The sequence below is a fragment of the Niallia sp. 01092 genome (assembly GCF_052318935.1).
In the GTDB taxonomy this organism is placed as follows: Bacteria; Bacillota; Bacilli; order Bacillales; family Cytobacillaceae; genus Niallia.
In genome coordinates this window covers 57,672-113,263 of the sequence record NZ_JBQRKO010000017.1, presented here as the reverse complement: position 1 = coordinate 113,263, position 55,592 = coordinate 57,672, and the positions used below count along the sequence as shown (strand labels likewise).

The window sequence follows — 55,592 nt, the reverse complement described above, 5'->3', positions numbered from 1 at the left end:
TGCTCTAAAAAATAGGGATACTGCTTCTTTTCATGCGCCATGGTGCAAATTTTTGTTGCATGAGTGTCTACCCTGAAAATAAGCTCTGTTAAAAAGGGTTTTCCGAAGCTTATCGCTCGCTTTCCGCGGACGAACTGGCAAGTCCCTTTGCTCGTACCCGTCTTGCGGGGTCTTGCCAGACCGCTTTTCCGCAGGAGTCTCGCAAATTTCCTTCCAAAATCAACATTATCGTTTAACAGAGCCTTTATTTTAAAGAATGGAGGAGTTCAATAACTACTTTGATGTTACAGAAAAAACCATTGACAAGAGGCATCTTCCTAACTATGATAATGATAATTGTTATCAATTATATTTTTTGTTTTAATCATTTTAGGGAGGAATTATTTACAGATGTTTAAGAAAAAAAGGAAATTCGTTGTATTGATCTCAGCTATGATTCTGCTTTTATCGATTTCCCTTTTAGGTTGTACAAAGCAGGAAAGCAAGCAGACATCTAAGAAAGAAAAAAATGAACTCACCTTTTCATGGCCGAGGGATATAGGAGAAATGAATCCACATGTTTACAATCCTTCGCAAATGTTTGCCCAATCGATGATTTACGAGCCATTAATCAGTTATAAAGAGGGGGGAGAGCTTCAACCTGCTTTAGCTGAATCATGGAATATATCTGAGGATGGGAAGGAGTACACTTTTCATCTCCGCCAAAATGTAAAGTTTTCTGATGGAAGCAGCTTTAATGCTAATATTGTAAAAAAGAATTTTGATGCGATCATGAAAAATTCTGCCTTACATAGCTGGTTAAGGTTAATTACTGTTATTGATAAGACTGAGGCAGTGGACGAGAATACGTTCAAAATCACGTTAACAGAGCCATATTATCCAACATTGCAGGAACTAGCGGTAGTTCGTCCAGTGCGTTTCCTAGGAGAAGCTGGATTCCCTAAAGATGGGGATACATCTAAAGGTGTGGAAAAACCAATTGGAACCGGTCCATGGGTGCTAGAGGATTATAAAAAAGATGAATATGCGACATTTACTCATAATCCAAATTATTGGGGAGAAAAGCCGAAAGCTAAAAAAATAGTCGTGAAAATAATTCCTGATGCAGAGACAAGAGTACTTGCCTTTGAAAAAGGGGATTTAGATTTAATTTATGGCGAAGGTGCAATTAGCCTAGATGCCTTTAATCAATTGAAAGATTCAGGAAAATATGAAACGAGCATTTCTGACCCTGTTGCAACAAGACAGTTAGTAATGAATACAACTAAAGAGCAGCTTTCAGACGTAAAAGTGCGAGTAGCACTTCAACATGGTTTTAATAAACAAGCAATGGTGGATGGAGTTACTTCCGGACTGGAAGAGAAGGCGGACAATATTCTACCTGAAAACTTCCCATATACTGACATTGATGCAGCGCCTATTCATTACGATTTGAAAAAAGCAGAAGCATATTTAGATGAAGCAGGCTGGAAGCTGCCATCCGGAAAAACGATCCGTGAGAAAGATGGTAAAACGCTTGAGCTAGAATTGATGTATGAAAAGTCGGATCCAATTCAAAAAGCAATGGCAGAAACACTGCAAGCTGAATGGGCAACAATCGGCATCAAGTTAAATATTACAGGTGTTGAATTAACGGTTCAAATAAAAAGGTTCAAAGAAAACAACTTTGATTTGAATTTCTTTAGCAATTATGGAGCACCATATGATCCACATACTTTCGTTAACGTTGTTTCGAAGGAAGGATTTGGATTCTCTGAAGCGATAGCAAACTTGCCGATGAAACAAGAGCTAAATCAGCAAATACAGGATGTACTAAGGTCGACTGATGAGAAAAAACGACAAGAATTATACAGCTCTATACTGAAGACATTACAGGAGCAGGGAGCCATCTTGCCAATCTCTTATATTAAGAAAACAGCTGTGTATCAAAAAGATGTAAATGGCTTTACGTTCCCAGCCAATCGGGATGAAAATCCATTCTTAGGTGTTGGCATTGGTAATTAAACAGATGAAGGAAAATATATAGATTGTAAGGTATTAATGAAGAATTAAGAACGATATTTCCATGAAAATTAAAAAAACTAGCAAAGAAAAATTCATATTCTCTTTGCTAGTTTTTTACCATAACATTTCAATTACTATCCTCTAATGCAGCAAATCATCCCAAAACGACCTTTATATCACAGAAATAATCATTGACAATAGGAATCTTGATAACTATGATAATTCTAGTGATAATTATTATCAATTATTGTTATTATTTCATTCAGGAAGAAATGATGTACTAATGCTAAAGCAAGGATATTAAGAAAACAGCTGTGTATCAGAAAGATATTAATGGCTTTACATTCCAGCTAATCGTGATGAACATCCATTCACAGACATTAGTATTAAAAATTAAACAGCAGGAGGAATATCATGGGCAGCTACATTATGAAACGAATTTTTGCTATTATCCCTATTTTTCTGTTTGCCACACTTCTCACCTTCTTAATGATTCATCTTTCACCAGTCGATCCTGCGGAAGCTTATTTGACTGGTGCCCATATTCAGCCGACTGAGGAGATTTTGGAGCAGAAAAGACAGGAGTTCGGTCTAGATCAGCCGCTGCTCGTTCAATATATTCAATCTGTAATAAAGATATGCCAACTTGATTTTGGCATATCTTATCTTTCAAATGAACCTGTTTTGCAAGAGGTGATGGAGCGAATGCCTGCAACAGTCCAATTAGCTATAAGCAGCATTTGTTTAGCTATATTTGTCAGCGTCCCGCTTGGATTTTTAGCTGCAGTCAAAAAAAATAGTGCGATTGATCATTTCAGCCGAATTCTTGCCTTTTTCGGTGCTTCCATACCGCAGTTTTGGCTAGGATATTTATTGATTGTTTTGTTTGCTGTAAAACTTGATTTGCTTCCTGTGGAAGGAATAGGAACATGGCAGCATCTTATTCTTCCGTCGCTAACGTTGGCTTTGCCGCTGATTGCTATTTATACCCGTCTGCTTCGCATCAGTGTTTTGGAAAATTTGCAGGAGCCTTATGTGTTATATGCTAGAACGAGAGGCATCAACGAGAGAGTCATTATGGTAAAACATGTATTAAAAATTGCGATTTCACCAATGATTACAGGAATTGGGATGAATGTTGGCAAATTGCTTACCGGTACGATTATTGTCGAGTCCGTTTTTTCATGGCCTGGATTTGGACGCTATTTTATTGAGGCAATTTTTAATCGAGATATACCAGTAATCCAATGTTATGTGTTTTTTGCAGCTTGTTTGTTTATTTTGTGCAATCTGGTCGTAGATATGGTGCAAATGTATATGGACCCACGGATTTCTAGGAAAGGAGGAACGGACCAATGATGGTGAGAATAAAGAACATTCTTAAGAGTCCAAAGACTATTATTGTATGCTCGATTACGTTATTTATTCTTTTTATGCTGACAATCTTGGCTCCATGGATCTCTCCGCACGACCCGATTCAAGTGAATTTGACGCTCAAACTGCAGCCTCCATCACTTGAATATCCATTGGGTACCGATTATTTAGGAAGATGCAATCTCTCACGACTTTTATATGGTGCTCGCATTTCATTAGGTTTTGCGTCTCTGATTTTCCTTTCTTCATTAGGAATCGGTTTGCTTGTTGGAACATTTGCAGGTTACAAGGGGGGATGGATCGACCTTGTGCTGATGAGATTTTGTGAGGGCGTAATGGCGTTTCCAAACCTTGTTCTTATCCTAGGTTTAGTAGGGATATTCGGTCCTGGTCTGACACAAGTAATTTTAGCGATGATGCTTGTACAGTGGGTGTATTACGCTCGGATGTTTCGCGGCATCGTGCTTAGCTTTAAAGAAAAGGATTTTATTGCCGCTGCTAAAATAAATGGAACTTCACAATGGAAAATTATCAGGAAGCATATTATGCCAAATGTACTTCCGCCAATTGTTGTAATGGGAACGCTGGAAATGGGCTGGGCAATCATGGATATTTCTGCTCTGTCCTTTCTCGGATTCGGTATTCAGCCGCCTACACCAGAATGGGGGGCAATGATTCATGAAGGAAAAGCATATATACGAAGTAATCCTGAGTTAATGCTGTATCCAGGTATAATGATTATGCTTGTTGTTATCACATTTAATGTGTTAGGAGAAGCATTGTCAGAACGGTTTGGGGTAAAACGACGTTTTTTAAGAAGGAATGAGACTATTGATAGAGAAACAGCATAATGTTTTGCAAGTGAGCGGCCTAAATGTGACGGCAAAGACTTTAAATGGAACAGTTCCATTAGTGCAAGACATCCATTTTGAATTGCAGCCCGGGCGTGTGCTAGGTCTTGTAGGAGAAAGCGGCAGTGGCAAAACGATTACTTGTTTGTCTCTTCTTAAGCTTCTTGACTATAAGACCACTAGTGTAGAAGGAAGTATACGATTACATGGAAAAGAATTAAATATGTTGGGAAATAAGGAGATGAAACGGATTCGTGGTAAAGAAATGGCGCTTATTATGCAAAATCCAATGAACGCCTTTACTCCCGTCCGTACCATCGGAAATCAATTTATAGAAACAATTCGCACCCATACTGCTTTAACAAAGAAGGAAGCATGGGAACTTGCTGTCGCTTCTTTGCATGATGTGAATTTACCAAATCCTTCTGAGCTGATGCGACGATATCCTTTTCAATTAAGTGGTGGCATGTTGCAGCGGGTAATGATTGCGATGTCACTATCTTTAAAGCCATCCGTCATCATTGCCGATGAGCCAACAACCGCACTCGATGTAACGAACCAATTACAGGTTTTGCGTCTGTTGGATTCTATTCGTTCAAAATATGATGCGTCCATTTTATTAATTTCTCACGACCTCGGTGTTATTGCTGAAATGGCTGACGATGTTGCGGTTATGCACAAGGGAAGAATTGTAGAAAAAGCGGATGTTTACGAGCTGTTTGATAACCCACAGCATGAGTATACGAAAAAGTTACTTCATGCTAGACCTTCGTTAAACTTAAATAAGCAAGTTAGATTACTAGATTAGTTTTTTGAATAGGGGGTGGAAAAATGAGTTTACTGCAGGTGAAGGAAGTAACGCATACTTATAGTTCTTTTCGTTTATTTGGAAAAAAAGATCAAGGAAAAAAGGTGCTTTCAAACGTTTCTATTTCCATAGAACAAGGAATGTGTCTCGGGCTTCTCGGAATGAGTGGAGCAGGGAAAAGTACACTAGGCAAAGTGATTCTTGGATTAGAAAAGCCTCAAAAGGGTCAAGTTCTTTTTCAAGGGCATGATTTTTATCACACGGATCGGAATACGCGAAAACGACTTCGCCGCGATCTTCAAGTCGTGTTTCAAGATTGCTATTCTTCCGTCAATCCACGAATGACAGCAGAACAAATTATCGGTGAACCGCTGCAAAACTACGAAAGAATGTCTGTGGATGAACAAAAACAAACCATTGGAGAATTGTTAGAAAAAGTCGGGTTGAATAGTGGGGATATGCGGAAGTATCCTCATCAATTTAGTGGAGGACAGCTGCAAAGAATTAATATTGCAAGAGCGATTGCCTTAAAACCGAAATTAATTGTATTGGATGAGGCGGTAAGCAGTTTAGATATGGTCAATCAAACAAACATATTAGAGTTGTTAAACGAGTTGAAATCGGTATTTGGTCTCTCTTATCTTTTTATTACACACGACTTGAAAGCGGCCTATTCTATTTCCGACTCTTTGGCTGTAATGGAGAAAGGGGAAGTGGTCGAGCATTGCGATTATAAAGATCAATTTTTTTATTCTTCTCACCCCGCTGTGAAAACGCTCGTTTCGTCCATGCTTCCAGAGCATCCCCGCTACCGTACAAGAGGGAAGTGATAGGCAAAAAGAAGTGTACGAATGCATAGCGATTTTTTCTTAAGGCTGTTTTCTAAAAGTTTGTTGCTTTTTAATAAGTTGAAAAACCGTTTTGAATACGGAGCAGCTTGAATACACGTAGACTCTTACAGGATTAGCGAGACAGGCGAGACCCTACAGGAGTGAAACGACGAAGTGGCTCGGCGGCGGAAAGCGAAGTGTATTCAGGCTGGGGTTAAATAACAATAATCTATACGAAAAGAGCCTTTCTTAAATAGAAGAATAGATTACTAAAATATTAAAAAAAGATAAAAATATGTAAATTCTAATAGTAATAAATTGACGGTTAAATACTTTAGTTATATAATTATGAATGTATAAAAAAGGAAAAAATAAACAACATGAAGCGCTAAAAAGCCTCTAAGTATGATGATGTAAAGTTTACGATTCGGTAATCCCCGTTTTTTCAGTAACTCAATTATCAAATGCTTGTGAGGATATTTTTATGCGCTTTTTTATTTCTTTTTTATTCAAAAAATTATTTAATTGGAGGAATGGAAAATGGAAAAAATGTGCATGGATATGACAATGATGGTATGTATGGAAAGAATGATGTGTGAAATGAATTGTATGAAAATGATGATGGACAAGATGTCTGATATGGAAATGGACATGGAAATGGATGAAATGATGTCAAAGATGCAAGAGTGCGATGAAATGATGACATCTATGATGAACATGATGGCTAAAATGAAAGAAAAAATCTAGTACATAGGAAGAATCACCTTATCTAAGATAAGGTGATTCTTTTAAATGCTGTTTTCTCAAGGTTTGTTATTTTTTACATAAAACATTTAGAAAAGCGTTTAAAAGCAACAACCTATACGAAAACAGACTTTTTAAATTAATAATATTTAAGCTAGGAAAACTACGTTATCTTTGGAGACTAATTCTTTGCTAAGCGAATCTGTTGGCTTAATGAAACACGCTGCTGCTTTAGCTCCCAAAGTTTATCTTGTAAATCTTTATTAGAAGACTGATTTCGTAATTGGTGATAAGCAGTAAGAATCTCTTCATTAATATGTTTGTATTTCTCCCAAAGGTTATCGATAATTAGAGATTCGTTTTGTGATAATGTGTTGTTATGGACATTTTTTAGTTTTTCGATAATTTCATGCTGCCATGAATCATCCCCGATACTTCCCGCATAAAGGTACAAATCTAAATAATCATTTACTTCAACGTGTGTCTTGCTAATATGCATAAAAATTCTCCTCTCAATATACAAAAACCCTCTTCCTAAGAAGAGGGTTTTTTTGTATAAAAAAGGCACCTCTTCTTATCGTCCAAAGCTAAGCTTTGTTGGAATTAGCACCATACAATTCAAAAGATTGTGGTTGCTGAGGTTTCATTGGGCCAGTCCCTCCACCTCTCTGGATAAGAGATTTTCGTGTGTTATTATTTATATTTTTTATTATTCTAACTAAAATACTCGGAACTGTCAATATCCTATTATTTAAGTGATCAAAAAAGAAACAAAATAGAAGAAAGACACCCTGAGCTTTTCTTAGTTTTCTAGCTTTTGTACGTCGACGGCTATTTCAAGAGTTTGGTTGGCCACTCCAAGGTAGCTGCCTTTTATCGGGACGATGTCTTTGTAGTCGCGGCCGTGGCCGATTTTTACGTAGCGCCAGTTGACTTTTCCGTTGTTGGTTGGGTCAAAGCCCAACCAGCCAATTCCCGGTACATACGCTTCTATCCATGCGTGGGAAGCCTGCTCAAAGTCAGCATGTCCACCTTGAAGATCACCGACGAAATGGTAGCCACTCACGTATCGAGCGGGGATGCCGAGGCTTTTGCACATGGAAATCATTAAGTGAGCGAAATCCTGGCATACTCCTCGTTTTAGTTTAAATGTGTCTGCGACAGTAGTTTGAACATCTGTTGCTTCAGGATCATACTTAAACTGTGTATAGATGGCTCTAGAGATGTTTTCAATAATTTGGTACACACTCGTAGCTTCTGAACTGTTTTTTGTATCTTCAGTGAATGCTTGTATTTTTGGAGTCAGAAATGTATAGGTCGTATTTGTTAAGTATTCAGCAAAATCGTTTTGGAACTGTTCACTTGCTAGGATTTTCAGCTCCTCATCTAACGGATATTCCTGCACATTCTTAATCTGCTCGTCATAAGTGGCAACAATCGAGTGTGTTTCGATCACAATTTCATCATGCGGATCTGCAATAGAAAAACTGTACACTCGGTTGCCAAAATAGTCCTCGTATGTAAACAAAGGCACCGTTGGATTAATGAAGACCGAATGGTGATGACAAGATTGGCGATCATTTGTACGAGGTGTTAATCGAACTTCATTTACACTATTAAAGACCGGTTCTTCATACCGATAACGGGTCATATGAGAAATTTGGATTTTCATACTCTTACCATCTCCTGTTGTGAAAATGCTCTTGAAATAAGGGCTCCTATTTCATTCGAAGACAATTGCAAGTCATCGAGCAGTTTTTGCAAAGAATTAGTCGAAATCTGGCGCCATTCTAAATAAGATACATGAGAAATTAATTTTTCCACCTTCCCCGCCGCTTTGTAATATAAAGAAGTATGAGGCAATATATGCTGGAACGCCTTTAAATGATTTTCCAAAGCGATTAATGAAGCATAATACGACCTTGGGAACACAGAACAACTTATTAAAAACTCTACAATTTTTCCCATTTGCAGATTATCTGCACACATGGTGCGAAACCCTTCATAGGCATTTAAGGATTTTAAAAAGGCACACATTTTGTGATATTGATCATTGCTGTGCACAAAATCGGAATCATAGAGAAATTCTTGATGAATAGATTGGAGCATTCTTACCGTATTCTCGGTTCGCTCCAAAAAGATTCCCATCTGCAGTACATGCCACTCACTTTGGCGAAGCATGGAGCATTCAAGGCTGTTATGGAATAAAGTGAGCCATTCCTTTAATTTTTGATAAAATAAGAAGGGTGTTTCCAACAGACAATCGCCAATATCTTTTTCCTGCATCCAAAGATAGAGAGCATTTAAGGCCTCCCACGATTCGCTCGGAAGTTTATCTCTGACGGCATGAGCATTCGTTCTAGCTTGTTTGATACAAGCGTAAATTGAATTGATATTTAACGAGTCAAAGGTGATATAGTGTAAAACCGTTTCTTCATTCGCTTCTGAATAATTCAGATAAAAATCCTTTTGACAATGAAAGCTTTCTAAAAGTCTTTCCCAAGCAAATTCAGCTTGGGCAGTATTTGTATTTACATCATGGCGCATATGATAACTAACTTGAATTAAACGTGTATGATTTTGAATTCTTTCCATGTATCGACCGATCCAAAATAATTGTTCTGCTGCACGATTAAGCATTATGTATTCCTACCTTTCTTCTACAAAAATCAAGTGTGAGGGGTGTTTTACTCCGCAAGCTAACACCATTATTCTAAAACCCAAGTATCCTTGCTTCCACCACCTTGAGAGGAGTTTACAACTAAGGATCCTTCCTTCAAAGCAACCCTTGTTAACCCGCCAGGAACTACGCTGATTTCTTTTCCTGCGATCACAAATGCACGTAAGTCAATGTGCCGCGGTTTAATTTTTTCTCCAATAAGAGAGGGAGCTGTGGAAAGTTTAATCGTTGGCTGTGCAATGTATCGGCTTGGATCCTGCCTAATATTCTCAGCGAACAAAGCAATCTCTTCTTCCGTTGCTTTAGGTCCGATTAACATCCCGTATCCGCCTGAAAGAGAGGTTTCTTTTACAACAAGCTCCGATAAATGATTCAAAACATATTCTCGTTCATCTTGACGAGAGAGAATATAAGTAGGAACATTTTTTAAAATCGGTTCTTCATTTAAGTAATAGCGAATCATATCTGGTACATAAGCGTATATAGCTTTATCATCAGCTACACCCGTACCAGGTGCATTGGTGATGGTAACATTTCCTGCTCGGTAAGCATTCATGAGTCCTGCAACTCCTAGCAAGGAATCCGGCAGAAAAGCAAGAGGATCTAAATAATCATCATCCAATCTCCGGTATATGACATCTACTTGTTCTAGACCATGAAAACTTTTCATATATACTTTATGATCAATTACGACAAGATCTGGGCCCTCTACTAGTTCAATCCCCATCTCTTGAGCAAGGAAGCAATGTTCATAATAAGCTGAATTGTAGCGGCCTGGTGTCAATAGGACCACTTTAGGATTCCTCTTACTGCCTTGAGCCATACTTCTTAGACCGGATAATAGATGGTTTAATCCATGATCCATACAGCGAACTTGATTATGAAACAATAATTCAGGTAAACATTGGCTCATAAGCTGACGATTCTTGTATAAGTAAGAGATGCCAGAAGGAGTCCGTAAATTATCTTCTAAAACAAAGAACTCCCCATTTTCATCTCGAATTAAATCAATGCCGGATAACGTTATATACGTATTTTCAGGAACTTGGACATTCATCATTTCTGGGCGGAAATAACAGTTTGTGACAATTAGCTTTCTAGGAATAATATTATCGCGTACGATGTTTTGTTCATGATAAATATCGTAAATAAATTGATTTAATGCAGCTACTCTTTGTTTCAAACCTTTTTCAAGGAAGCTCCATTCTTCTGCCGTTAAAATACGGGGAATGGTATCAAATGGAATTGTGCGTTCAAGGGGATCGCCATACTGTTCTTGATACAACGTGAAGGTGATTCCTTGCTTCACCATTAGAGCTTCAGTGGACAGCTGCCGTTTGATTAATTCCTCAGAGCCCATTTCTTGCAGCTGATGATAAACTTGCTTGTAATATTCTCTTACTTCATTAGTTGGTGAGAACATCTCATCATAAAATGATGCAACGTTATACTCTGAGAATAGTTGTTTTTCTGTTAAATTCACTGTTCATTCCCCCTGAAAAAGAAAGTTTTGTTAATGTTTTCTGAAAATTGCGACCATTTATGTCGTTATTTTACTATGCTGACAGTGTTAAGGAAAGGTTTTTTTTTAGATATAAGAAAATTTTTTTTTAGGCATCTTGGTGTCTAGCTCCGGCGCCTAGCCCCTGTGAAAGATAACCTCTTGTCTCTAAAAGTAAAGAGCACTTTTTGAGCCAAGAGAACATTTTTCTTCGGGGCTGATCAAGACGCCTGCGCTTTTCTTATCAAGCAATGGTTTTTTCTTGGTTCTCCATCTCTTTATTTACTTGCTTGCCTGCTTGAAGATATTCGGTCTCAAACCCGCTCTTTATAGCCCAAAGATAAAAACCAAAGGATAGACAAGCGATGAGAAGCATATCCCAGCCATATGGAATGATATTTAATCCGCCAAATTTTTCACTGCCTAAATAAGAAATGAGGATCATACATAATAAGTAGCAAACCATCCAAATTCCTGCTGAAAAATTCCTTTTAAATCCTGCCCATTTTATTTTTGCTTGATAATAGAAATAGATAGGGAGGCCAATCAGAATAATGAATAAAACTTCTCCGGTAAGCGGCCAGCGTGCCCAATATAATGTTAAGGAAGCAAAAACAAATCCTAGCGGTGCAATGATGCTCAAGCCTTTTAAACGCAATGGTCTGTATAAATCCTTTCCCGTTCTTCTGAGTGTCATTGCAGTAACTGGACCCGTAACATAGGAAATAAGAGTAGCAACGGATATTACTTCTGCTAAAACACCCCATCCCCTAAATAAATACAAAAACAAAAACGATACTCCTAAATTTAATAACATGGCAGGACGAGGAATCCCATAAATCGGATGAATGCTTCCTAATCCTTTTGGTAAATATTCGTTCTTTTGCATACCGTATACCATTCGTGCAGTAGTAGCTGTATAAGTGATTCCTGTCCCAGATGGAGATATAAAAGCATCTGCATATAATAGTATGACAAGGAAATTAATATTAAGAGCAATAGCCAAGTCGGCAAACGGAGAGTTAAAGTTTAAATGACTCCATCCATTTAAGAGCATACTAGGATCAACAGCACCGATGAAAGCAACTTGAAGCAGCACATAAATGACAGTTGCAATTAATACCGAACCGACAACGGCAATTGGAATGGAGCGTCCAGGGTTCTTTGCTTCTCCTGCCATATTGATCGGACTTTGAAAACCATTAAATGCAAACACAATTCCAGAGGTGGCAACGGCTGTAAACACACTCGCCCATCCATTGGGAGCGACACTATGTTCATATGTAAAGTTACTTCCATGAAATCCAACAAATAAGAGGGATCCAATGGTAAGCCCAGGAATGATTATTTTAAAAATGGTAATAAGAGAGTTCGCTTTTGAAAACAAGTTGACTGTCCAGTAATTTAAGAAAAAATAGATAAGAAGCAAGACTGAAGCAATAGCTAAGCCACCTGCAGTAAGACTTCCTTTTTCTACTAAACCATGCGTCCATTGTGCCCATTCCCAAGGCCATGAACTCATATATTGAACAGAAGCGATTGCTTCAACAGGTACAACAGATACAATGGCAATCCAGTTTGCCCAAGCAGCAATAAATCCCATAAAAGAGCCGTGAGAGTATTGGGTATACTTCACCATTCCGCCTGCTTCAGGAAACATAGCACCTAATTCACTATAAGATAGTGCGATAAATAGAATGACAACCATTCCGATAATCCATGAAAAAATTGCAGCAGGTCCAGCAATTTGAGCAGCTCTCCAAGCCCCGAATAACCAACCTGATCCAATGATCGAACCAATTCCGACCATCATTAAAGAGAATATTCCCATCTTTCTGTGTAATTGATTCACGTGTTAAACCCCTTCCAAATAGTTCTAGTCATGTTAAAACATTCTGTTCCTATCTAAGTTGGATTAAGTTTTACCAAAGCAATATTAGTGTTTGGGCAGTACCACTAATAAATGTTATTACAAAACTCACCTCCAGATGGATAAATTTAACGTTCGTTAAGAATGATTACTTATGATGTAATGTTTGTTAAATTTATGAAAAAATTCTTTTTTATTCTATTATGTAACATACAAAAAATAACAAAAAAAGACATGAGTAATCAAAAAATATTTAATAATATTCTGAAAATTTTAAAAAATCAAGAGGGTGGATTCTTAAAAAAGAGAAGAGAGATAAAGTCAGGTCAGAAATGTTAACATGGAAAGGAAGGGAAACCATGCTGAAGCTTAATCGAAAGAGGGATTCTTTGTGAACAACTTTACGATATACATTAAAAGGTAAGCTCCTGTTCATACTAATATGGGGAGGTATACTTTTTATGTTACAAATATGGATGGCAGGTTTTTTGTTATTAGCTCAACCTGTAGAGCTTCCTAACAGCTTAACAGTGACTCAGCAAGGGCAGACGATTACCATTATTAACCGTGAAAACTTTACAATGCCCTTTCCAGGTACTCCAATAGTTAATGGCGAAAAATACGATCAATTCATCAATAAACTTGATCAGCAAATTTATCATGCTCCTATAAATGCCACGATCAACGAGCAGGGAAGCATCGTCCCAGAACAGGTAGGCTACAGACTTGATAGGCAGCGGTTTAAGGAGCAATTTTATACTTATTTCTTTGGGAAAGGATCCTTTAAGGTAGAAGTGCCGGAAATGGACATTTATCCGAAAGTTGACAGCGAGATTCTTGCTCATATCCGGGTAAAACAAATTGGTCAGTACGTGACATATTTTAATTCTAACAATAAAAGTCGTTCACATAATATCTCACTTGCCGCAAAAGCAATTGACAATCATGTTGTTTTTCCTAATGAAACGTTTTCGTTTAATCAAGTTGTAGGAATGAGAACACCAGACAAGGGATATATGCGAGCTCCTATAATTGTTAGAGGGGAGTTTTCTGAAGGAGTTGGAGGGGGAATTTGTCAAGTATCATCAACATTGTTTAATGCTGTAGATCACGCCGGGTTAAGAATCGTGCAGCGTTATTCCCATAGCAGGCGAGTACCTTACGTTCCATCTGGACGTGATGCTACGGTAAGCTGGTACGGACCCGACTTTCGCTTTCAAAACAAATTTAACCAGCCGATATTGATTCGGGCTAAAGGAAATAGAGGAAGTATGGTTGTTACACTTTACTCGTCTGAAGTGATTAATTATGAACCTCGAAAAGTCCCCAAGGTATCATCTCGGTTGCCAAAAGAAACCAATGCAGAATTGGACATGCATATTTCTAGTTCACCAAGTAATGATAAATCATAAATCCATAATGGCATTGGATTAAGATTTTATGAAAGAGCCTGTTTTAATACTTAGATATCGTTAATTTTGTATCTATTTTTATGATTCAAATAAAGAGAGCCGCTTTAGAAATAACGGCTCTTTTACTCCTGAAAATTAAATCATCACTCTATTATAAAAAGCTTCATTATTTTGCGTTCTCTTCCCTTGCCTGATTTCGTCTAGCAGCAAAAACTTCGGTAGCTACTGTTAAAATCGTATTTAATGCGACTGGAAAGCCTGCATAAATAAGCATTTGCATCATCGCTTCGACAATTTCTTCTTCTGTCCATCCGACATTTAGCGCTCCGTTAATATAAAACTTTAATTGTTCTGTATTTCCTAAAGCAGTTAGGCCAGCAACTGTTGCTAAAAGGCGGGATTTTAAATCTAATCCTGGTCTGGAAAAGATTTGTCCATAATTAAATTCGACTGCTAAAGTTCCTAAATCAGGGGATACGGAATCTTTAAATGATTCTACAATTTTTTCATAATTGTCCGGATCAATTTTTGCTAGTATTTCCAACCCTTTTTGATAATTTTCAGTAGTCATTGAACATTACTTCCTTTCTCAACGATTTTTTGTTCTTTAGTAAAATTAATTAAGGAGCAAAAAGCAATGCCTATCATAAGAATTCCGACAGAACATACTCCATACCAATGCCATTTGCTCCAAGCAAACACGCCTAAGTATGACCCTAAAGCTCCGCCTAAAAATGTAGATACCATGTATAAGCCATTTAATCGGCTTCTTTTTTCAGGAGATAATTGAAAAATAATCGCTTGGCAAGCCACTTGATTTGCCTGTGTCCCAATCGTAATGAATAGCGCACCAATAATTAATCCAGGCAGCCAAAAACCTAAAAATGTAAAGATGAAAAAGGAGATTAGAGATATTGACATACATAAAGTATTGGCAAATGCTGCCCCTTTTTGATCAATAATTTTACCAATGATAGGTGTGGCGAATGCTCCTGCTATTCCCACTAAGCCGATTAACCCTGCTATATTACTTCCATATGAATAGGGAGGACTGCTTATTAAAAATATTAGTGTGGTCCAAAAGACACTAAATGCTCCAAACATCATTCCTTGGCTAAGGCAAGCTTTTTGCAAAACTTTTTCTTTTATAAATAAAGGTCCTAAAGAAGTGAGTAGTTTTTTATAATGCATGGACTGATTTCCTTTGCTTCTTGGAAGATACAAGGCAATTAAACCAATCATAATGATAGTGCCTGTAAAAGATATCCAATACATTGATCTCCATCCAAAATGGGAATCTACAAAACCACTAATAAATCTTGCTCCCAAAATTCCACATACTAGGCCAATCGCTACATTTCCCAACACTTTTCCTCTGTTGCTTTCTAAAGCTAAATTTGCAGCAAGTGGAACAATAATTTGTGGAATAATGGTTACAAACCCAAGTATTAAGTTTGCCACAATCAGCCACAAAACGTTCATGGACAAAGCAGCTGCGGCTAGAATGATTGATACAATAGTTAACAGGCTTAAAATTAATTTTTTTCGTTCAAATATGTCGCCTAGTGGGACTAAAAAAAGATTTCCTAAAGCGTAGCCTACTTGCGTTAATGTGGCGACAATTCCAATACTTGCTTCAGAAACACGAAATGTATTTGCCATACTAACTAAGAGCGTTTGATTTACATACACATTAGCAACAGTAAAACCGCAAGCTATTGTCATTACAAGAACTAATTTTTTTGTAAGTACAGGAAAATCTTCCATGATTTTCACCTCCTTCCTCTTTCAGAATAGAGGAGGAGTTATAATAGGAATAGGAGTGTATTCATACTATTAGTAAAACTACCACTAATACAAAAAGGCACCAAATGATAAGCCAAAAATCTCTTCGTTGGCTTGCTTTTCCGATTTTTGAACACACACTAATGGGGGGGATTCCATGTTGGGTGATAAAGAAAGAAGAAAAGAATTAGGGGGTTTTTTAAAAACGAGGCGGGCGCGTTTATCTCCGCAAGATGTTGGTTTGCCAATTGGGCCGCGCAGGAAAATAAAAGGGCTGCGCCGAGAAGAAGTAGCGCAACTTGCAGGGATAGGAATCACTTGGTATACATGGTTAGAGCAAGGGCGTGATATTCAAGTATCATCAGAGGTATTGGAGTCTATTTCTCGTGTTTTCAGGTTAAATGAAGAGGAAAAAGAGCATCTATTTTTATTGGCAAATCAGCCATTGTTTTCGAAAGCGGGAAAACCGCTCGTTGACAGTGTAAATAGCGCTGTGGAAAATTTGTTGAGTCAATTAGAGTTCTGCCCTACATATGTAACAGATGAAAAGCTGAACATCGTAAACTGGAATAAAGCGGCTGCTGTGGTGTTTGGTGACTTTAACAAAATGGATAACAAAGATCGTAATGCTGTCTATCGCTGCTTTATATCAAAAGAATACCGAGCGCTATTTCTTAATTGGGAGGATCATGCCCAAAGGCTAATCGCCCAATTTCGTTTAGTTTATACACGTTTTATTGGCGATGAATGGTTTAAGGATATGATCGAAGAACTTACTGAGAAGAGTGCTGAGTTTCGTGCATGGTGGCCTAAACATGAAGTGTTAGGCAATCCATTTGGCAAAAAAACAATCGTGCATCCTTTAGTCGGAGAGATGGTCATGAACCATATTACACTTCAAGTATACGATGCCCCTGAACTAAAATTAACCATCTATCAACCTTGCCAAGAAAGAGAGACAGAACAGAAATTAAAGCGGTTGTTAAACGGTTAAAGACTAAGGGTGCCTGCCCCTAAATGCTATTAAGCAATGGGGGACAATCACCCTTATTAAAATTATTGTTACTACTTTACTGCTGTTAACAACGCTACCATCTCAGCAGGTTCTACTCTATTTCGATAATCTGGATCGACATTTGCGAATTGAATGTTTCCGTTTTGATCAATAAGGAAGGTTGCTGGCACTGGAAGCTTCCAAGCATCATTCCCATTATGAGCTGGTACGTCAAGGCCGGACTGCTTGTATATTTCAATAAGAAAATCAGGCATTTTAAATAATAAGTTGTAGTTTTCAGCAGTGCTTCCATTAGGATCACTTAGCACAAAAAATTCTAATTCATTCTTTTCTTTCGTCGTAAGAGATGCGTCAGGAGTTTGTGGACTAATTGCAATTAATTGAGCTCCTGCTTCTTTAATTGCAGGAAGGACACGTTGATATGCTTTTAATTCAAGGTTGCAATATGGACACCATGCTCCACGATAAAATGTTAAGATAACTGGTCCTTTTTCCAATTCTTCATATAATGTAATGTCAGCGCCAGTTGCATCTTTAAGTGTAAAATTAGGTGCTTGGTCATTCACTTTTAATCCTTTTGCGATTCCTGAGTCTGCTAATTCCTTCGTAGCTTGCTCCATCATATTTTGTTTTTTAAGAGGAGCCTTTTTTTTGAAGCTTTCTTTATACTGATTTATTTCTTCTTGTAGAGTTGACAAGTTTATTCCCCCATTCTTTTTACCTACCGGTTGGTACAGTTTTTAGAATAACAAATGTTCTTGCATTTCACAAGGGGAAAAAAGGGGCGGAACTGCGCTAAATATAAAAGTACCGATATAAATAAGTACTCAGGGTATTTCACTTTTTCTAGTTAAAGAATGGTTTAGCTCCGCTTACACTGCTTTTTTTTATCATAGTTGAGCGAGAAGACTCCTTCCTCAAGGAACAAAGAGAGTAGGTGGGAGATGAATCGCCTTCTTTTTTTTGTTTAAAAGAAGATATAACTGGAACGTTTGTTCTTGTTTTGGTAAAATATTCTTATTAAAAGAAGGAGGTGAAACAAATGCCAACCATTACGATTAAACTGCCCTTGTTCCAACCAACAAAAGTGAAAGAAACGATGTACGAAACGATGCAACAAAACTTTTCAGAAGCTTGTAATATAGCTATTCAATACAAAAAAGAAAATCCTGCAGTAACAAAGTCGGAATTGGATAAAAGCTTAGCTCCTATTGAACTGCCTTCTACCCTCATTCAAGAAGCTAGAAAACTAGCGCTAAGTCGTTATGAAGACTGGAAAAAGAATCAGAAAACGAAAGGTTTTCCTTCTTTTCGCAGAAGAATATCCATTCTATTTAATAACCAAAATTGGAGACTAAGACAGGATAATGGTTATCTTAAGTTGGGGATTCCTACCATTGAGAAGGGGAATCTTACAATAGATAAATACGTTCCTTTAAAGACCAATGCGTATACTCTTTTTTGGATTGATTTTCTTTTGACGGGGGAAATAGACAAAACCTCTTCATTCTTTCAAGCATCCTATGACAATATTTCCAAATTAAAAAAAGGGAACGGGCAATTGTTCTATAAGAAAGGAAAATGGTATTTTTCTTTTGCGCTTTCGTTTGAATTAGAGAAAAAGTCTACAGGTACAAAATCTATTGGGGTTGATAGAGGACTAAAATATATTGCGGTAGCTGGAGATAGGGAAATAGGCAAGTATATTCATTTTAACGGAAAACAGATTGGTCATATTCGTAGAAAATTTTTTAAACTTCGCAGAAAAATTCAAAAAGCGAAAAATACGAAAGCGTTGAAACGATTAGAAAATAAAGAACAACGTATCATTCAATACTGGAATCATGTCATCTCAAAGAAAATGGTTCAGTTTGCTAAAGATTGTGGTGCTTCTATCATTAAAATCGAAGACCTTTCTTCTATTCGCTCTATGAAAAAATATTGGAAAAAAAGCGACAGAAATATTCATTCCTGGGCTTTCTTTGACTTAGAAACAAAACTTATATACAAAGCACAATTAGCCGAGCTGGAAGTGCAAAAAGTAGATCCGTACAAAACGAGTCAAGAATGCTCCATATGTGGACATACACAAAAAAAGAACCGTCGAGGGTCTTTGTATACATGTTCGTGTGGACATAAACAAAATGCAGATGTCAATGCAAGTTTTGTTATATCTACACGAACATCAAAAGATATAACTGCGGCTTAAAACCGCTGTAAAGGATTCAATGTCCTTCACAAGGCTCCTGACTGAGCTGTACACCTAACTGATGATTCCCTACCGTTCTTTGTTATTGGAAATAACGTGCGGAATGGGAGGAAGTAAGGGTAACACCAAAGGCACTGACGGTTTGTAACGCAGTGAAATCCCTTTGGAATCCCCTTCCTCAAAAAACGTTAACATTTTAGGTGGGGGAGGATGTCAAACAAGATGATACTGTTTACGAACTGAGTCAAGAATATTTTTTAACACATCTGTATTTAATTGATTCTTCATCAACAGAATGCCGCCTTCAATCATGGCAATCATGGTTTCAGCATCTTTTTTTGCATGGAAAGTGGGATCAAGATTATTTATCTCCTCTAAATTTTCTGCAATGGCTTCTGCCCAACGATCAAAATATTGTTGAATTTTTAAACGATAGCTTTCGTCATGTTCACTCATTTCAATAGCTAAATTGCCGATAGGACATCCAGGCTTGTTCTCTTTTTCTGTATGGCATTCAAATATCCAATCAAGCATTTTATTTAGCTTTGCTTTAGGATCTTCAGCTGTTTTTAAAATCTTTTCGATTAATTTAAGATCTCGTTCTTGAATGAGTTGGTCAATTACGGCTAAACCAAGGTCATGCTTGGAAGAAAAGTAATGATAAAATTGTCCTTTTCCAATATTGGCAGCGGAGAGAATATCACTAATAGATGTGGCTTGATACCCTTTCGAATGGATAATATGCTGTGCTGATAAAATAATTTCTTGTTTCTTTGACATTGCTCAAACACCCTCACATAAATAGTACTTTCTATTATAGTTGAATGTCTGTGTGCCTGTCACCCCAGCCATTAAGTTAGCTGAATAAAATGTTTAACTTAAGATTGTATAGGAAAAATAGTTGAAATATAATACATAAAAAAGCCGAGGAGAATAATAAATGAACCATATCGATTTACTAAAAAAAATCTTCGAACCGAATCGAAATGAAGAACAAGCCATTCCAATGCAAAAGTATATGAAAGATCACTTTCCTTTTTTAGGAATAAAAAAACCGGAAAGAAGTCAGCTTGTTAAACAATTTTTTCAGAAAAGCGAGATATTAAAAGATGATTTTCAACAGGAGTTTGTGTGGGCATTATGGCAGGAACCAGAACGGGAATATCATTACACAGCACTTGACTATATTGGGAAGTTTTTAAAGCAATTAGAGCCAAGTGATTTGCCTTTAATGGAGAAGCTTATCATGACAAAATCGTGGTGGGATACAGTAGATGGGATTGCATCCAATGCAGTTGGCAAAATCGCTGCACAATTTCCAAAGGTTATTTCAGAAACAATTGAAGGTTGGGCTTATGGAGACCATCTTTGGCTGCAAAGGGCATCTATTATTTTTCAGCTAAAGTATAAAACAGCAACAAATGAAGAGCTTTTATATCGCTATATGATTCAACATGCAGACAGTAAGGAGTTTTTTATCCAAAAAGCAATTGGTTGGGCATTGCGAGAGTATTCCAAAACAAATCCCCAGTCCGTTCGTGCATTTATAGATGAACATTCTTTGCCGAAATTGAGTGTAAGAGAAGGCAGCAAATATATTTAGGGAAATACAGAAAAAAATGATGAGGCACAACTATCACAATAAACGGGAATTCAATACCGAAACTTGAAACTCGGTAAAACTGTTTGTTTCGAATAAATAATTCAATTTTAAAAGAAAAATAGATTTACTTTTTCTTGTTTCATTTCAGAATATTTTAATTGAGAGAAAGGAGAAAGGCAATATATGTTTAGAATAGATTTAAACTGTGATTTAGGAGAAAGTTTTGGTGCTTATAAGGTAGGGTTAGACGAAGAGATTCTTTCATTTGTCACATCTGCAAACATTGCCTGTGGCTTTCATGCTGGAGATCCTAGTGTTATGAGAAAAACAGTTAAGCTTGCACTGGAAAATGGGGTGGCAATTGGAGCACATCCTGGTTTGCCAGATTTAATAGGCTTTGGGCGCCGTAATATGAATATTTCTGCTCAAGAAGCTTATGATATGGTTGTTTATCAAATTGGTGCTCTTTATGGGTTTGTCAAATCAGAAGGTGCAAAAATGCAGCACGTAAAGCCGCACGGTGCTTTATATAATATGGCAGCAAAAAGCAAAGAGCTGTCAGAAGCCATTGCTGAAGCTGTTTATAAAGTGGACCCGGAGCTAGTGTTGTTTGGTTTATCTGGCAGTGAGCTTGTTTATGTGGGAGAGAGAATTGGGCTGCAAACCGCTCATGAAGTATTTGCGGATCGAACTTACCAGCTGGATGGATCTTTAACATCAAGAAATCAGCCTGATGCACTCATTCAAACAAATAAACAAGTAATCTCGCATGTAAAGCGAATAGTAAAAGAAGGGAAAGTCAAGTCACAGCAAGGGGTAGACATTTCCTTAAAAGCAGATACAGTTTGCATTCATGGAGATGGAGCGCATGCCCTACAATATGCAAAATCAATCAAAGAATCTCTTGAAGCTGCTGGCATCAGCATAAAAGCATTTAAATAATTAGTTTTTATGAAGGAATTGAAACATTGGAGCAAATTTAGAAGAGACCTTCAAGTAAGTTAAACATAAACTGGTCTTTATTATTAAGTGCTGCTTTTCAATTTTTAAAAGAAATAGAGGGGATTTGATGTCTCAAGTGAGTAAAAATAAACGATCAAATATACAACTAACAGCACTTGGCGACTCTGCTATAGTTATTCAATTAGGGAATGAAATCAGTAATGAAGTACATCGCAAAGTCATGATGGTAAAAACACATCTTGAGAAAAATTTAAGCAGCGGTTTTATAGAATGTGTGCCATCTTTTACAAATGTTACACTCTACTATGATCCAGTGATGATTTATAACCAATATAAACATACTGTGAAAATAAGTTCTCCTTTTCAAATAGTTCGTTCCATTATTGAAGAAGAATTAAAACATATGAGTGAATCAGAAGACCTTGATTATCGTTCTATCGAAATTCCTGTTTGCTATGGTGGAGAATATGGACCAGATTTAGAGGAGGTCGCTAAGTATAATGGCATATCAGCAGATGAGGTTATTGCGATTCATTCAGCTGGTGAATACCTTGTTTATATGATTGGCTTTGCCCCTGGATTTCCCTTTATGGGGGGGATGTCGGACAAAATAGCTACACCTAGACGTTCTACTCCACGTACATCAATTCCAGCAGGTTCAGTGGGAATTGCAGGCAAGCAGACAGGCATCTATCCGTTATCCACTCCAGGAGGGTGGCAGCTAATTGGTCAATCACCAACACCTCTATTTTTGCCAAATGAAAATCCGCCAAGTCTTCTACAGGCAGGAGACCGAGTAAAGTTTCGATCCATCTCTCAAGAAGAGTTTTTAGAAAAGCTTAATAGGGGGAGAAAGGAATGAGTATAAAAGTAAATCGTCCGGGATTGCTTACGAGTATTCAAGATTTAGGAAGATACGGTTTTCAGCAGCATGGTGTCATCGTAAGCGGCACGATGGATGCACTTTCATTAAGAATCGCCAATCTGCTTGTAGGAAATGATGAAAAGGAAGCAGTCTTAGAAATTACCTTGGTTGGTCCTTCGTTAACGTTTAATAAGGATTGCTTAATTGCTATTACTGGGGGGGATTTATCACCATCGATTGATGGAAATCTGGTTTCAGGCTGGAGACCTATTTTTATCAAAAAGGGAAGTGTTCTTACCTTCGGATCGTGCAAAGACGGATGCAGAGCTTATCTTGCTGTAGCTGGCGGCTATGATATTCCAACAGCCATGAATAGTAAAAGTACATACATACTTGGGGGCATTGGCGGCTATCATGGAAGACCATTAAAAGCTTTAGATCAGTTAACTTGTAAACCTATGTCTGAAAAATCAAAAAGGTTGTTTGATCAACTTAAGCTAAAGCAAAAAGGATTTCCTTTAGCGACAACAAGCTGGTTTGTGGACAGAACGGAGTTTTTTCCGTTTCAAAAAGCTTCTGTCGTCAGAGTAATGAATGGAGGCCAATTCGATCTATTTACACAATCAAGCAGATCTGAATTTTTTTCGCTCCCCTTTAAGGTTTCAAGTCAATCTAATCGAATGGGTTACCGAATTTCTGGACCAAAAATGGAGATGAAAGAAAAGGTGGAGATGATATCAGAAGCGGTTACGCATGGAACCATCCAAATTCCGCCTGATGGCAACCCAATCATTTTACTAGCAGACCGGCAAACTACCGGAGGATATCCAAAAATCGGCCAAGTCTCAACTGTAGACCTGCCATTGATTGCACAAACGAAGCCCGGTGAGAAAATTTATTTTTCTAGAATTACACTTGCAGAAGCAGAGCAATTGTATTTGGAAAGAGAAAGAAAGTTGAAGGCTTTAAAAGCCGCTATTTCATTAAATGTAAAGGTGTTTGAATGATGGTAAATCTACATGATTTCCATAATGAAGGAAAAGAGCCTTTATAAAAGTTGAAGACTGAGTGAAGTAGCCACAAAATGAGTGCTGTCCCAAAATAGTAGCACAAAGGGACAGGCACTCATACATGAGACAACGCACCAAATAACAGGAGAGTCCCATTAATTGCAGCATCTATGATGATTTGGACAGCCATTTTTTGCACTTTCAACTTGTACAGTAGAGTGTTCAATTCCATACTGATCATGAAGAATAATTTGTGCTTCGGATAAAACGTGATCATGTACACCGTCTTTAGCCAACACAATATGACAGCTGAAGACATGTCAGAAGTGATGGACCAGAGGTGAAGATCATGGACTGATTGAACGTTAGGGATGTTTAATAGTGAAGCTTTCACATTCCCTAAATTGATTTGATTAGGAGTTCCTTCCATCAAAATATGAAAGGATTCTTTTGTAATTCGAAAACCACTGATTAAGATCAGGATAGCTACAACAATGCTGGCAATTGGGTCGGCAATTTCCCATCCAAAGAAAAGAATGAATAATGCAGCAGCGATTGCTCCCACTGAACCAAGCATATCGCCAATTACATGGAGAAAAGCACTTCTTACATTTAAATTTTCGTTTTTGTCTCCTTTCATTAATAGAAAGGCAGCGGCAATATTAATGAGTAATCCTGTAATGGAGATCATAAGCATTCCTTTGCTTTGCACTTCTTGAGGATGAAAAAATCTTTGATAAGCTTCCACAAAAATATAAACGGAGATTGCCATCAATGTTAATCCATTTAACGCTGCAGCAATAATTTCAAAGCGCTTATATCCATATGTTTTTCTTTCTGTAGCCTTTCTCTCCCCAAGCTTCATTGCAAAAAAACTTAATCCTAGTGCAAAAGCATCGCTTAACATATGCCCAGCATCTGAAAGCAGAGCCAAGCTATTAGTAAGGATACCTCCGACAACCTCCACAATCATAAAAGATGTAATTAGGATAAAAGATAAAAATAGTGCTTTTTTATTCTCTGTATGCGAATGATGATGCTCATGTCCGTGATGATGATGACCATGGTTGTGTCCCATGTTTATCCCTGCTTTCTTTGTATTCTAGAATTTATATCTTAAGTTAGATAGCTATCTAGCTCCAGCGCCTAGCCCTTGTGAAAAATAACCCTTTGCCTCTATAAGTAAAAAACACTTTCCCGAGTCAAATGAACATTTTTCTTCAGGGCTAAACAAGGCGCTTCCGCTTTTCTTGTATATGAGTATATATTCATATAGCATGGTATATTTTGAGACATCGTTCAATATATATTTGTCATTTTTTGTTGCATTTTTGTGATTTTTCAGTAGATTTTATGGCTAGTGAGTGAAGAATTTCCATTACAAAAGGTGTTATGAATGGGATGTTTATTCAATTAATGTAAATGTGTCGCAATATTGTAACTATTTTGGAAGTTTTGGAGAAGTCGTATATTGTAAACTATTATTGTAGGCTTATGAAGAATTATGTCGATATAAGTCGGGGTTTAAAGGTTGCTAACTAGTTGAGAAATATTTTGCTTCTTTTTTAAGGAATTATGTAGATTAATAATTTTCAAGAGAAAAGAGCGATTTATTTTATAAAGAAAAGAAATAAGGGGGAAAAACGATGAAAATCAGTGCAAGAAATCAATTAACAGGAAAAGTAGTAGCAGTTAACGAAGGTGCAGTTAATGCAAAAGTTGACGTAGAATTAGGTGAAGGAAAGATCATTACTTCTATCGTTTCTCTTGATGCTGTAAAAGAATTAGAACTTACTGTTGGTTCAGAAGTGACAACATTAATTAAAGCTTCTAACGTATTATTAATGGCTTAATTATATCTTAGTAAAGATTTGATTTAGCTAAAAGTGCATCTGTATATCCCTTATGTTGATAGCTGTTTAATCAATATAGTAGATACACAGATGCCTTTTTATTTCCTTGAATTTTTAAATAAAAAAGTAACTGAATAAAAGCTGCTGACGAATAGAGAAAAATAGATTTTGGTAATTTTTCCTTTTATCTTTTACTATTCTTGATATAAATTGACTTTCTTTGCATGATAAACTCCTCTAGAGATGATGGCAAGCATCACAAGTATACCTCCTACAACTGCAGAACTGCCAGGCGCTTCTCTTGTAACCAAAAACACCCAAACAGGATTGAGTAAGGGCTCAATGATTGGGATTAGAATGGCTTCAATCACTGTTACGTGCCGAATCGCTTTTGCATAAAAAATATAGGGAATTCCTAGCTGAAAGATACCTAGTATTAGGAGTGCGAAAAGACTACTCAAACTTGGCATAGATAAGAAGAAAAAAGGAGAGCAAATGATAAAGGTAAAAATATTGCCTAGAAATGTTACCTCTACAGCGGAACCCTTCTTCTGAAGCATTATAAAAATAATCATGCTTGCCATCGCAACGCCGCTTAAGAGCGCAACAAAATTCCCCATCGTGTGACTCGTTTGTAAATCGCCAACAAAAAAAAGAACCATTCCTACCATGACAAAGACAATAGTCGCCCAATCTGATTTTGAAACCTTCTCTTTTAAAAACCAACCTGAAAATAAGGCAACCCATATTGGGGCAGTAAATTGTAAGAGAATGGCATTAGCTGATGTTGTTAGTTTATTGGCAGATACAAACAAAACCAAAAGACTTGCATAAGCACAGGCACCCAATAATGTCGATTTCTCTTTAAAATGGATGACAGGTTTCTTTAAGTAACAAAGCATAACGATTGCGCCAATGCCGCTGCGGGCACCGGCAATTGCCATGGGATTCCAGTCTACAAGTTTAATGAACAGACCTCCAATACTCCATAAAGCAGCTGCAATGACCATATATAGGATGGCTTTTTTTCGATTCATGTCCAACTCCCCTAACTAGCATTTCTCTTCATACTACTTTAAGAACTTTGCAAGTGGTCGCTTCGTAAATTTGTACATCATATCCAGATATAAAACCATTTTTAATAAATCATTTATTTGCCTCCTAGTTATTTACATCACCTTCATTAATTAAATTATAAATACGAAAATAATACGGTACAATATTAAAAAAAGGGTTCTGTACCGGTATAGAGAATCCTATAATAAGGTGAAAATGGATTGAACATTTCGGCAATAGAGGTGAGAAATGTGAAAAAGAAATATGAACAGATTATCGACAATATTGAAGAACTTATCAAAATAAATCAGCTAAAACAGGGGGAACGACTTCCTTCGATACGTGCAATGGCTGAAAAATATAAGTGCAATAAATCAACTGTTATCCGTGCATATCAGGAACTTGAATTCAATCACAAGATTTATTCCATCCCTAAGGGGGGATTTTATTTAGTAGAAAAGCATCTTATAAATGATAAAAAATTTGAAAAAATAGATTTTTCAGAAGTCTTGCCAGATCCTAAGTTGTTGCCATATAAAGAATTTAATCATTGCATAAACAGAGCAGTAGAATTATATAAAGATAGTTTGTTTACGTATGGAAATATGCAGGGTTTGGAATCTTTAAGAAAGGTATTAGTCTATCATTTCAGTGAACATCAAGTATTTACTTCCAAAGACCATATTTTTATCACTTCAGGTGCGCAGCAAGCATTAAACATATTGACAAAAATGCGTTTTCCAAATCATAAGAGTGCTATCTTAGTTGAACAGCCTACTTACGGATTAATGCAGGAAATGGTCGAGCAAAATGGTATCAACCTAATTGGAATCGACCGGAATGATCAGGGCATTAACTTAGATGAATTAGAAATCATTTTTAAAAAACAAGACATCAAGTTTTTCTATACCATTCCAAGATTTCACAATCCTTTAGGGACAAGTTATTCTGAGAAAGAAAAAAAAGTGATAACTAGATTGGCAGAAAAGTATGATGTTTATATCGTTGAAGATGATTATCTTGTAGATATTGATTCGAATAAAAAGGTGTTGCCTGCCCATTATTATGATATATCTCAACGAACGGTTTATATAAAAAGCTTTTCAAAAGCATTTATGCCTGGCATTAGAATAGGAGCCGCTGTATTACCTGAAACATTGAGGGAGGTATTTTCAAAGCACAAACGATGTGATGATTTAAATACATCCGTATTAGCCCAAGGCGCATTAGAAATTTTTATTAACAGTGGGATGTATAAAAATCATATTAGGAAAACCCAATTAGCTTACCGAAAGAAAATGGATTGTTTAAAAGAATGTGTCGAACGTTTTAATTCGGCAGGAATAGAAATGATGATCCCGAAAACAGGATTTTTTGCTTGGATAAAACTTCCTAATGACATAAGAATGAATAGGCTGATTAAACAGTTGGAAGAAAAAGATGTCTATGTCTCTCCTGCTAACCATTATTTTATTAGTCACCATCGCAATAATCATGCTTTCAGACTATGTATTTCAAATCTAACAAACGAACAAATCAAAGCGGGCATACGAATTATCTTTGAGGAGATAGAAAAGTGTAGAGGGTAGATGATGGTTATTTTTACAATTAAAAAAAGTTTTACTTTATCGTTTGTATAAATTTATAGTCCTTTATATTAGAAAAATAAAAAATGAAGGTGAAAAAATGAAAGGAAGCAGTTGAATATTCATGTGAATGTCAATATATCATTTGCTCGATATTATGATACTGGAAATGGACGGACTAGAGGTTTGCAGAGCGATAGGGAACGGGTGGATTGTCCGATTCACTTTCTTACAGCACGCATTGAAGATTCAGATAAAATCCTTGGTTTTTGGGTATGGAATTGTTAATGTTGGGTGACGTTCTCTGGTTTATAAAAATGTCACCCATAAGACCATATATATAATTTATTTCAATGAATAAGTTGTAATAAGATTGAAGGGCTGTGAATCAGTTATTGTGTTTTTATTTAATTTATTGAAGTTTCTAACAGTCTCGATAAATTTCTCCACTGCTTTTGTCATGTAGGTATCTGCACGATGTATAAATACAGTTGATATTTTACTGTACTTTTCAGGTATCGAATGACATTGAATAAGTCCATCTGTTTCTAAGTGACTGACAGCAGATTTTGGTACAAGGCTAACGCCTAATCCTGATACTACTCCACCTAATATCGTTTCCAAAGTGCCAAATTCCATGATTTTTGGTGTTGTAATTCCTTCATCCTTTAGCCAGTTTCTTAGTTTTTCACGGTAGGTGCATCCTGTATGAAATACTAAAAGGGGTTCATTTTTTAAGTCCTCAATAGCCATTTTCTTTTTATTTGTAATTAAAACCAAGTCTTCTTGAAAAAGTTCGTGTTGAATAATATGTGGCTGCTGGTCAAATGCTGTTACAAATGCACCGTCTAATTTGAAGTTAACAACATCCTTCACAAGCTGCTCTGTTACACCCGTTACAAGGGATAAATCAACATTTGGGTATTTTTTATGAAAGGTAGATAATACGATAGGAAGTTTCATGACCGTCTCTACCGTTCCAAACTCGAGTGAGCCAGTAGGATTATCTGAATCTTGAACTACTTTTACCATTTCGTCTACCATTGATAGAATGTTTTGGGTGTAAGATAATAATTTTTTTCCGTCTGAATTTAAAATCATTCCACGGCTATATCGATGAAACAATCGTGTTTGTAATGCTTTTTCGATCAAATTAATTCTTGTCGTTATATGTGATTGCACATAGTTTAACTCTTTGGCCGCTTTACTAACACTTCCGTGGTAAGCAACAGCTTGAAAAATCCGCATATCTTTGATTTCCACTTGAATCCCTCCTTGTTTTTTCTGATATTTCAGAAAAAAATCCTGGCAAATTTTCTTTTAGATAACTTCATTTTACTACAAATCAAGATTTTTATATGAACCTGACAAAGTCATGTCGTTTTTTTAATTACAATCTACCACTATTAGTAATATATTGTATTATTTTTAATCATTTTACAATATATATTTCCAACATTAGAAGACTGGTAACAGAATGATTCGAATTATTTAAAAAATTAGATAAATAAATCGAGGTTTTGTACTAAGTTTCGTTTTTTTAACTACAATCTATCACTATTAGTAATATATTGTATCATTTTTAATCATTTTACAATATATATTTCCAACATTAGAATATTGGTAACAGAATAATTCGAATTGTTTAAAAAATTAGATAAATAAATCGAGGTTTTGTACTAAAGTTTCGGTTTTTTACTACAACCTATCACTATTAGTGATATAATGTATCATTTTTAATCATTTTACAATATATATTTCCAACATTAGAATGTTAGTAATAAGAATAATTCGAATTATTTTAAAATTTAGATAAATAATCAGGAGGGGGACAAAAAAGGGGGAATTTTGAAATGAACAAAAATAACATCTTGCGAGGAAGGTTGGGAATAGAGAATGACAACTGAAAAAAATTATGACGTAATCATTGTTGGAGCAGGATCTATGGGAATGGCAGCTGGCTACTATTTAGCAAAGCAAGGAGTTAGCACATTATTAGTTGATGCATTTGATCCTCCGCATACAAACGGCAGCCATCATGGTGAAACACGTATTATTCGTCATGCTTATGGTGAAGGAAGAGAATATGTGCCGTTTGCCCTAAGAGCACAAGAACTATGGTATGAGCTGGAAAATAAAACTCACCACAAAATTTTCACAAAAACTGGTGTGCTGGTTTTCGGTCCTAAAGGTGAATCTGATTTCGTAGCAGAAACGATGGAAGCTGCAGAGATCCATTCATTAACTGCTGATTTACTTGAAGGCAATGAACTAAATCAGCGTTGGCCTGGTATAACTGTTCCTGAAAATTATAATGCAATTTATGAACCAAATTCTGGAGTTTTATTCAGTGATAACTGTGTCCGAGCCTATCGTGAACTAGCTGAAGCGAATGGTGCTAAAATGTTAACCAATACACCGGTTGAGGATTTTGAAATTACAGAAGATTTAGTAACGATCCATACAGCAAATGGATCCTATACAGCTGGTAAATTGATTGTTAGTATGGGAGCTTGGAATAGCAAACTTCTTTCAAAACTAAACCTTGATATTCCATTACAGCCATATCGTCAAGTTGTTGGTTTCTTTGAATCTAATGAAGCACAATATAGCAATAATGTTGATTTTCCAGCATTCATGGTGGAAGTTTCAAATGGAATTTATTACGGATTCCCAAGCTTTGGTGGATGCGGATTAAAAATTGGCTACCATACATATGGTCAAGAAGTTGATCCAGATACTATCAATCGTGAATTTGGTGTATATCAGGAGGATGAAGAGAATCTCCGTCTATTCTTGGATAAATACATGCCTGGAGCAAATGGAGAATTAAAAAAAGGAGCTGTCTGCATGTATACAAAAACACCAGACGAGCATTTTGTTATCGATTTACATCCTGAGTACTCAAATGTAGCGCTTGCTGCAGGTTTCTCTGGCCATGGATTTAAATTTTCAAGTGTAGTTGGGGAAACATTAAGCCAATTAGTCACAACTGGAAAAACAGAACATGATATTTCCCTTTTTTCCATTAACCGGCCTGTGTTGCAAAAAAATCTTCAAAAATAGTATAGACTTTTTGCTGTAAATATCAGAAAATTTTAAAAATATAGTTATTTTTAAAGTGAAAGAGAGGGTGTAATCGAGTGATGGAGCAAAAAAAGATTGTCATTATCGGAGCAGGGGTTGTAGGCAGCAGTCTTGCTTACTTTTTAAGCAAAATGGGACAGCAAAATATTACAGTTATTGAACAAGGACCACTTGTGGAAACTGGAGGATCAACCTCCCATGCTCCAGGACTTGTATTTCAATTAAGCTTTTCAAAAGTATTGACCAAATTAGCTAATAGTACAGTGAGCACCTTTAAAGAGTTAAGCACAAATGAACGTCCATCATTTTATTCAGTAGGAAGTGTTGAAGTAGCGAATACTCCAGAGCGGCTAGAAGATTTAAAACGAAAAGCTGGAGTAGCAGCATCTTGGGGGATGGAAGCATCCATTCTTACTCCTGAAGAATGCAGCGAAAAATCTTCATTAATAGATTCTAATAATATTTATGGAGGTTTGTTTACCCCATCTGATGGGATTGCGAAGCCATTAAATGCAGTACAAGAAATGATGGAATTTGCTAAATCATGTGGCGTAAAGTTTTACGGTGAAACAGAGGTCATTGACATCGATGTTCAAGATGGTCATGTGAAAAAAGTAATAACAAGTTCAGGAGAATTTGATGCTGATTTAATTGTTTGCTGTGCAGGTTTTTGGGGGCCGCGAATTGGTGAAATGGTTGGAGTGACGATTCCGCTGCAGCCGATGGCGCATCAATTTGTATGGACAGAAGATTTAAAAGAATTTGCTGAGGAGTCAGAAGAAGTAACAATGCCGCTTATTCGCCATCAAGATAGTGCGATGTATTACCGTCAAGTGTTTAACCGACTAGGTGTAGGTTCTTATCAACATCGTGCGCTGCCGGTTGAAGTAGATGAAATTACAAAATATGGCGAATCAAAAGAAATGCCTTCTGTAAAACCATTCACTCCTGAGGATTTTGAAAAGCCTTGGCAAGATGCTACCCGTTTAATGCCATCATTAAAAGATACAAGTATTACGAAGGGAATCAATGGAATCTTTTCCTTTACGCCAGATGAGATGCCGTTGCTGGGAGAATCTCATAAGGTAAAAGGATTTTGGGTGGCAGAAGCGATTTGGGTTACACATTCTGCCGGTGTTGCGAAAGAAATGGCGGAATGGATTGTAAATGGCGTCCCTACACTTGATTTAGAATTATGTGATATTAACCGTTTTGACGACTATGCACAGAGCCCATCTTTCTATAAAGCGCGCTCAATTGAAAATTATTTAAAAGTGTATGATATTCATCATCCATACATGCCTCATGATACAGGTCGAAACGTAAGGGTAAGTCCATATTATATTCGTCAAGAAGCGTTAGGTGCAGTATATAATGAAAAGTCTGGTTGGGAGCAGCCGCAATGGTATAAAGAAAATGCATCGCTTGTTTCAACTTATGAAAATGAAATCAGGCAAAAGGATAACTGGGCTGCACAATTTTGGTCGCCAATTATTGAAGCAGAACAAATCCATGCTCAAAAATTTGCAGGACTTTTTGATGCTACGGCATCAAGAAAATATTTAGAGGTTAGTGGAGAAGGAACAATAGAGTTGCTGCAGCAATTAACGACTAGTAATATTGATATTTCAATTGGAACATTTACGAAAACGTTTATGCTGCATGAATCAGCAGGAATAAAGGATGAGATAACAGTGATTCGTACAATCGAGTCAACATTTATCGTTCTTTGTTCTGGGGCAGTAGAAGCAAGCTGGATTAAAAAGCATGTTTCACCGAGCAGCAATGTTGTCATAAATGATCTTACTGCTGGAATGTGCAGTCTTTTGATTAAAGGTTCGAAAACAAAAGAATTTATGCAATCAGTTCTTAACAAGAATTTCGAGGAATCATTAGAAGTTGGACAAGTAAGGAAGCTATATATTGACCATATACCGGTCCTTTCATTCTATCAATCTATAAATGGTTCAGAGAGCTGGGAGTTATTCACTACTTCTGATCAAGGGTTAGGATTATGGGACGTTTTATATAAAGAAGGCCAGCCTTACCAGCTAATTGCAGCAGGTGAACGTGCTCTAGATGGACTTAGAATGGAGTCTCTTATTCCTAAGCCAGGAAAAGATTTTTGGAGTGAAATGACTCCATATGAAATAGAATCCATGCAAAAGGTCGACCTTGATAAACATGCGTTTATTGGAAAGGATGCAGTTCTTGATCATAAGTTGACTGGACCTAGACACTTGCTTGCTACATTGGTATTAGATGATCCATCCGTTGTGATAATGGGATATGAACCAGTGTATGATAAAGAGAAATCAGTAGGGTTTGTTACAAGCTTTGGTTATTCTTATGAAAGGAAAACAGGTGTAGCATTTGCAATTCTTTCTCCTGAAATAGTAAAAGAAGGAAATTCTCTAAGTATTGAATATTTTGGAGAGAAATACACAGCAAAAATCATATCACAGTCGGCTTTTATTACTCATTAAGTTATTTTAGATAAAATTATATTATTTAATTGATTGGGAGGAATAATGATGGTTGTTGCAAATCTGTCAGAGAAATTGAAGGCTACTCTTAAAGGAGGACTATATACAGATCCAGCTGTTTTTGAATTAGAAAAGAAACATATTTTTTCAGAGACTTGGACTTTTATTGGCTACGAATATGAAGTAGCAGAGTCGGGGCAATATATGACAACAAAAGTGGAGAATGAAAATATTGTTGTTGTTAGAGGAAAGGATAATGTATTGCGGGCTTTCCTAAATGTTTGCCGACATCGAGGAGCGACTCTTTGCAGTGATCCTTGTGGGAAAACGGGCGTCATTCGCTGTCCTTATCACTCTTGGAGCTATGGGCTGGATGGTACGCTGTTAGGCGTACCGAATACTAGTGAATGTCGTGAAGAGCTAGTAAAAAATGAACAGTTTGGTTTAGAGTCTGTACACCTTCAAACATGGCATGGAATGATTTGGGTCAACTTATCGGAAAATCCAAAACCAGTTGAGGAACAATTAGATAAACAGATTATGGATCGATTTGGTGAACTTGATACGATTGCTAGATATGGCATTGGAGATTTAAAAGTTGCTCACCGAGAAGAGTATGAGGTAGATTCAAACTGGAAAATCATTATTGAAAATTTTCAAGAATGTTATCACTGTTCATCCATTCATCCAGAACTAACTGACACTTTTCCTGAATTCAAGTCAGGAATTGGAACGCAAAATGGAGTTGGTACTGGAGCGACATTTAGTGAAAACCATGAAGCTTTTTCATTAAGCGGAAAAGGAAATCGTCCTCCATTAAAAGGATTGCTTCCTGAAGACGATCGAACTTATTTTGGAATGACGATTTTGCCTCTTGTATTCATAAATTTAACGCCAGATCATGTCATTATTCATCGCTGTATACCAATTAGTGCAGATAAAACAAAAGTTATTTGTGATTGGTTATTCGATCCGGAAGAAATGGCAAAGCCAGATTTTGATCCAATGGATGCAGTCGGGTTATTTCATCGAGTGAATTTACAAGATTTTGAGGCATGCCAATGGTGTCAAGAAAATATGGGATCGAAAGCTTATAAAAATGGCGGCATATTAGTGCCGATTGAACAACATGTAACAAAATTCTATGAATATGTTCTTGATTCCATTCAGTTGAGTGAGGACAATGAATAAAGGATGTTAAAGAATATGTAGCATGCTTAATGTAATAGAAACTCACTAACATACTAAATCTTTCTAAGTATTTAATAGAAGAGAATGGAATAGTTAAAATTCCTATTTATCCACCTTCCTTCTAAAGTGTGTAAATTTGGTTGGTACGCAACAGTGTATCAACCAAACACACAAGCTTTCATTTCTTGGGAGCTATTTTCTATTCCAATAATTTTATGGGATAACCTCCTTTCATTTTTGATCAGGGGAAGGAATCTTCAGGATACCAAGAGCGCACTTGTTGATTAATCACCCTCACATATTAGAACTCACTCTAGTCCATGAGCTGCCTGGAAGCTCCAACTTCCCATGGGTTGTTAGGAGGAACAGCCTGCGGGTTAAAAGTTCAAACAAGAGCGGAGGAGACAGAACTTTGTTAGTAGTCAAAGCTACAGGAGTGAAAAGAAATTCCCCAAACGCTTCTGAGGCCATTATCTAGGGACATCTCTAAAAGTCCAATTCTATAATTTGAAAATTGTTCAGATAGTGGGAGGCTAGCCCTCCACTATCTGAACTAACTTCTATGATGTTATCAAAGAGCAATTAACAAACTGGAAATTACCTTAAAAAAGGATTCTAAACTTTCGATACGAGGAGGAAATAAAATGGAGATGCCTTCAAAAATAACCACCCCTATTATTCATGTAGCCAATGTTTCTAAAGTTTTCGGACGCCAAAAAGAGCTTGCTTTAAAGCTAAGAGGTGAAGGAAAAAGTAAATATGAAGTAGAACAGGCGACAAAAACAAATGTTGCTATCCATAATGCTAATTTTGAAGTGAAAAAAGGAGAAACGTTTGCCTTAATTGGGCTTTCTGGTAGTGGGAAATCAACTTTATTAAGGTGTTTAAATGGTTTAGTTCAACCATCAGAAGGGAAAATCTTATTGGAAAATGATGATATAGCTCAGCTGTCGAAAAAAAATCTTCAGCAAATACGCAGAAATAAAATCGGGATGGTCTTTCAAAATGTCGGACTTTTACCAAACCGAACTGTCCTTGATAACATTACTTTCGGCTTAGAATTAAAAGGGGTGTCTGCACAGGAAAGGGAAAAAAGAGGGAAAGATGCCCTTGAATATGTTGGCTTAAATGGTCAGGCTTATAAACGTATTTTTCAACTATCAGGAGGAATGCAGCAGAGAGTTGGCTTAGCTAGGGCGCTTGCATCGGATCAGGAGATATTATTAATGGATGAACCTTTTTCGGCTTTAGATCCATTGATTAGACGAGAGATGCAAAAATTATTTCTTGATATACAAGATGAGATTCAAAAGACTGTTATTTTTGTCACACATGACTTAGATGAAGCATTAACTTTAGGACACCGTGCAGCAGTGATGAAAGATGGAGAGATTGTCCAGCTTGGCACAGCCGAGGATATTCTTAGTACACCTGCGACTGAATATGTAGAACAGCTTGTTCAAGGCGTAGACTACAGCAAAATTCGTCTAGCCAAAAGCGCAATGAAGCCTGTTCAAGTTTTTGCTTATGAGAAAGAATTGCCGCAAGTTATTTTAAGAAGAATGAAAATCAACCAGCTCTCTTCCATTTATGTCGTAAATGAAAATCACTGCTTAAAAGGGGTGTTAAGCCTATATCAAGTTTTAGAACAAGTTGAAAAGCGAAAGCAAGATTTGTCTCAAGCAGTTAGTGATCATTTTTATAAAGTTCATATTAATCAAACTTTACGAGAAATCCTTCCTTTATTTGCTAAAGAAATTCTTCCTGTAGCAGTTGTCGACGACCACAATCGATTAAAAGGGGAAATTTTATCTAGCTCACTAATTGCAAGTTTAACAGAGAAAGTAACAACCACAGAAAAAAAAGATATTGAATTAAAAGAGGTGGTGCAAAAATGAGCAATAAAAACGATTTCCTTCCAACACTGCCTCTTGATAAGTGGGCAAATTCATTTGTTGATTTTATCACAGCCAATTTTTCTGGGGTGTTTGACTTAATTAATTCTTTTATGACTAGTTTAATTGATGGATTAGAATGGCTGTTGACTACCCCACCTTCCTTAGTCATGGTAGCGATTATAGTTGGACTTGCTTGGTGGTTGGCGAATTGGAAAGTTGCTTCCTTCACATGCTTTGGTCTGCTTTTAATTGTTAGTTTAAATTTATGGGAAGCATCTATGCTTACTTTAGCCCTTGTTCTTACTTCAACCATTATTTCCCTTATCATTGGTGTTCCTTTAGGCGTACTATCCTACCGTTTTAAAAGAGTAAGATCCATTGTTCAACCTGTACTAGATATTATGCAAACGATGCCTGCTTTTGTTTATTTAATACCAGCAGTACTGATTTTTGGTTTAGGGAATGTAACGGCTCTATTAGCTACATTTGTTTTTGCAATGCCGCCTGCTGTTCGTTTAACTTTATTGGGGCTTCAACAAGTTCCTGAAGCCACTATAGAAGCTGCTGAAGCATTTGGAGCAAGTGAGTGGCAAAAGCTGATTAAAGTTCAGCTTCCATTAGCGCTGCCAATGATTATGTCAGGTGTCAACCAAGTAATTATGCTGTCTCTTTCTATGGTTGTCATCTCATCTATGGTTGGAGCTGGAGGTTTAGGAGCAGAGATATTAAGAAGTATAAGCATGTTGGATGTTGGTTTAGGTTTTATAGGAGGAATTTCTATTGTCATTATTGCCATTATCTTGGATCGAATGACCATCCTTGGCACCGATAAAAATAAAACATCAAATCAACCAAATCATTGATAGTTGGAGAGGATGGAGAGAAAATGAAGCGAGGCTGCTATCTGTTTATATTATTTCTATTAATCTTAAATTTGACTGCGTGTGGAAGTACCTCAACTTCAAAGTCGAGTGATCAAGAGGATAAAGGGACGAAGGAAATTACGATTGGATATATACCTTGGGATGAAGATGTTGCCGTTTCTTATTTGTGGAAGTCTTTATTAGAGGAGAAAGGGTATAAAGTGAAACTAGTTCAAGCTGATGTTGCACCAATATTTTCCGGTGTTGCAAAGGGAAGCATCGATTTATTTTTAGATACATGGATGCCGACAACTCATTCTGCTTATATGGAAAAATACAACGATAAAATTTCAGTGCTTGGCACTTGGTATCATGAAGCGGATAGTGGACTAGCTGTACCAGACTATATGGATATTCAATCAATAGAAGATTTAAAAAATAAAGCAGAGGAAGTTGGCGGGAAAATTATTGGCATTGAACCTGGAGCTGGTTTAATGCGGCTGACAAGAGAGAATGCGATTCCTGATTATGGATTAAATAGCATGACGCTAGTAGAAAGCAGCACCCCTGCGATGCTTGCAGCGTTAGAAAAAGCAGTATCAAGCAAGAAGCCAATTGTCGTTACTCTTTGGCGTCCTCATTGGGCGTTTGAAGAATATAATTTAAGATATTTAGAAGATCCGAAAAACGCGATGAATCCGAGTGGAGCAGAAAAACTTCAAATTATCGGTCCAAAAGATTTTTCCACTAAGTTTCCCGAAGTTGCTAAATGGATGGAATCATTTAAAATGGATTTAACGCAAATTGCCCAATTAGAGGCCGAAATTATGAAAAGCAAGGATGAAGCGAAAGGAGTGGAAAATTGGCTTTCAAAAAATGAAAGTCTAAAAGAGGATTGGTTAAAATAGATTTAAGCTATTAAAAAATCAGAATATTCAAACCGATGATAAACAAAACAAATTTCGTATTTCTTACAAAATTATAATGACGGATGATGATTGTGGGAGAGAGTGAAGAAAAAATGCCACCGAAGGAGCAAGTCCCATAAACCCCCTTGGGATTAATCTCTCAGGTAAATAGAACCACAATAGGACGGATCTCTGGAGAGAGCTGTATTTTAAGTTCAAATACGCCACCAAAGGGGAAAGCTCTAAGTCAAGGTGTAGAAAAAGTAATAATTGCAGAAACTTTAGGCTGATCGAAAACGTTTGTATTTCGAGGTGTGAAGCCTTGGGAGGAGCGGAGTTACCGTGTTTGGGTAATGAGCATCCGAGCAAGGAGAACAACGAAGAAATCGAGCGTTTCTCGACAGCCTGGCACTATTTATTATAGAGTGAAACTCTCAGGTAAAAGGACAGAGAAGGGTAGCTTGCTCTACCTTTCTTTGTCTTTTTTTATACAGAAAAGGTGAGCCTGCTATTTTAACAGACAGTTTATATCTGTTTAAGGAAGGAGTATTCTATGGAATTTCAAAGCTGTTTTGACATTATTGGGCCGGTTATGGTGGGACCATCGAGTTCCCATACAGCTGGTGTTGTTTCGATTGGAAAGTTTATTTATGAATTGTTAGGCGGATGTCCGGAAAGTGCGGAAATTACATTCTACGGTTCCTTTTCTGAAACCTATCAAGGTCATGGAACAGATAAGGCTATACTTGGCGGGCTGCTTGGAATGGATACAGATGATTCTCGAATTAAATATGCCATCGAGTTAACGAAACGGAATGGACTGCATTATGAACTTAAGCTTGAAGAACATTGTTCTTATTTTGATCATCCGAATACAGTAGTTGTTAAGGCAGTACGGGGAGAAGATATAGTGAAAGTTGGCGGAGCATCACTGGGCGGCGGTTTATCCAAAATCTTTTTGATAAATGAAGAAAAGCTTGATATTCGTTTAAGTACAAATGAAAATTATTCGATACTCGCAGCACAATGCCGACCATATATAATGAAGGAAGTACTGGAGGGGATTTGATGGAAATTCGATCGATGCATGAGCTGATTGAAATTTGTCTGAATGAACAGAAAACGATTGGTGAAGTCATGCTAATGATGGAGGCTGAGAAGTCACGTAGAGATAAAGAGACGATTATCAATATGATGAAAGAACGGCTTATCAAAATGAAGGATGCGATTGATACCGGATTAAAAGATGGGTCAACAGCGCCGAGCGGTATTTCAGGTGGAGATGCGGTCAAAATGAGTCACTATGCTAATCAAGGGAAAGCACTTTCAGGTGATTACATACGAGACTCGATGACATTTTCACTGGCGACATCTGAAACCAATGCCCGTATGGGGGTTATTGTAGCTACCCCGACAGCTGGAGCAGCCGGTATTTTACCTGGAGTGCTTTTTTCTCTACAAAAAAATGACGGTACCTGCTATAACGATTTAGTCATGGGACTGTTTACGGCAAGTGCCCTTGGTTATGTTATTGCTAACCGTTCTTTTATTTCAGGAGCAGCAGGAGGATGTCAAGCAGAGGTTGGTTCTGCAACAGCTATGGCAGCAGGGACGATTGTTGAGTTAAAAGGAGGTACACCAAAACAAGCTATTAACGCAACAGCAATCGCTTTGAAATCATTATTAGGATTAGTTTGTGATCCAGTCGCTGGGCTTGTGGAAGTTCCTTGTATTAAGAGAAATGTGATCGGAACATCTATAGCCTTCTCAGCTGCTGATTTATCTCTTGCAGGTGTAGAAAGCCGAATTCCATGTGATGAAGTCATTGAGGCTATGTACAAAATTGGAAGTGAAATGCCAAGGACTCTTAGAGAAACAGCACTAGGAGGTCTTGCCATGACTGATACAGGGAAGAAAGTAAAAGAACAGATTTTCCGAAAGATGTAAAAATGAAAAATCCATGATTTAATATTAGAGGAAGTTAAGTACTTTTTCTCAATAAAAGGCTTGTTCCACCTAAAGTAGAATACTCATTGATGGAACAAGGAAAAAGCTTGATGCCGATTCTTGAGTCTATGTACGAATGGGGGAAAAATTACATGAACACTGTGATGAAGGATCAAGTTAATATAAATTAATATTTTTATTTATCGAAAACTATAGCAAACTAGTTACGGTGTACAACTAAATAATCAGAATCCACTTTTTTAAGGTAAAGGAGTAGATCATTTGATTAAAAAAGGAGAAATGAAAATATGGTTTTTTATGTTTCGATCTTGTTGACGGGAGTTTTTATTATTTGGGGGATTTTTTTTACAGATAGCTTATCGTCTATGGTCAATACCCTTTTTAAAGGTAGTGTTGGCAACTTCGGATGGGTTTATATCAGTTCAACCTTAATTTTTATAATATTTTCATTTTACTTGTTAGTGTCTAAATACGGTGATATTAGATTAGGCAAAGAAAGGGACAAACCAGAATTTAAGACTATTTCCTGGTTGTCTATGTTATTTGGTGCAGGTATGGGGATTGGAATTATCTTTTGGAGTATTGCAGAACCTGTGACCCATTATTCAAATCCACCTTCTGGAAAAGGTTTTACAGAAGCAGCAGCTAATTTATCGATGGAGTACACGTTTTTTCATTGGGGTATTCACCCATGGGCTATCTACACAGTCATTGGCTTAGCCCTCTCCTTTTTTCAATTTAATAAAAATTTGCCTGCATCTGTGAGTTCTGCTTTTTATCCCCTTTTAAAAGAAAAAATTTATGGCCCAATTGGAAAAACAATTGATATCTTTTCTGTAATTGCCACCGTTTTTGGTATAGCTACATCTCTGGGTTTAGGAGCTATGCAAATCTCAGGTGGACTTAATTACTTTTTTAATATTCCAAATACAGTTAATGTTCAAATTATCGTTATCTTCATTTCAACCGTCCTGCTCTTGATCTCTATATCCACTGGATTAGAAAAAGGGATTCAATACTTATCTAACACCGCCTTGTTCCTATCAATTTTGATGTTATCTTTAGTCTTAATCGTGGGATCGACTTCTGAGATTTTTAAGGTCTTTTGTAATACACTGGGGGGCTATTTAGGTAATTTTATGGAAATGAGTCTAAGATTAAGACCCTTTGGAGACAACTTGTGGATAGGAAACTGGACTGTGTACTATTGGGCATGGTGGATTGCATGGGCTCCTTTTGTTGGTATGTTTATTGCCCGAATTTCCAAAGGAAGAACAATAAAGGAGTTTGTCCTTGGGGTATTAATCGCCCCTTCACTTGGTACATTTGCTTGGTTATCTATCTTTGGAGGACAAGTTCTCCATCTTATCCATAACTTAGGTTACAAGGATTTAGTTGAAAAAATCACATCAAATGTAGATTTATCAATTTTTACTTTTTTTGATTATCTTCCAGCAAGTTCAATTCTAAGTGTTGTAGGCTTTGCGATTATGATAATTTATTATATAACTGTAGCTGATACATCAACTTTTGTGTTGGGTATGCTCAGTGAAAGAGGGAATTTAAATCCATCGAATAAAGTTAAAATTACATGGGGAGTCATCCAGTCAATGGTTGCTGCAGTGTTACTTTTGGCAGGAGGTTTGCAGGTACTACAAACTGCCTCCATCACAGCCTCGCTCCCTTTTGCGATTATTATGGTTATCATGTGTTGGTCTTTCTTTAAAGAATTAAAGAATGAAGCAAAGGAAAATAAAATTCCGAACCCAAAAGAAAGAATTTCATAAGTAGAGTGTAATACAGAACTAGCAAAATTAATAGATTTAATATAAAGAAGATTAAGATACAAATTATCAATTTTAATAATTAAATATTAAGTGTAAGCCCCCAATCAAACAACGTATATGAACATGCAGCACCTCCTGGTACGATGAACGTATCAATTTAAAGAGGTGCTTTTCCTATGTCGCAACAAAAACTTACAATTGCCCCCGTTACACTACATTCCGAAAATAAAGTAACAGTCCCGAAGTTAATACAAATTCACGATTTAATTAATTTAAAATTAATCTGCTAGTAATAATTATAGCACTACGAATTCAGTTTTAAACATTTTACTTACCAGTTAATATCAGCAGATTCAGCAACATTTGTATTAGGTATGCAAACAACAAATGGTTCGCTTAATCCGCCAAATAGAATTAAGTTTATATGGGGAATAATTCAATCTGCAACAGCTGTTATATTGCTTTGGTCAGGTGGATTAGGTGCCCTTCAAATGGCATCAATTGTAGCTGCATTCCCATTTGAAATTATTATGATTCTAATGGTCTTCTCATTAGTTAAATCGTTAAGAGAAGAAAAAGTAAAAAATAATCAAAATCTCTCTAAAGAATTTAAGAAAATGGAAACTAATCTAGTTAAAATAAAGGGATAGTAGCCGCCAAATTGATGAAAAAAGACGACTCAACATTTACTTTGTGAATGTTAGAGTCGTCTTTTTTGATAGAAATTATTAGTTTCTTTGATAAAACGAAAGTTTATCAGTGCCCTCTTAATTGTAGGTGGGGATTATTTTACACTTACGTTTAATTAGAATTTTTAACTTCTATCTTTAATGATGTTATAAAATTCAATTTTTGTAAGCTAAGAATTTACATCGTACTTGAAATTGTTTCATTCGGGAGAGCTTCTTCATCTGTTTCTACCTCATCATCATCAAATACTGCTTTTGGTAAGCAGGTATAGACACCCCAATAGTAGGTAATTAATGAGGCAATAGTTATAATGGCGAGATCTATCGGATTACGGAGTATACCAATGCCACCAAATGAGCCAAGATACGAAATAACCATCATCACCATATAATAAAATACAAGCCACCATGTCGATTTAACCTGCTGTCTGAGACTTACTGCTTTTGTAGGTACAAAATTTTTAAAAAGTAAGTAGGCGAAAAACAAGACGATCTGAGATCCGAGCAGCCAAGAAATGGTATTCCATCCTGACCAATATACAATAAACGAAGCGATGATAAAAGATAGAGGTCCAATTACATTCATCCCTTTGAGATAAAATGGCCTTGGAAGATCCTTTGCATTTCTTCTAAAAGCTCCGGCTGCAATTGGAGCGATAGCATATGACAATATCAGTGCTGCGGAGACAACACCGACCAAAGCACTCCAAGATGGGAATGGAAGTGTCCAGAAAATAGACATAATAAAGGTTAGCCAAAGTGCTGGACGCGGGATCCCTGTTTTATTATCAATCTTTGAAAATATCTTTAAAAATGTCCCATTACGAGCCCAACCGTAGACAGTACGAGCGGTTGTAGACATATAGATGTTACCCGCACCACTAGGGGAAATAATAGCATCAATGACGATAAAGGAAGCCAGCCAGCCTAAACCAAGAATAACAGCGATATCTTCAAACGGGAGACTGAATTGCTTATCAACATTTCCCCATCCTCCAGATAACATATTTGATGGAATACTCCCAGTAAATGCAATTTGTAACAGAAAATAGACTGCTGCAGATAGAACAACGGTTAGGATCAAAGTAATTGGTATTGTTCGTTGGGGTTTTCTCGCTTCACTTGCAACTGAGACAATTGGCTGAAGGCCAAGATAGGCAAACATGACTCCGCCAGTAGTGATAGCAGACTGGATGCCCGAAATCCCAAAAGGGGCGAAACCATGTGCGGTGAAGTTAGCTTTTTTCAAATATGTGAGTAGTACTATAATTGTAACTGTTGGTACAATGAATTTTATAGCCGTAATAATCATATTTGACCGAGCAAATACTTTTACACCGAAATAGTTGAGTAGAAAAAATAAACAAAGTAGCCCAAATTGCAGAAACCATCCGAGCGTTGTCGGCAAATCAGAACCATTTTGCGTCAAAGAAGGCCACCAAGATGCTGCATACTGGCGTGCTGCCACCACTTCTATAGCAATAAAACTTGAATACGCGATTAGTGTAATAAATCCTATAAGATACCCCATAAGTGGACCATGGGAATAAGCTGGATAACGAACAATACCCCCAGCACGTGGGATTGAAGCGCCAAGCTCGGCATAAACGAGACCTAACAGCAGGACAGCAATGCCTCCAACTATCCATGAAATCCACCCTGCTGGCCCTGCCAACGAAACAACATGGCTAGCGGCAAACAGCCAACCTGAACCAAACATTGAACCTAAACCAATAAAAGTAAGATCCCATAAGGACAAATTCCCTTTAAGTTTCCCTTGATTTGACATTAAAATTCCCCCTTTTAAATTATTTTTATTTTTCAAGAGATGTTTTTGTATCTTAATGCTTGATTTGCTTTTTTCTCAGTTAATTCCCATAATGTTTGTGTTCTAAGTGCAAGCGGAACACATTTCCTCCCTTCCCCGTATACATGATGGATAAATCCTTTGTCACTCTTTCTGGCATAAAAATCAAAATGTTTTAAATAATTTGATATATTACGTTTATTAACATATTAAACTTGTAAACATATCTTGTGAAATGATTTAAAATGATAGGATTAATCACAATGAATGATAGTTAAACAGAAAAACAAGACACTTAGATTGGCAAATCCATATTCTTAAAGATGAAGTTTAACAGCTAAAACTGAAATTCCCTAGGCGGTTGCTTATTTGACAAAATCGATGGAGAAATTTAATGAAACCATTACCAAATTTAATAACCAAAAAATTCTATTTCCAAGGCAGCACTCTTTAAATTGGTTTCTTCGTCTTATTTCAATTGACGATATGCTGATTTGAGGAACATTGAACTGGTTTTAACATAGCTTAACGAGCATGTGACAAAATCTCGTTGATTTAAATTAAAAATAGTTAATAAATTCTGAATGTTAGATTGACAACATGTTTTCTATAGAATATTATGTAATTAAATATTAGCGGATAATATTAATAGAGCTAACCTCTACGATAGATTTATATCGGTACTAGTTTATAAGAATACTAAAAATTGAATCCACTCTTAATTTTTTAATAATTAATTTTTAAATTACAGCAGTGATTGTACATAATAAGAATAATGAGATTTTATTTTAGTCTGACATGTAAAGAGTGTTTTAAAGTACATTATAAACAATTGAATATTTTACGGTTGATTGTATTGGGAGAGAGTAATGAATATTGCCGCCGAAGGAGCAAATTCCATAAAATCCTTGGAATAAATCTCTCAGGTAAAAGGAACCAATACAAGACGTAGCTCTGGAGAGAGCATATCTATATATGCCACCAAAGGGGAACATTCTAAATGATAAACGGAACTAAACTCTCAGGTAAAAGGACAGAGAAGGGTAAAAGCAGGCTTTAGCTACCCTTCTCTGTCCTTTTTTGTGTGCAAAAAGAGCAGTGTTTCTATCATTTTTCTTAGAAATGATATCTGTAGTGATTAAGAGATATATCTTCTATCTTTGAAACATAAAGGGGTAGTGTAAACGATACTTCAGAATACAAGGCGACCGCTTATGCACATTATTGCAGCCAAGCTTTCATTAAAGTGGGGGAAAGAATATGGTATGCAGTACCAGTTTTTTGAAGAATGTTGTGAGTATTATGAATATCCAAATATTACAATCGTAACTACAAAAGGCCGTGATCATGTTATTAAAGTTGGCGGTATATCACTCGGCGGCTAACTTACAATAATTATTTGAAATGATCAAATTTATTTTAACAGTTGAAAGGAATGGGAATAATAATGAAAAAAGCAACTGCTAGCTTACTATATAGCAAGGAACATGAGTGGGTTTTACAATTAGATGGAAATAGGGTGCGAATTGGGATTTCTGATTATGCACAAAAACAGCTAGGAGATATCGTATTTGTGGAGAATCCGCAAGTAGATGCTAAAGTATCAGCTGATGAATCAATGGGAACAATCGAATCGGTTAAAGCAGTTTCTGAAATTTTTGCTTCAGTATCAGGTACAGTTGTGCTAATCAATGAGGAGTTAGAAGATGCTCCTGAGACAATTAACGAATATCCATTTAGCAAAGGCTGGTTAGTAGAGGTGGAAATGTCTTGTCCAGAAGAGCTGGAATCCCTATTAAATGAGGATGAGTACCAAGTATTTGTGAATGAAGGAGAGGAATAGAATGATATCCCCCCTGATAGAAACAAGATCAAGAGGAACAGCTCGCTTTTTTAAATATATCTTCAATCGATGAGTTGTTTGAAGATATTCAAGCTTAAATATAAAAAGGAAGAAAATGCAGTAAAAGAAAAAGAAACAGTAAATGTATAAATTAAATAGTCATATGTACGGGGGTTATCCTGTAAAGTTGACTTTCAAGTCTGACAGAATATATGTTCTGTTCATAGGAGTGAATGAGATGGCAACTGAGCATGTTCGAAAACCAGATTGGCTCAAGATAAAATTAAATACGAATGAACAGTATACGGGCTTGAAAACGATGATGCGTGAAAAAAAGCTTCATACTGTCTGTGAAGAAGCAAAATGCCCGAATATTCATGAATGCTGGGCATCGAGAAAAACGGCAACCTTTATGATTTTAGGAAGTGTGTGCACACGTGCATGTAGATTCTGTGCCGTGCAAACAGGGCTGCCGACAGAGCTTGATTGGGGAGAACCAGAGCGGGTGGCAGAATCAGTGGAGCAAATGGGACTAAAGCATGTCGTGATTACTGCTGTTGCCCGCGACGATTTAAAGGATGGTGGAGCCGGGGTTTTTGCAGAAACGGTCAGAGCCGTAAGACGCCGTAATCCATTTTGTAGTATTGAAGTTCTTCCGTCTGATATGAACGGGAAATATGAAAACTTAAAAACATTAATGGATGCGAAGCCCGACATTTTAAATCACAATATTGAGACGGTAAAAAGTTTATCACCAAAAATTCGTGCCCGGGCAACTTACGAACGTTCCCTTGAGTTTTTGCGCCGAGCAAAAGATATGAATCCTGCTATTCCAACAAAATCAAGCATTATGATCGGTCTTGGAGAAACAAAAGAAGAAATTATCGAAACGATGGATGATCTTCGTACGAACAATGTAGATATTATGACAATTGGACAATATTTACAGCCTACAAAACATCATTTAAAAGTCCAAAAATATTGGAGTCCACAAGAGTTTGAAGAACTAAAAATCATTGCCATGTCAAAAAGATTTAGTCATTGCGAAGCCGGACCGCTTGTTCGCTCCTCTTATCATGCAGATGAACAGGTTAATGCAGCAAAAGCGAATGCATAATCAAGGAAATTAGGCGTTAGGAGAAGTGAAGTCCTAAGATGTTAAAAATGACAGAAGCAGCATTAAACCGGCTAAAAGAATTGGCTGTGAATGAAGATGGAATCCCACGGGTTGATGCCGAAGTAGCAGGCGGATGCGGGATAACAGTTAAGTTTGCGAGAAATCCGAAATATCCACTAGTTAAATAAAACAAAAACACAATAATAATCTTATTATTGTGTTTTTAAGTTCAAATTTTTTATTTTCTGATATCAAATATTTAAAAGCGGTACAGTATCTTTGGCTTCCAACTTCTCAATCATCTCATACCAAGACTTTGGTTTATTTGTTAAGACTGAATAATAGCGTGTCAAAAACCTTACAATTAGATCCGTTTTTATATTTTCTACGAAATTGACAGTAGGAAGGAAACAAAGGTCAAGCCCATGAACCGCCTCTCCATCATTATTCCAGGAAGGATGCACATAAGAAAAGTCAAGACGCTTATAACCAAGATGTGCCAATACTTCACGGCGCACATATGGATCCATTGGCTTCACTCCGCCAAATTCATGATGATCTACCTGATAAGGATCATAAATCTCGGCAAACATTCCGAATAGTTGCTTGTCATTTTCTGCTGCTAGAGAATGTAAATCCTTCGACCTCCTTTGGGATAAAAATGGACCAATGCCGAGTCCTGCTTGGCCAATGATTGTAAAATCTGTCATCGCCACATTAAAGTCATTATAATAACGATACTCTGTTGCACCGACTACCTTCTCATTATGAACAGCGACAAAGACACGAATCCCTGGGTCTTCAAGAGGCTCTTTCCAAAGATCGAATTCCAAAACCTCTTCAGGGGGGAAAATCTCTTGCATTAATTCGTGCATTTGTTTGAATAAAGGATCTTGTATGCTCGTAATTCTTTTATATTCCATATTCGTTTATCTCCTTATCAAAATATTTATGAATAAAAAGGATTTTTCCACTCCATCAGTGTTGCGTAATTGCATGATTCTTTATCCTCTATATAATTTGCCACCACTTGAATTGGGGTGCGGCCACAACGAAGAAGAAAAGTAATAACCGGGTCCCTTAATTCCCCTTTTACAACAGCCTCCAAATATTGATCAGGTGTCATTTCTTTTGCTTTTTTATAATAGCCTGGCATTCTCCCACCACCTAATAACCGCTCCAGTTTCTTATGAATAACAACGTCATACATAGAAGACATCAGCTCTTTTCCCAAACCTAATTTTCGATAGGAGGGGCGTACTCCAATATCAACAACATAGAGCGTCTTGCCATTAGGATTATGGTTTCGAATATATCCATTATCAGTTATTTCTTCCCATGTATGTTCAGGATGGGTTGGATCAAAATCAACCAGCAAACTGGTCATGGAACCGGCAATTTCTCCATTAATTTCTATACATAAGGCTCCTTCTGGAAATAAAGTAACATGGTTCTCCAACTGTTCCGTATTCCACCATAATTCAGATGGGAACGGTGGCGGAAAACTTTCTTTCTGAATTAGTATTAAAGCAGGAAAGTCTTTTTCTTTATAATTTCGAATGACTGCAGGGATGGGTTGATTCCCGTCAAAGACAAAAAACTCTTTGTAATACGCCATATAATCGCTCCTTATGCTTATAGACCTTAAGTACTAAGTTCTTTTTTAGGTTCCCAATCTGGATAAAGGTCAGTACGCCGATCACGCCATGTGGTAACCGAGCCATTTTTTCGAACCTGATATAACAGTTCTAAATCAAGGTCTGCTGTCACAATCATATCCCCATTAATCTCTCCTTCTACCAAAATGCCGCGGGGAGGAAAAGGAATATCATTTGGTGTAATAACAGCTGCTTGTCCGAAATTCGCTCTCATAAAATCAACTGTAGGAAGTGAACCTACTGTACCAGTGGAAACGACGTAAACTTGGTTTTCGACTGCCCTCGCATGACTCGTGTAGCGGACACGATAGAATCCATGACGATCATCTGTACATGAAGGACTGAAAATAATATCCGCCCCCTTCGCCTTTGCCATTCGAACAATTTCCGGAAACTCAATATCATAGCAGGTTAAAATAGCGATTCTTCCTTTTTCAGTATCAAACACTTCAAGGCCATCACCAGGAGTCATATTCCATTCATTCACTTCTGTTGGAGTAATATGAAGCTTTGCTTGTTCTGCTATTCTTCCATCTGGATAGAATAAATGGGCAACATTGTATAAACGACCCTCTTTATTAATAACGTGTGTTCCTCCAATAATATGAATCTGGTTTTTAATCGCTAAATTTATAAATAAAGATCGATACTCATCGGTAAAAGAGGGAAGATCTTGGATGGTCAAAGCTTGACCTTGTTGGTTGCCAATGGACATAAGCTGCGTTGTGAGAAATTCTGGGAATAAAACAAAATCCGCTCCAAATTCTTCTGCCGTTTTAACATAGTGCTCCACTTGATTTGCAAATTCATCAAAACTTTGTATAGTATGAAGATGATATTGAACTGCCGAGACTCTTAGTTTCATAGGATCCTCCTTGTTATTCAATTTATATAGTGAAAATTCAGAGTATTTATTTTATTAATGAATTTATATTGATAGTATTAGAAATGGTTCTCTCTAACAAGTACACACTTTTGTTTTATTTAGTTACAAAGAATTGTTTATTTTTTTTCATTGATATTTAAAATGTTTTTAGTTCCATTATGGAGAAAATTTCATTTTTTTTCGATAGCATGTCCTCCAAATTCATTTCGTAATGCAGCTACTACTTTTCCTGTAAAGGTATCCTCTTCTAATGAACGATAACGCATCAATAGGGACATGGCGATAACTGGCGTGGCAGTTTGAAGATCCAAAGCTGTTTCTAACGTCCACTTTCCTTCACCAGAAGAATGCATGGTCCCTTTAATTTCGTTAAGTTTTGCATCTTTTGAAAAAGCATTTTCTGTTAACTCCATAAGCCATGAACGTATAACTGAACCGTTATTCCATACGCTAGCAACTTTTTCATAATCATATTCGAATTCGCTTTTCTCTAATATTTCAAACCCTTCACCAATAGCAGCCATCATTCCATATTCAATACCATTATGGACCATTTTTAAAAAGTGCCCACTTCCTGCTTTCCCTGCATATAAGTATCCATTTGCTACAGCTGTATCACGAAAAATAGGTTCAACTATTTCCCAGGCTTCTCTATCACCCCCAACCATGTAGCAAGCTCCATGACGGGCTCCCTCCATTCCTCCGGAAGTTCCTGCATCCATAAAGCTAATACCAAATTTCTTTAGATGATTATACCGTTCAATGGATTGTTTATAGTGGGAGTTTCCTGCTTCAATGACGATGTCACCGTTATCCAAAAAAGGAGTAATTTCGCTAAGCACTGAATCCACAACTGGATGAGGAACCATTATCCATAATATCCTCGGTTGCTCTAATGATTGAACAAGTTCCAACAAACTTGAAGTACCCGCAGCCCCATATGTTTCCATCTCTCCTACTAATTGACGATTTACATCGTAAACGACTACTTCATGATTATGTTCTATAATATTTTTTGTTAAGTTAGATCCCATTTTCCCTAGACCAATTAGTCCAATCTTCATATTAATCTCCTCCTAAAAATAGTTTTCCAAAAGATTATTTGCTCTTTGCATGTATCTCTACTAATACGCAATCGAATTTGTAGACTTTTTTCTTACTAGTAGCTTCACTCAAAAACTTAAAATTCCCACCACTTAAAACCATCCTCCTGAAGTAATTCGTCTGAAGCATCCGGTCCCATTGAACCGGAACGATAGTAATGAAGCGGAAGAAGATTTTCCTTAAATGCCTCCAGTACCGGTTGAACCCAAGCCCACGATAACTCGACTTCTTCCCAATGTGCAAAAAAGGTGGAATCACCTCGCATTGCATCAAACAGGAGGAGTTCGTATGCTTCCGGTACATCTTTTACACTATTAAAAAAGTTTATATTGACAGGCTCGATTTGATTCGTTAATGGATTCTTCATATTTAGTTGCAGTGAAATTCCTTCTTGCGGGCTGATTTGGATTATTAAAGCATTAGGTGTCATTGATCCAAACTGAGGCATAGTCAAATCTTTTAATGAATTTTTAAATTCAATTACTATGCTTGTCAATTTTTCTTTCATTCTTTTTCCTGTACGGATATAAAATGGGACCCCACTCCAAAATTCATTATCGATCCATAAACGCGCTGCTATAAATGTATCATTTGTTGACGAATTATTAATTCCAGGCTCTTCTTTATATCCAACGACTGATTTTCCATCTATTTCTCCTGCCGTGTATTGGCCTCGAAGAACATCTGTGGCTACATTTTCTTTCTGTAGCGGGCGAAGAAATTTCATTATTTTTTTCTTTTCCTTGCTAACTTCTTTCGCGTTGATATTTTGCGGAGGCTGCATCGCAGTCATCATGAGCAGTTGCAACAAGTGATTTTGAAACATATCTTTTACCGCTCCTGATTGGTCATAATATTCTGCCCTTTCTTCTACACCTACCGTCTCACTAGCAGTAATTTGTACGTTGGCAATATACTGGTTGTTCCACAAAGTTTTAAGAACAGGATTTGCAAAACCTAACGTTTCAAGGTTTTGTACCATTGGCTTTCCAAGATAATGGTCAATACGATAAATTTCTTCTTCTTCAAATGCACGACTTAATTTTTTATTTAACTCTTGTGCAGACTTTAAATCATTCCCAAAGGGTTTTTCAATGATTAGACGCTTCCTTCCTTTTCCGGAAGCTAATCCACTTTCTTTGATGCCTAAAGCAATGGTATCAAAGAATTCTGGTGCAACCGATAAATAAAATAGTCGATTTTCAGGAATGTTTAATTGTTCTTCGCGTCTTTTAACTAATTCACCTAACTTTTGATACCCTTCGTATGCTTGTTCTTCCATTACATCTAAGGAAATAAACCGAAATACTTCTAGAAATTTCTTTGTTTTGGAACTATCGTCAATCGGTCGCCTAGAGAAAGCTTTAATAGAGTCTTCAATATTAGCTTGAAATTGATCATCGAACCATGCTCTTCTTCCTACACCAATAATCGAAAACGATTCAGGCATTTTACCATCGAGAAATAAATTATAAAGGGCAGGATAGATTTTTCTCTTAGCTAGATCTCCGGTGGCTCCAAATAAGACAAAAGTCATGGCGTCTAATCCTAGTATCTCTGACATATCCAAAGAATTCTCTGCTAAACTATTATTGTGAGGTATAGTTAATTCATTCATTTTGATCCTCCTGTACTTTTTCGTTAAGTGTTTTTCTCTGTTGAGATTCAGTATAATATGTATAAATCTCAACATGTAAGTACGCACTTTTATCTCATTTAGTGTCAAAGAAGTAACCGTAAGAAAAATTAGAAGTAGATAAAAGCTGATGTACCGGAAGCAAAGTTCTATTGAAAAAATTCACTTGACAATCAATTTTATGTCAATTATTCTGAAAATACGAAAAATTAATACAGTGCGGATGATAGTTGTAGGAGAGTGTAAACGTAAGTGCATACCACCGAAGGAGCAAACTCCAAAAATACCCTTGGAACAAATCTCTCAGGTAAATGGACTACAACAGGACGCAACTCTGGAGAGAGCGTTTAAAAACGCCACCAAAGGGGAAGATTCCAAAAATAAATGGAGTTAAACTCTCAGGTAAAAGGACAGAGAAGGGAACATTACCCTTCTTCTGTCCTTTTTTGCGTTCAAAAAAGTTAATAGGGGGTATGTTCGTTACCTAAATTTTTCCAAAAATGAAAGGTTTTTCTGGAAGGGAAATAGGAATACATTCCCACAGTCCGTCAAAAATAAAATTTTTAGGGGTGGAACGATTGAGTTTGCAAAAAAATGATACAACGATTTTTGAAGCCATTGAGAAAGAGAAACATCGCCAGCTTCATACGTTAGAGTTAATTGCATCAGAAAACTTTGTAAGTCAGGACGTATTGGAAGCTATGGGAAGCGTGATGACGAATAAATATGCTGAAGGTTATCCGGGAAAACGTTACTACGGTGGATGTGAATATGTCGATGTAGCGGAACAAGCAGCGATTGAACGTTTAACCAAGTTGTTTGATGCTCGATTTGCAAATGTACAACCACACTCAGGTGCACAAGCAAATACAGCGGTTTTTTTTGCTTTGCTTAATCCAGGTGATAAAGTGATGGGTATGAATTTATCGCACGGTGGACATCTCACACATGGCAGTCCAGTAAGCATGTCTGGAAAATGGTTTGATGTCGTATCCTACGGGGTGAGGGAAGATACACATCTAATTGATTACGATGAACTTGAAGAAGTGGCGAAAAGAGAAAAGCCAAAGTTAATTATCGCAGGTACAAGCGCATATCCAAGAACGATTGATTTTTCAAAGTTTAAAGCAATTGCTGATCAAGTTGGGGCAAAACTAATGGTGGATATGGCACATATTGCCGGACTTGTCGCAGCAGGGGTGCATCCTTCTCCTGTACCGCATGCTGATGTTGTGACAAGCACTACTCATAAAACATTGCGCGGACCTCGAGGTGGAATTATTTTAACAAACGATGAAGAGATCATGAAACAAATTAATAAAGCGGTATTTCCAGGAATACAAGGCGGACCTCTCATGCACATTATTGCGGCTAAGGCGGTTGCTTTCCAAGAAGCATTACAGCCAAGCTTTAAAGAATATGCCAAACAAACGATCGAAAATGCTGCCACACTTGGTGAAGCATTAAAGAAAGAAGGGGCTGCCCTTGTGTCAGACGGAACAGATAATCATATTGTACTGCTTGATGTACGACCTTGGGATTTAACAGGAAAAGAAGCAGAGAAGCTGCTTGAAGAGGCTGGTATTACGGTTAATAAAAACACCATACCTTATGATCCTCAAAGCCCGTTTGTTACAAGTGGAATCCGCATTGGGACAGCGGCATTAACGACACGTGGAATGAAAAGGGAAGAAATGATGCAAATCGCTAAAGTAATTGCATCTGTTCTGAAGAGCAAAGGAGAATTAGCAGTTTTAGTGAAGTCAAGAGAAACAATAAAAGCAATTTGTGGTCAGTATCCGTTGTTTCAACAGCCTATAACTGTTTAAGAAGGAAGCACTATAATGGAGTTCAAAGTTGTTTTGATTTATAAAGAAGCAAATCATATTAATAGGATAATTTTGTAAAAATTCAGAACTATAAAAATATTATAAAATTTTAAGTGGAAGGAAGTAAAAAAATGACAAATGTAACAGCAAACTTATTATATAGCAAGGAACACGAGTGGGTATTACAATTAGGCGGAAATCGAGTCCGAATCGGAATTTCTGAGTATGCACAAAAGCTGTTAGGTGATATCGTTTTTGTTGAAACTCCAGAAATTGATAATGAGGTGACAGCTAATGATTCAATGGGGACAATTGAGTCTGTAAAAGCTGTTTCTGAACTTTACGCCCCTGTAACAGGTACCATTGTTAGTGTAAATGAGATGCTGGAAGATTCTCCGGAAATCATTAATGAGCATCCTTATGATGAAGGGTGGCTTGTGGAAGTAGAAATGTCAAGTCCAGATGAGTTAGAAGCACTCTTGAATGAAGAAGAATACCAAGCATTTGTAAGTGAAGAACAGGACTAAGATGACAGCGGCTTATTTTTAGCGAGTATGTTCAAAAACCCGACTGCTTTACAATGTAATACAATTCGATAAACAGGAAATTGTAGCAACAATTGTATGTTGAAACTTTTAAATTTCATGGGAAAGGGGGAAGAAGACAAATTGATTTTAAGGCTAACAGACTCGGCATTGAACGAGTTGAAAAAAATGGTGTTGAAGGAAGAACAACTTCCTCGAATTGACGCTAATGTTGCTGGAGGATGTGGCATGTCTGTCAAGTTTTCACTTATTTTTGATGAATCACGACGAA

Annotated in this window: 48 protein-coding genes, 3 pseudogenes and 5 riboswitches (1 of these 56 only partly in view); of the genes and pseudogenes, 33 read left to right on the top strand and 18 right to left on the bottom strand. The window is 36.9% G+C overall.

The window, feature by feature from the left end:
- The first annotated feature begins 390 nt into the window (after window positions 1-390).
- The 6 genes from nikA (at window position 391) to ACTXGU_RS16110 (ending at window position 6,614) form a co-directional block, all read left to right on the top strand.
- Entirely contained in the window at window positions 391-2,004 is a 1,614-nt protein-coding gene (gene nikA / locus ACTXGU_RS16135) for a nickel ABC transporter substrate-binding protein (protein ID WP_443482551.1), read from the top strand.
- 414 nt (window positions 2,005-2,418) lie between these two features.
- Window positions 2,419-3,363 carry a nickel ABC transporter permease subunit NikB gene (nikB, locus tag ACTXGU_RS16130; RefSeq protein WP_443482550.1) on the top strand — a complete coding sequence of 315 codons (945 nt, stop codon included), beginning with the start codon at window positions 2,419-2,421 and terminating at the stop codon, window positions 3,361-3,363.
- On the top strand, window positions 3,363-4,229 hold the full coding sequence (gene nikC, locus ACTXGU_RS16125; RefSeq protein WP_443482558.1) for a nickel ABC transporter permease subunit NikC: 867 nt from the start codon (window positions 3,363-3,365) through the stop codon (window positions 4,227-4,229). The genes nikB and nikC overlap by 1 nt, the downstream gene beginning before the upstream one ends.
- Window positions 4,210-5,037, top strand: coding sequence for a nickel import ATP-binding protein NikD (gene nikD, locus ACTXGU_RS16120; RefSeq protein ID WP_443482549.1), 828 nt, complete (start codon window positions 4,210-4,212; stop codon window positions 5,035-5,037). Before nikC ends, nikD begins: the two co-directional genes overlap by 20 nt.
- A 23-nt stretch (window positions 5,038-5,060) precedes the next feature.
- Entirely contained in the window at window positions 5,061-5,867 is an 807-nt protein-coding gene (nikE, locus tag ACTXGU_RS16115) for a nickel import ATP-binding protein NikE (protein WP_443482548.1), read from the top strand.
- Between the two features lie 540 nt (window positions 5,868-6,407).
- Window positions 6,408-6,614, top strand: coding sequence for a hypothetical protein (locus ACTXGU_RS16110; protein ID WP_443482547.1), 207 nt, complete (start codon window positions 6,408-6,410; stop codon window positions 6,612-6,614).
- A gap of 178 nt (window positions 6,615-6,792) precedes the next feature.
- Here the strand turns inward: ACTXGU_RS16110 and ACTXGU_RS16105 are convergent, their stop codons facing one another.
- From ACTXGU_RS16105 to ACTXGU_RS16085, 5 genes are all read right to left on the bottom strand, one after another.
- Window positions 6,793-7,110 carry a hypothetical protein gene (locus ACTXGU_RS16105; protein ID WP_443482546.1) on the bottom strand — a complete coding sequence of 106 codons (318 nt, stop codon included), beginning with the start codon at window positions 7,108-7,110 and terminating at the stop codon, window positions 6,793-6,795.
- 72 nt (window positions 7,111-7,182) lie between these two features.
- A riboswitch (SAM riboswitch) is annotated at window positions 7,183-7,290 on the bottom strand.
- Window positions 7,291-7,413: 123 nt separating this feature from the next.
- Window positions 7,414-8,262 (bottom strand): transglutaminase family protein, encoded by an 849-nt coding sequence (locus tag ACTXGU_RS16100; RefSeq protein ID WP_443482545.1) that lies wholly within the window; start codon window positions 8,260-8,262, stop codon window positions 7,414-7,416.
- A gap of 17 nt (window positions 8,263-8,279) precedes the next feature.
- Window positions 8,280-9,251: an alpha-E domain-containing protein gene (locus tag ACTXGU_RS16095; RefSeq protein ID WP_443482544.1), complete on the bottom strand. Its 972-nt coding sequence runs from the start codon at window positions 9,249-9,251 to the stop codon at window positions 8,280-8,282.
- Between the two features lie 68 nt (window positions 9,252-9,319).
- The gene (locus ACTXGU_RS16090) at window positions 9,320-10,714 is read right to left on the bottom strand and encodes a circularly permuted type 2 ATP-grasp protein (RefSeq protein ID WP_443482557.1); all 1,395 of its coding nucleotides are present in this window, start codon (window positions 10,712-10,714) and stop codon (window positions 9,320-9,322) included.
- Between the two features lie 322 nt (window positions 10,715-11,036).
- Window positions 11,037-12,644, bottom strand: a complete 1,608-nt coding sequence (locus ACTXGU_RS16085) for an APC family permease (RefSeq protein WP_443482543.1) — start codon at window positions 12,642-12,644, stop codon at window positions 11,037-11,039.
- A gap of 479 nt (window positions 12,645-13,123) precedes the next feature.
- Here ACTXGU_RS16085 and ACTXGU_RS16080 point away from each other — a divergent pair, with 479 nt between their 5' ends.
- Entirely contained in the window at window positions 13,124-14,074 is a 951-nt protein-coding gene (locus ACTXGU_RS16080; RefSeq protein ID WP_443482542.1) for a VanW family protein, read from the top strand.
- Window positions 14,075-14,240: 166 nt separating this feature from the next.
- Here ACTXGU_RS16080 and ACTXGU_RS16075 read toward each other — a convergent pair whose 3' ends face one another.
- Window positions 14,241-14,645: a carboxymuconolactone decarboxylase family protein gene (locus tag ACTXGU_RS16075; RefSeq protein ID WP_443482541.1), complete on the bottom strand. Its 405-nt coding sequence runs from the start codon at window positions 14,643-14,645 to the stop codon at window positions 14,241-14,243.
- Window positions 14,642-15,841, bottom strand: a complete 1,200-nt coding sequence (locus ACTXGU_RS16070; protein WP_443482540.1) for an MFS transporter — start codon at window positions 15,839-15,841, stop codon at window positions 14,642-14,644. The genes ACTXGU_RS16075 and ACTXGU_RS16070 overlap by 4 nt, the downstream gene beginning before the upstream one ends.
- Window positions 15,842-16,016: 175 nt before the next feature.
- Between ACTXGU_RS16070 and ACTXGU_RS16065 the strand changes: the two genes are divergently transcribed.
- Window positions 16,017-16,853: a helix-turn-helix transcriptional regulator gene (locus tag ACTXGU_RS16065; protein WP_443482539.1), complete on the top strand. Its 837-nt coding sequence runs from the start codon at window positions 16,017-16,019 to the stop codon at window positions 16,851-16,853.
- Between the two features lie 71 nt (window positions 16,854-16,924).
- Here the strand turns inward: ACTXGU_RS16065 and ACTXGU_RS16060 are convergent, their stop codons facing one another.
- Window positions 16,925-17,572, bottom strand: a complete 648-nt coding sequence (locus tag ACTXGU_RS16060; protein ID WP_443482538.1) for a peroxiredoxin-like family protein — start codon at window positions 17,570-17,572, stop codon at window positions 16,925-16,927.
- A gap of 344 nt (window positions 17,573-17,916) precedes the next feature.
- Here ACTXGU_RS16060 and ACTXGU_RS16055 point away from each other — a divergent pair, with 344 nt between their 5' ends.
- Window positions 17,917-19,083, top strand: a complete 1,167-nt coding sequence (locus ACTXGU_RS16055) for an RNA-guided endonuclease InsQ/TnpB family protein (protein ID WP_443482537.1) — start codon at window positions 17,917-17,919, stop codon at window positions 19,081-19,083.
- Window positions 19,084-19,296: 213 nt separating this feature from the next.
- On the opposite strand, the gene ACTXGU_RS16050 is transcribed toward ACTXGU_RS16055, so the two are convergent.
- On the bottom strand, window positions 19,297-19,863 hold the full coding sequence (locus ACTXGU_RS16050) for a TetR/AcrR family transcriptional regulator (protein ID WP_443482536.1): 567 nt from the start codon (window positions 19,861-19,863) through the stop codon (window positions 19,297-19,299).
- Between the two features lie 160 nt (window positions 19,864-20,023).
- Between ACTXGU_RS16050 and ACTXGU_RS16045 the strand changes: the two genes are divergently transcribed.
- From ACTXGU_RS16045 to ACTXGU_RS16030, 4 genes are all read left to right on the top strand, one after another.
- Window positions 20,024-20,686, top strand: coding sequence for a DNA alkylation repair protein (locus tag ACTXGU_RS16045; protein WP_443482535.1), 663 nt, complete (start codon window positions 20,024-20,026; stop codon window positions 20,684-20,686).
- Between the two features lie 183 nt (window positions 20,687-20,869).
- Window positions 20,870-21,628: a LamB/YcsF family protein gene (locus ACTXGU_RS16040; protein ID WP_443482534.1), complete on the top strand. Its 759-nt coding sequence runs from the start codon at window positions 20,870-20,872 to the stop codon at window positions 21,626-21,628.
- A 127-nt stretch (window positions 21,629-21,755) separates the two neighbouring features.
- Window positions 21,756-22,511 (top strand): 5-oxoprolinase subunit PxpB, encoded by a 756-nt coding sequence (gene pxpB / locus ACTXGU_RS16035; protein WP_443482533.1) that lies wholly within the window; start codon window positions 21,756-21,758, stop codon window positions 22,509-22,511.
- Window positions 22,508-23,521, top strand: a complete 1,014-nt coding sequence (locus ACTXGU_RS16030) for a biotin-dependent carboxyltransferase family protein (RefSeq protein ID WP_443482532.1) — start codon at window positions 22,508-22,510, stop codon at window positions 23,519-23,521. Before pxpB ends, ACTXGU_RS16030 begins: the two co-directional genes overlap by 4 nt.
- Before the next feature lie 158 nt (window positions 23,522-23,679).
- Here the strand turns inward: ACTXGU_RS16030 and ACTXGU_RS16025 are convergent.
- A pseudogene (locus tag ACTXGU_RS16025) lies at window positions 23,680-24,602 on the bottom strand (cation diffusion facilitator family transporter).
- A gap of 568 nt (window positions 24,603-25,170) precedes the next feature.
- Here ACTXGU_RS16025 and ACTXGU_RS16020 point away from each other — a divergent pair.
- Window positions 25,171-25,377, top strand: coding sequence for a TOBE domain-containing protein (locus ACTXGU_RS16020; protein WP_443482531.1), 207 nt, complete (start codon window positions 25,171-25,173; stop codon window positions 25,375-25,377).
- A 194-nt stretch (window positions 25,378-25,571) separates the two neighbouring features.
- On the opposite strand, the gene ACTXGU_RS16015 is transcribed toward ACTXGU_RS16020, so the two are convergent.
- Window positions 25,572-26,414 (bottom strand): DMT family transporter, encoded by an 843-nt coding sequence (locus ACTXGU_RS16015; RefSeq protein WP_443482530.1) that lies wholly within the window; start codon window positions 26,412-26,414, stop codon window positions 25,572-25,574.
- 240 nt (window positions 26,415-26,654) lie between these two features.
- On the opposite strand from ACTXGU_RS16015, the gene ACTXGU_RS16010 reads away from it, so the two are divergent.
- A complete protein-coding gene (locus tag ACTXGU_RS16010) occupies window positions 26,655-28,022 on the top strand; it encodes an aminotransferase-like domain-containing protein (RefSeq protein WP_443482529.1) in 1,368 nt (455 codons plus the stop codon).
- A gap of 342 nt (window positions 28,023-28,364) precedes the next feature.
- Here ACTXGU_RS16010 and ACTXGU_RS16005 read toward each other — a convergent pair whose 3' ends face one another.
- Entirely contained in the window at window positions 28,365-29,282 is a 918-nt protein-coding gene (locus ACTXGU_RS16005) for a LysR family transcriptional regulator (protein ID WP_443482528.1), read from the bottom strand.
- A 633-nt stretch (window positions 29,283-29,915) separates the two neighbouring features.
- Here ACTXGU_RS16005 and solA point away from each other — a divergent pair.
- From solA to ACTXGU_RS15950, 11 genes and pseudogenes are all read left to right on the top strand, one after another.
- Window positions 29,916-31,085 (top strand): N-methyl-L-tryptophan oxidase, encoded by a 1,170-nt coding sequence (solA, locus tag ACTXGU_RS16000; protein ID WP_443482527.1) that lies wholly within the window; start codon window positions 29,916-29,918, stop codon window positions 31,083-31,085.
- 80 nt (window positions 31,086-31,165) lie between these two features.
- Entirely contained in the window at window positions 31,166-33,592 is a 2,427-nt protein-coding gene (locus tag ACTXGU_RS15995; RefSeq protein WP_443482526.1) for an FAD-dependent oxidoreductase, read from the top strand.
- Between the two features lie 45 nt (window positions 33,593-33,637).
- Window positions 33,638-34,783 carry an aromatic ring-hydroxylating oxygenase subunit alpha gene (locus ACTXGU_RS15990; protein ID WP_443482525.1) on the top strand — a complete coding sequence of 382 codons (1,146 nt, stop codon included), beginning with the start codon at window positions 33,638-33,640 and terminating at the stop codon, window positions 34,781-34,783.
- 644 nt (window positions 34,784-35,427) lie between these two features.
- Window positions 35,428-36,681: a quaternary amine ABC transporter ATP-binding protein gene (locus ACTXGU_RS15985; RefSeq protein WP_443482524.1), complete on the top strand. Its 1,254-nt coding sequence runs from the start codon at window positions 35,428-35,430 to the stop codon at window positions 36,679-36,681.
- Window positions 36,678-37,544 carry an ABC transporter permease gene (locus ACTXGU_RS15980; RefSeq protein ID WP_443482523.1) on the top strand — a complete coding sequence of 289 codons (867 nt, stop codon included), beginning with the start codon at window positions 36,678-36,680 and terminating at the stop codon, window positions 37,542-37,544. The genes ACTXGU_RS15985 and ACTXGU_RS15980 overlap by 4 nt, the downstream gene beginning before the upstream one ends.
- Window positions 37,545-37,567: 23 nt before the next feature.
- On the top strand, window positions 37,568-38,452 hold the full coding sequence (locus ACTXGU_RS15975; protein ID WP_443482522.1) for a glycine betaine ABC transporter substrate-binding protein: 885 nt from the start codon (window positions 37,568-37,570) through the stop codon (window positions 38,450-38,452).
- 83 nt (window positions 38,453-38,535) lie between these two features.
- Window positions 38,536-38,639: riboswitch (glycine riboswitch) on the top strand.
- Between the two features lie 366 nt (window positions 38,640-39,005).
- Window positions 39,006-39,521: a serine dehydratase beta chain gene (locus ACTXGU_RS15970; protein ID WP_443482521.1), complete on the top strand. Its 516-nt coding sequence runs from the start codon at window positions 39,006-39,008 to the stop codon at window positions 39,519-39,521.
- Window positions 39,521-40,399, top strand: coding sequence for an L-serine ammonia-lyase, iron-sulfur-dependent, subunit alpha (gene sdaAA / locus ACTXGU_RS15965; RefSeq protein ID WP_443482520.1), 879 nt, complete (start codon window positions 39,521-39,523; stop codon window positions 40,397-40,399). The genes ACTXGU_RS15970 and sdaAA overlap by 1 nt, the downstream gene beginning before the upstream one ends.
- Before the next feature lie 59 nt (window positions 40,400-40,458).
- Window positions 40,459-40,590: pseudogene (locus ACTXGU_RS15960) on the top strand (winged helix-turn-helix transcriptional regulator); the annotation flags it as partial.
- Window positions 40,591-40,707: 117 nt separating this feature from the next.
- Window positions 40,708-42,207, top strand: a complete 1,500-nt coding sequence (locus tag ACTXGU_RS15955) for a BCCT family transporter (protein ID WP_443482519.1) — start codon at window positions 40,708-40,710, stop codon at window positions 42,205-42,207.
- A 329-nt stretch (window positions 42,208-42,536) separates the two neighbouring features.
- Window positions 42,537-42,857: pseudogene (locus ACTXGU_RS15950) on the top strand (BCCT family transporter); the annotation flags it as partial.
- A gap of 217 nt (window positions 42,858-43,074) precedes the next feature.
- Here the strand turns inward: ACTXGU_RS15950 and ACTXGU_RS15945 are convergent.
- A complete protein-coding gene (locus ACTXGU_RS15945; RefSeq protein WP_443482518.1) occupies window positions 43,075-44,685 on the bottom strand; it encodes an APC family permease in 1,611 nt (536 codons plus the stop codon).
- Window positions 44,686-45,550: 865 nt separating this feature from the next.
- Window positions 45,551-45,652: riboswitch (glycine riboswitch) on the top strand.
- A gap of 265 nt (window positions 45,653-45,917) precedes the next feature.
- On the opposite strand from ACTXGU_RS15945, the gene ACTXGU_RS15940 reads away from it, so the two are divergent.
- The 4 genes from ACTXGU_RS15940 to ACTXGU_RS15925 all read left to right on the top strand — a co-directional run bounded on the left by ACTXGU_RS15940 (window position 45,918) and on the right by ACTXGU_RS15925 (window position 47,851).
- Window positions 45,918-46,088 (top strand): hypothetical protein, encoded by a 171-nt coding sequence (locus ACTXGU_RS15940; protein WP_443482517.1) that lies wholly within the window; start codon window positions 45,918-45,920, stop codon window positions 46,086-46,088.
- 62 nt (window positions 46,089-46,150) lie between these two features.
- The gene (gcvH, locus tag ACTXGU_RS15935) at window positions 46,151-46,546 is read left to right on the top strand and encodes a glycine cleavage system protein GcvH (RefSeq protein ID WP_443482516.1); all 396 of its coding nucleotides are present in this window, start codon (window positions 46,151-46,153) and stop codon (window positions 46,544-46,546) included.
- 238 nt (window positions 46,547-46,784) lie between these two features.
- The gene (lipA, locus tag ACTXGU_RS15930) at window positions 46,785-47,663 is read left to right on the top strand and encodes a lipoyl synthase (protein ID WP_443482515.1); all 879 of its coding nucleotides are present in this window, start codon (window positions 46,785-46,787) and stop codon (window positions 47,661-47,663) included.
- Between the two features lie 38 nt (window positions 47,664-47,701).
- On the top strand, window positions 47,702-47,851 hold the full coding sequence (locus ACTXGU_RS15925) for a hypothetical protein (RefSeq protein WP_443482514.1): 150 nt from the start codon (window positions 47,702-47,704) through the stop codon (window positions 47,849-47,851).
- A gap of 63 nt (window positions 47,852-47,914) precedes the next feature.
- Here ACTXGU_RS15925 and ACTXGU_RS15920 read toward each other — a convergent pair whose 3' ends face one another.
- From ACTXGU_RS15920 to zwf, 5 genes are all read right to left on the bottom strand, one after another.
- On the bottom strand, window positions 47,915-48,586 hold the full coding sequence (locus ACTXGU_RS15920) for a GNAT family N-acetyltransferase (protein ID WP_443482513.1): 672 nt from the start codon (window positions 48,584-48,586) through the stop codon (window positions 47,915-47,917).
- Between the two features lie 26 nt (window positions 48,587-48,612).
- Window positions 48,613-49,281, bottom strand: coding sequence for a GNAT family N-acetyltransferase (locus ACTXGU_RS15915; RefSeq protein ID WP_443482512.1), 669 nt, complete (start codon window positions 49,279-49,281; stop codon window positions 48,613-48,615).
- A gap of 26 nt (window positions 49,282-49,307) precedes the next feature.
- Window positions 49,308-50,186, bottom strand: coding sequence for a carbon-nitrogen hydrolase family protein (locus ACTXGU_RS15910; protein WP_443482511.1), 879 nt, complete (start codon window positions 50,184-50,186; stop codon window positions 49,308-49,310).
- Window positions 50,187-50,377: 191 nt separating this feature from the next.
- Complete coding sequence (gene gnd, locus ACTXGU_RS15905; protein ID WP_443482510.1) at window positions 50,378-51,271, bottom strand: phosphogluconate dehydrogenase (NAD(+)-dependent, decarboxylating); 894 nt, start codon at window positions 51,269-51,271, stop codon at window positions 50,378-50,380.
- Between the two features lie 116 nt (window positions 51,272-51,387).
- A complete protein-coding gene (gene zwf, locus ACTXGU_RS15900) occupies window positions 51,388-52,875 on the bottom strand; it encodes a glucose-6-phosphate dehydrogenase (protein ID WP_443482556.1) in 1,488 nt (495 codons plus the stop codon).
- Window positions 52,876-53,170: 295 nt separating this feature from the next.
- A riboswitch (glycine riboswitch) is annotated at window positions 53,171-53,276 on the top strand.
- A 3-nt stretch (window positions 53,277-53,279) separates the two neighbouring features.
- A riboswitch (glycine riboswitch) is annotated at window positions 53,280-53,363 on the top strand.
- A gap of 162 nt (window positions 53,364-53,525) precedes the next feature.
- Here zwf and glyA point away from each other — a divergent pair.
- The 3 genes from glyA to ACTXGU_RS15885 all read left to right on the top strand — a co-directional run.
- Window positions 53,526-54,776 (top strand): serine hydroxymethyltransferase, encoded by a 1,251-nt coding sequence (gene glyA / locus ACTXGU_RS15895; protein ID WP_443482509.1) that lies wholly within the window; start codon window positions 53,526-53,528, stop codon window positions 54,774-54,776.
- A gap of 131 nt (window positions 54,777-54,907) precedes the next feature.
- A complete protein-coding gene (gcvH, locus tag ACTXGU_RS15890) occupies window positions 54,908-55,303 on the top strand; it encodes a glycine cleavage system protein GcvH (RefSeq protein ID WP_443482508.1) in 396 nt (131 codons plus the stop codon).
- Window positions 55,304-55,444: 141 nt separating this feature from the next.
- A protein-coding gene (locus ACTXGU_RS15885) for an iron-sulfur cluster biosynthesis family protein (protein ID WP_443482507.1) crosses the window boundary here: on the top strand, window positions 55,445-55,592 show its beginning. It continues 158 nt past the right edge of the window; only the first 148 of its 306 coding nucleotides appear in the window; the start codon lies at window positions 55,445-55,447; the stop codon falls past the right edge of the window.

Bases quoted from the DNA above. Each gene is read 5' to 3' on its own strand.
- ACTXGU_RS16095 (WP_443482544.1), bottom strand. From the start codon at position 9,251: ATGCTTAATCGTGCAGCAGAACAATTATTTTGGATCGGTCGATACATG.
- zwf (WP_443482556.1), bottom strand. From the start codon at position 52,875: ATGTCAGAGATACTAGGATTAGACGCCATGACTTTTGTCTTATTTGGA.
- ACTXGU_RS15990 (WP_443482525.1), top strand. From the start codon at position 33,638: ATGATGGTTGTTGCAAATCTGTCAGAGAAATTGAAGGCTACTCTTAAA.
- ACTXGU_RS15945 (WP_443482518.1), bottom strand. From the start codon at position 44,685: ATGTCAAATCAAGGGAAACTTAAAGGGAATTTGTCCTTATGGGATCTT.
- nikA (WP_443482551.1), top strand. From the start codon at position 391: ATGTTTAAGAAAAAAAGGAAATTCGTTGTATTGATCTCAGCTATGATT.
- ACTXGU_RS16090 (WP_443482557.1), bottom strand. From the start codon at position 10,714: ATGTTCTCACCAACTAATGAAGTAAGAGAATATTACAAGCAAGTTTAT.
- ACTXGU_RS15955 (WP_443482519.1), top strand. From the start codon at position 40,708: ATGGTTTTTTATGTTTCGATCTTGTTGACGGGAGTTTTTATTATTTGG.
- ACTXGU_RS16075 (WP_443482541.1), bottom strand. From the start codon at position 14,645: ATGACTACTGAAAATTATCAAAAAGGGTTGGAAATACTAGCAAAAATT.
- ACTXGU_RS16020 (WP_443482531.1), top strand. From the start codon at position 25,171: ATGAAAATCAGTGCAAGAAATCAATTAACAGGAAAAGTAGTAGCAGTT.
- ACTXGU_RS15975 (WP_443482522.1), top strand. From the start codon at position 37,568: ATGAAGCGAGGCTGCTATCTGTTTATATTATTTCTATTAATCTTAAAT.
- ACTXGU_RS15940 (WP_443482517.1), top strand. From the start codon at position 45,918: ATGCACATTATTGCAGCCAAGCTTTCATTAAAGTGGGGGAAAGAATAT.
- lipA (WP_443482515.1), top strand. From the start codon at position 46,785: ATGGCAACTGAGCATGTTCGAAAACCAGATTGGCTCAAGATAAAATTA.
- nikB (WP_443482550.1), top strand. From the start codon at position 2,419: ATGGGCAGCTACATTATGAAACGAATTTTTGCTATTATCCCTATTTTT.
- ACTXGU_RS16055 (WP_443482537.1), top strand. From the start codon at position 17,917: ATGCCAACCATTACGATTAAACTGCCCTTGTTCCAACCAACAAAAGTG.
- ACTXGU_RS16045 (WP_443482535.1), top strand. From the start codon at position 20,024: ATGAACCATATCGATTTACTAAAAAAAATCTTCGAACCGAATCGAAAT.
- ACTXGU_RS15995 (WP_443482526.1), top strand. From the start codon at position 31,166: ATGGAGCAAAAAAAGATTGTCATTATCGGAGCAGGGGTTGTAGGCAGC.
- ACTXGU_RS16050 (WP_443482536.1), bottom strand. From the start codon at position 19,863: ATGTCAAAGAAACAAGAAATTATTTTATCAGCACAGCATATTATCCAT.
- ACTXGU_RS15980 (WP_443482523.1), top strand. From the start codon at position 36,678: ATGAGCAATAAAAACGATTTCCTTCCAACACTGCCTCTTGATAAGTGG.
- ACTXGU_RS16070 (WP_443482540.1), bottom strand. From the start codon at position 15,841: ATGGAAGATTTTCCTGTACTTACAAAAAAATTAGTTCTTGTAATGACA.
- ACTXGU_RS16110 (WP_443482547.1), top strand. From the start codon at position 6,408: ATGGAAAAAATGTGCATGGATATGACAATGATGGTATGTATGGAAAGA.
- ACTXGU_RS16080 (WP_443482542.1), top strand. From the start codon at position 13,124: ATGTTACAAATATGGATGGCAGGTTTTTTGTTATTAGCTCAACCTGTA.
- ACTXGU_RS16030 (WP_443482532.1), top strand. From the start codon at position 22,508: ATGAGTATAAAAGTAAATCGTCCGGGATTGCTTACGAGTATTCAAGAT.
- ACTXGU_RS16100 (WP_443482545.1), bottom strand. From the start codon at position 8,262: ATGACCCGTTATCGGTATGAAGAACCGGTCTTTAATAGTGTAAATGAA.
- ACTXGU_RS16065 (WP_443482539.1), top strand. From the start codon at position 16,017: ATGTTGGGTGATAAAGAAAGAAGAAAAGAATTAGGGGGTTTTTTAAAA.
- nikC (WP_443482558.1), top strand. From the start codon at position 3,363: ATGGTGAGAATAAAGAACATTCTTAAGAGTCCAAAGACTATTATTGTA.
- ACTXGU_RS15915 (WP_443482512.1), bottom strand. From the start codon at position 49,281: ATGGCGTATTACAAAGAGTTTTTTGTCTTTGACGGGAATCAACCCATC.
- solA (WP_443482527.1), top strand. From the start codon at position 29,916: ATGACAACTGAAAAAAATTATGACGTAATCATTGTTGGAGCAGGATCT.
- ACTXGU_RS15985 (WP_443482524.1), top strand. From the start codon at position 35,428: ATGGAGATGCCTTCAAAAATAACCACCCCTATTATTCATGTAGCCAAT.
- ACTXGU_RS16105 (WP_443482546.1), bottom strand. From the start codon at position 7,110: ATGCATATTAGCAAGACACACGTTGAAGTAAATGATTATTTAGATTTG.
- nikE (WP_443482548.1), top strand. From the start codon at position 5,061: ATGAGTTTACTGCAGGTGAAGGAAGTAACGCATACTTATAGTTCTTTT.
- ACTXGU_RS15925 (WP_443482514.1), top strand. From the start codon at position 47,702: ATGTTAAAAATGACAGAAGCAGCATTAAACCGGCTAAAAGAATTGGCT.
- ACTXGU_RS16015 (WP_443482530.1), bottom strand. From the start codon at position 26,414: ATGAATCGAAAAAAAGCCATCCTATATATGGTCATTGCAGCTGCTTTA.
- ACTXGU_RS15920 (WP_443482513.1), bottom strand. From the start codon at position 48,586: ATGGAATATAAAAGAATTACGAGCATACAAGATCCTTTATTCAAACAA.
- gnd (WP_443482510.1), bottom strand. From the start codon at position 51,271: ATGAAGATTGGACTAATTGGTCTAGGGAAAATGGGATCTAACTTAACA.
- sdaAA (WP_443482520.1), top strand. From the start codon at position 39,521: ATGGAAATTCGATCGATGCATGAGCTGATTGAAATTTGTCTGAATGAA.
- ACTXGU_RS15910 (WP_443482511.1), bottom strand. From the start codon at position 50,186: ATGAAACTAAGAGTCTCGGCAGTTCAATATCATCTTCATACTATACAA.
- ACTXGU_RS16040 (WP_443482534.1), top strand. From the start codon at position 20,870: ATGTTTAGAATAGATTTAAACTGTGATTTAGGAGAAAGTTTTGGTGCT.
- pxpB (WP_443482533.1), top strand. From the start codon at position 21,756: ATGTCTCAAGTGAGTAAAAATAAACGATCAAATATACAACTAACAGCA.
- ACTXGU_RS15970 (WP_443482521.1), top strand. From the start codon at position 39,006: ATGGAATTTCAAAGCTGTTTTGACATTATTGGGCCGGTTATGGTGGGA.
- gcvH (WP_443482516.1), top strand. From the start codon at position 46,151: ATGAAAAAAGCAACTGCTAGCTTACTATATAGCAAGGAACATGAGTGG.
- gcvH (WP_443482508.1), top strand. From the start codon at position 54,908: ATGACAAATGTAACAGCAAACTTATTATATAGCAAGGAACACGAGTGG.